General features: G+C 40.5%; 37 protein-coding genes. 25 read left to right on the top strand and 12 right to left on the bottom strand.

Annotation, left to right across the window (positions count from 1 at the left end; translation table 11 throughout):
* Positions 1–337: 337 nt before the first annotated feature.
* From ychF to lolB, 6 genes are all read right to left on the bottom strand, one after another.
* Complete coding sequence (gene ychF / locus N523_RS0113555) at positions 338–1429, bottom strand: redox-regulated ATPase YchF (protein WP_008467970.1); 1092 nt, start codon at positions 1427–1429, stop codon at positions 338–340.
* Positions 1430–1482: 53 nt separating this feature from the next.
* On the bottom strand, positions 1483–2067 hold the full coding sequence (gene pth / locus N523_RS0113550) for an aminoacyl-tRNA hydrolase (protein WP_008467968.1): 585 nt from the start codon (positions 2065–2067) through the stop codon (positions 1483–1485).
* 18 nt (positions 2068–2085) lie between these two features.
* Entirely contained in the window at positions 2086–2700 is a 615-nt protein-coding gene (locus N523_RS0113545) for a 50S ribosomal protein L25/general stress protein Ctc (protein ID WP_013465331.1), read from the bottom strand.
* A gap of 149 nt (positions 2701–2849) precedes the next feature.
* Positions 2850–3797 (bottom strand): ribose-phosphate pyrophosphokinase, encoded by a 948-nt coding sequence (locus N523_RS0113535; RefSeq protein WP_008115168.1) that lies wholly within the window; start codon positions 3795–3797, stop codon positions 2850–2852.
* Between the two features lie 86 nt (positions 3798–3883).
* Positions 3884–4741: a 4-(cytidine 5'-diphospho)-2-C-methyl-D-erythritol kinase gene (ispE, locus tag N523_RS0113530; protein ID WP_028834963.1), complete on the bottom strand. Its 858-nt coding sequence runs from the start codon at positions 4739–4741 to the stop codon at positions 3884–3886.
* A gap of 2 nt (positions 4742–4743) precedes the next feature.
* Positions 4744–5331 carry a lipoprotein insertase outer membrane protein LolB gene (lolB, locus tag N523_RS0113525; RefSeq protein WP_028834962.1) on the bottom strand — a complete coding sequence of 196 codons (588 nt, stop codon included), beginning with the start codon at positions 5329–5331 and terminating at the stop codon, positions 4744–4746.
* Positions 5332–5414: 83 nt separating this feature from the next.
* Between lolB and hemA the strand changes: the two genes are divergently transcribed.
* From hemA to rlmM, 12 genes are all read left to right on the top strand, one after another.
* Positions 5415–6671, top strand: coding sequence for a glutamyl-tRNA reductase (hemA, locus tag N523_RS0113515; RefSeq protein WP_024602657.1), 1257 nt, complete (start codon positions 5415–5417; stop codon positions 6669–6671).
* A 7-nt stretch (positions 6672–6678) separates the two neighbouring features.
* Positions 6679–7764 (top strand): peptide chain release factor 1, encoded by a 1086-nt coding sequence (gene prfA / locus N523_RS0113510; RefSeq protein WP_008115176.1) that lies wholly within the window; start codon positions 6679–6681, stop codon positions 7762–7764.
* A 2-nt stretch (positions 7765–7766) separates the two neighbouring features.
* Positions 7767–8606 carry a peptide chain release factor N(5)-glutamine methyltransferase gene (gene prmC / locus N523_RS0113505; protein WP_013465327.1) on the top strand — a complete coding sequence of 280 codons (840 nt, stop codon included), beginning with the start codon at positions 7767–7769 and terminating at the stop codon, positions 8604–8606.
* Between the two features lie 55 nt (positions 8607–8661).
* On the top strand, positions 8662–10215 hold the full coding sequence (locus N523_RS0113500; RefSeq protein ID WP_028834961.1) for a DUF3369 domain-containing protein: 1554 nt from the start codon (positions 8662–8664) through the stop codon (positions 10213–10215).
* A gap of 18 nt (positions 10216–10233) precedes the next feature.
* Positions 10234–10608 carry a SirB2 family protein gene (locus N523_RS0113495; protein WP_024602655.1) on the top strand — a complete coding sequence of 125 codons (375 nt, stop codon included), beginning with the start codon at positions 10234–10236 and terminating at the stop codon, positions 10606–10608.
* Between the two features lie 131 nt (positions 10609–10739).
* The gene (locus N523_RS0113490; RefSeq protein ID WP_013465324.1) at positions 10740–11567 is read left to right on the top strand and encodes a tetratricopeptide repeat protein; all 828 of its coding nucleotides are present in this window, start codon (positions 10740–10742) and stop codon (positions 11565–11567) included.
* A 21-nt stretch (positions 11568–11588) separates the two neighbouring features.
* On the top strand, positions 11589–12842 hold the full coding sequence (locus N523_RS19580; RefSeq protein ID WP_013465323.1) for a DUF819 family protein: 1254 nt from the start codon (positions 11589–11591) through the stop codon (positions 12840–12842).
* A 9-nt stretch (positions 12843–12851) separates the two neighbouring features.
* Positions 12852–13706 carry a 3-deoxy-8-phosphooctulonate synthase gene (gene kdsA / locus N523_RS19575; RefSeq protein ID WP_013465322.1) on the top strand — a complete coding sequence of 285 codons (855 nt, stop codon included), beginning with the start codon at positions 12852–12854 and terminating at the stop codon, positions 13704–13706.
* A gap of 119 nt (positions 13707–13825) precedes the next feature.
* Positions 13826–14722, top strand: a complete 897-nt coding sequence (locus tag N523_RS0113475) for a transcriptional regulator GcvA (RefSeq protein WP_013465321.1) — start codon at positions 13826–13828, stop codon at positions 14720–14722.
* Complete coding sequence (locus N523_RS0113470; RefSeq protein ID WP_013465320.1) at positions 14722–15378, top strand: alpha/beta family hydrolase; 657 nt, start codon at positions 14722–14724, stop codon at positions 15376–15378. Before N523_RS0113475 ends, N523_RS0113470 begins: the two co-directional genes overlap by 1 nt.
* Complete coding sequence (locus N523_RS0113465) at positions 15371–15739, top strand: DUF423 domain-containing protein (protein WP_016900429.1); 369 nt, start codon at positions 15371–15373, stop codon at positions 15737–15739. Before N523_RS0113470 ends, N523_RS0113465 begins: the two co-directional genes overlap by 8 nt.
* Before the next feature lie 17 nt (positions 15740–15756).
* Complete coding sequence (gene rlmM, locus N523_RS0113460; protein WP_028834960.1) at positions 15757–16842, top strand: 23S rRNA (cytidine(2498)-2'-O)-methyltransferase RlmM; 1086 nt, start codon at positions 15757–15759, stop codon at positions 16840–16842.
* A 46-nt stretch (positions 16843–16888) separates the two neighbouring features.
* Here rlmM and cysZ read toward each other — a convergent pair whose 3' ends face one another.
* Complete coding sequence (cysZ, locus tag N523_RS0113455) at positions 16889–17599, bottom strand: sulfate transporter CysZ (protein WP_442960089.1); 711 nt, start codon at positions 17597–17599, stop codon at positions 16889–16891.
* A 323-nt stretch (positions 17600–17922) separates the two neighbouring features.
* On the opposite strand from cysZ, the gene N523_RS0113450 reads away from it, so the two are divergent.
* Positions 17923–20169, top strand: a complete 2247-nt coding sequence (locus N523_RS0113450) for a putative bifunctional diguanylate cyclase/phosphodiesterase (protein ID WP_028834958.1) — start codon at positions 17923–17925, stop codon at positions 20167–20169.
* Positions 20170–20572: 403 nt separating this feature from the next.
* On the top strand, positions 20573–22132 hold the full coding sequence (locus N523_RS0113445) for a BCCT family transporter (RefSeq protein WP_028834957.1): 1560 nt from the start codon (positions 20573–20575) through the stop codon (positions 22130–22132).
* 179 nt (positions 22133–22311) lie between these two features.
* On the opposite strand, the gene N523_RS0113440 is transcribed toward N523_RS0113445, so the two are convergent.
* The gene (locus N523_RS0113440; protein ID WP_028834956.1) at positions 22312–23916 is read right to left on the bottom strand and encodes a methyl-accepting chemotaxis protein; all 1605 of its coding nucleotides are present in this window, start codon (positions 23914–23916) and stop codon (positions 22312–22314) included.
* 202 nt (positions 23917–24118) lie between these two features.
* Here N523_RS0113440 and N523_RS0113435 point away from each other — a divergent pair, with 202 nt between their 5' ends.
* From N523_RS0113435 to speB, 3 genes are all read left to right on the top strand, one after another.
* On the top strand, positions 24119–24577 hold the full coding sequence (locus N523_RS0113435; RefSeq protein ID WP_013465312.1) for a GNAT family N-acetyltransferase: 459 nt from the start codon (positions 24119–24121) through the stop codon (positions 24575–24577).
* A 143-nt stretch (positions 24578–24720) separates the two neighbouring features.
* A complete protein-coding gene (speA, locus tag N523_RS0113430; RefSeq protein WP_028834955.1) occupies positions 24721–26634 on the top strand; it encodes a biosynthetic arginine decarboxylase in 1914 nt (637 codons plus the stop codon).
* Between the two features lie 3 nt (positions 26635–26637).
* Positions 26638–27561 (top strand): agmatinase, encoded by a 924-nt coding sequence (gene speB / locus N523_RS0113425; RefSeq protein ID WP_028834954.1) that lies wholly within the window; start codon positions 26638–26640, stop codon positions 27559–27561.
* 63 nt (positions 27562–27624) lie between these two features.
* Here speB and N523_RS0113420 read toward each other — a convergent pair whose 3' ends face one another.
* The 3 genes from N523_RS0113420 to N523_RS0113410 are packed head-to-tail and all read right to left on the bottom strand — an operon-like array spanning position 27625 to position 30055.
* Positions 27625–27918 (bottom strand): hypothetical protein, encoded by a 294-nt coding sequence (locus tag N523_RS0113420; protein WP_013465309.1) that lies wholly within the window; start codon positions 27916–27918, stop codon positions 27625–27627.
* On the bottom strand, positions 27915–28955 hold the full coding sequence (locus N523_RS0113415; RefSeq protein WP_028834953.1) for a M48 family metallopeptidase: 1041 nt from the start codon (positions 28953–28955) through the stop codon (positions 27915–27917). The genes N523_RS0113420 and N523_RS0113415 overlap by 4 nt, the downstream gene beginning before the upstream one ends.
* Complete coding sequence (locus N523_RS0113410; protein ID WP_028834952.1) at positions 28955–30055, bottom strand: YjgN family protein; 1101 nt, start codon at positions 30053–30055, stop codon at positions 28955–28957. The genes N523_RS0113415 and N523_RS0113410 overlap by 1 nt, the downstream gene beginning before the upstream one ends.
* Positions 30056–30227: 172 nt before the next feature.
* Here N523_RS0113410 and N523_RS0113405 point away from each other — a divergent pair, with 172 nt between their 5' ends.
* From N523_RS0113405 to msrB, 8 genes are all read left to right on the top strand, one after another.
* Entirely contained in the window at positions 30228–30959 is a 732-nt protein-coding gene (locus tag N523_RS0113405) for a TrmH family RNA methyltransferase (protein ID WP_028834951.1), read from the top strand.
* Positions 30960–31027: 68 nt separating this feature from the next.
* Entirely contained in the window at positions 31028–34429 is a 3402-nt protein-coding gene (locus N523_RS0113400; RefSeq protein WP_028834950.1) for a chromosome segregation SMC family protein, read from the top strand.
* 73 nt (positions 34430–34502) lie between these two features.
* Entirely contained in the window at positions 34503–35249 is a 747-nt protein-coding gene (zipA, locus tag N523_RS0113395; RefSeq protein WP_028834949.1) for a cell division protein ZipA, read from the top strand.
* Positions 35250–35328: 79 nt separating this feature from the next.
* On the top strand, positions 35329–37350 hold the full coding sequence (gene ligA, locus N523_RS0113390) for an NAD-dependent DNA ligase LigA (RefSeq protein ID WP_028834948.1): 2022 nt from the start codon (positions 35329–35331) through the stop codon (positions 37348–37350).
* Positions 37343–37687 carry a DUF3392 family protein gene (locus tag N523_RS0113385; RefSeq protein ID WP_028834947.1) on the top strand — a complete coding sequence of 115 codons (345 nt, stop codon included), beginning with the start codon at positions 37343–37345 and terminating at the stop codon, positions 37685–37687. Before ligA ends, N523_RS0113385 begins: the two co-directional genes overlap by 8 nt.
* A complete protein-coding gene (locus N523_RS0113380; protein WP_024602644.1) occupies positions 37684–38184 on the top strand; it encodes a DUF2919 domain-containing protein in 501 nt (166 codons plus the stop codon). Before N523_RS0113385 ends, N523_RS0113380 begins: the two co-directional genes overlap by 4 nt.
* A gap of 6 nt (positions 38185–38190) precedes the next feature.
* Entirely contained in the window at positions 38191–38631 is a 441-nt protein-coding gene (locus N523_RS0113375) for a hypothetical protein (RefSeq protein ID WP_013465300.1), read from the top strand.
* A gap of 95 nt (positions 38632–38726) precedes the next feature.
* Positions 38727–39167 (top strand): peptide-methionine (R)-S-oxide reductase MsrB, encoded by a 441-nt coding sequence (gene msrB, locus N523_RS0113370; RefSeq protein ID WP_013465299.1) that lies wholly within the window; start codon positions 38727–38729, stop codon positions 39165–39167.
* 357 nt (positions 39168–39524) lie between these two features.
* Here msrB and N523_RS0113365 read toward each other — a convergent pair whose 3' ends face one another.
* Positions 39525–41156 carry a response regulator gene (locus N523_RS0113365; RefSeq protein ID WP_028834946.1) on the bottom strand — a complete coding sequence of 544 codons (1632 nt, stop codon included), beginning with the start codon at positions 41154–41156 and terminating at the stop codon, positions 39525–39527.
* Positions 41157–41631: the final 475 nt, after the last annotated feature.

The following is a 41631-nucleotide window of genomic DNA, read 5'->3' as shown; positions in this document are numbered from 1 at the left end:
GCTCTAACCAGCTGAGCTACTTAGCCATCTTTTTTGTTAACACTTCATCGCTGAGTGCGGGGCGTATTATGCTGATATGCCCCAAATTCGTCAACACCTTTTTTGCAAAAAAACACTTAAGTTGGTTTGTTTGCAGGAAAAATAGGCTAACCGGCTACTTTTTAATTAAAACGTTGCTTTTTTAACACTCCTTATGAGCTGAGTATTATAATTTTAGCTTTGCTTTACGTTTGAAAGCTTATTACTAGGGTAGACTAATATTCGGCTGAAAATAAAAAAGGCCCGTAAAAACGAGCCTTTTAAAACAATGAGCCACTCAAGGTGGTGCAGTGTTTAATTATACATTGAACAAGAAGTTCATTACATCGCCATCTTTAACAATGTATTCTTTACCTTCTTGACGCATTTTACCTGCTTCTTTTGCACCGCTTTCACCTTTAAATGCAATAAAGTCATCAAAAGCAATTGTTTGTGCGCGGATAAAGCCACGTTCAAAGTCGGTATGAATTTTACCCGCTGCTTGTGGCGCTGTTGCACCCACAGGGATAGTCCATGCACGTACTTCTTTTACACCCGCAGTAAAGTAAGTTTGCAAATGTAGTAGCTCATAGCCACCACGAATAACAAGGTTAAGTCCTGGCTCTTCAAGACCAAGGTCAGCCATAAACTCTAATTTGTCTTCTTCGTCAAGCTCAGATAGCTCAGATTCGATAGCTGCACACACAGGCACAACAACCGCATCTTCAGCGGCGGCTATTTCACGGACACGATCAAGTAGTGGATTATTTTCAAATCCGTCTTCAGCCACGTTAGCAATATACATAGTTGGCTTAATAGTTAAGAAGTTAATAGGCGCAATGGCTGCTTTTTCTTCTTTTGTTAGCGCTAAAGAACGTAAAGTTAAGCCTTCATCAAGATGCACTTTTACTTTTTCAAGTACCGCATTTTGCTCTTTAGCGTCTTTATCGCCACCTTTTGCTTTTTTTGCATTACGGAACATTGCTTTATCGGCACTGTCCATATCAGCAAGTACTAGCTCGGTGTTGATCACGTCAATATCGTCAGCAGGGTCGATAGTACCAGCAACGTGAATAACGTTTTCATCTTCAAAACAACGAACTACATGGCCAATCGCATCTGTTTCACGGATATTTGCTAAAAACTGATTGCCTAGGCCTTCACCTTTTGATGCACCTTTAACTAAACCTGCAATATCCACAAATTCCATACTGGTTGTAAGAATACGTTGTGGGTTAACAATTTTAGCAAGTTCGTCTAGGCGAGGATCTGGCACCGGTACCACACCTGTATTAGGTTCAATGGTACAAAAAGGAAAGTTAGCGGCTTCAATACCCGCTTTAGTCAATGCATTGAAAAGTGTTGATTTACCAACATTAGGCAAGCCAACGATGCCACATTTAAAACCCATAGTAAGATACCTTGTTTAGATTCGTTTAATACGTGCGACCGTATACCCAAAAATTAGGGTTTAAACGAATGTAGTCTGTTTTGTGCTTTTAACACACCGTCTTTAGCAAGTATTTCCATACAACGAACTGCTTCATCAACTGCGGCATCCATTTTTTCTTGATCGTCCTTGGCTGCTTTACCAAGCACCCAACCGGTGACCATTTCGCGATGTCCTGGATGACCTACACCTATGCGTAAGCGCATAAAGTCTTTTTGATTTGCCATTTTTGCAATAATGTCTTTTAAGCCATTATGACCGCCATGTCCGCCGCCTTTTTTTAATTTAGCAACGCCCGGGTCTAAATCCAATTCATCATGGGCAACAAGTATGTCTTCCACGGGGATTTTAAAAAAATTGGCTAAACTACTCACCGCTTTGCCACTTAAGTTCATGTAAGTGGTGGGGATCAGTAATTTGAATTCTTTGCCTTGAATAATCACTTTGCCAGTAAGGCCGTGATATTTAGGGTCGTGTTTTAGCGTGCAGTTGTAGCGTGCAGCGAGTTCTTGAATGAACCAAGCACCTGCGTTGTGGCGTGTATTTGCGTATTCGGGGCCTGGATTAGCCAGGCCCACAAGCATTTGAATAGAATTCAAGGTGCGAGACCTTAAATATTATTCTGCAGCGTCTGAAGCGTCGTCTTCAGTTGGAGCTGCTTTGTTAGCTTTGATAGTAACGATAGACTGATCGTGGCCTTCGCCTTTACCAAGCTCAACAGATTGAACACCTTTAGGGAACGCAAGATCTGTAAGGTGGATTGAATCACCAGCAACAAGATCAGATACGTCTACTTCGATGAATTCTGGAAGTGACTTAGGAAGACAAGAAATCTCAACTTCAGTTAACTGGTGAACAACAGTTGCACCTAACTTAGTTACTTTCTCTTCACCGATGAAGTGTAAAGGAACCTTAGTTACTAGTTTATGAGTTGCGTCTACACGTTGGAAATCAAGGTGAGTAAGCTTAGGCTTGAAAGGGTGACGTTGGATATCTTTTAAGATTGCTTCAACTTTCTCGCCACCTACATTTAATGTAAGGATGTGAGTGTAAAAGCCTTCGTCTTCTTGTGCTTTGATCATATCTTTATGAGCAAAAGTAAGCGATACCGCTTCTTTATCAGCTCCATAAAGGATTGCCGGCACTTTGTCTTCGCGACGTAGGCGGCGGCTCGCACCAGTACCAGTTTCTACGCGAAGTTCAGCGTCATAAGTATAAGTTGTGTTAGACATGATGTCTCCAATAATTAAAAGTGTTAGGGCCTTTGCGACCAAGGTCCCTAGCCAAAAGGCGCGCTATCATACCACTGCGGGTTTATAAAATAAACATCGCTTACAAAAAAAGCGCCAAAAGGCGCTTTTATACTCATTAATGTTTAACTTTAGTGTTCAAACATTGCCGAGATAGATTCTTCGTTGCTAATGCGACGAATAGTCTCTGCTAACATATCTGCAAGCGTTAATACTTTAACAATATCAAGCGCTTTTAGTTCGTCAGACAGTGGAATTGAGTCAGTTACAATCACTTCGTCAATCACAGAGTTACGTAAGTTTTCTGCAGCTGTACCAGAAAGAATAGGGTGAGTAGCGTAAGCAAATACACGTTTAGCACCATGCTCTTTAAGGGCTTCAGCGGCTTTACACAATGTACCACCGGTATCAATCATGTCATCAACAATAATACAATCGCGGCCTTCAACGTCACCAATAATGTGCATTACTTGAGAAACGTTAGCTTGAGGGCGACGTTTATCGATAATTGCTAAGTCGGTATCGTTTAATAGTTTTGCAATTGCACGGGCACGCACCACGCCACCAATATCAGGTGATACAACAACCACGTCATCAAAGTCGCGGTTTTTCATATCTTCTAATAGTACAGGGCTACCAAATACGTTATCCACTGGTACATCAAAGAAGCCTTGGATTTGCTCAGCGTGTAAATCAACCGTAAGAACGCGGTCAACACCTACACTTGATAAGAAATCCGCAACCACTTTAGCTGTAATTGGTACACGGGCAGAACGTACGCGACGATCTTGACGAGCATAACCAAAATAAGGGATAACAGCAGTGATACGACCGGCAGATGCACGGCGTAACGCATCAACCATAACGATAAGTTCCATCAGGTTATCGTTAGTAGGGGCACAGGTTGATTGCAAGATAAAAACATCCGAGCCACGAACATTTTCATTAATTTGAACACTGATCTCACCGTCACTAAAACGGCCAACAACAGCATCGCCTAATTCAATATATAAACGTTTTGCAACTTTTTGAGCTAGGTCAGGTGTTGCGTTACCAGCGAAGAGCTTCATGTCAGGCACGGTAGGGTTCCTCAGGCACTGAATTTTTGGACTAACTTACATTGAGTGAACAAAGTAGGTTAACTTATGATTACTTGTACGTTACTTCATTTATCAATGATGGCGGCTAACTCCGTATGAGCAGGAGAGGTATTAACGCTTGATGCGATAAAACCCTGCCAAGTATGGGGGAGGTTAGCAAGTACATCTTGTGCTTGAACTTGGCTAGCAAATTCAACAAAACAACATGAACCTGTTCCGGTCATCTTTGATGGAGCGTATTTTAGCAACCACTGCAGGGTTTTTTCAACCTCGGGGCACAGCTTTTTCACTAAAGGCTCACAATCGTTGGTTAAAATTTGCTGTTGCCAGTCGCCAGAAAGTTTTGGTGTATCACGTTTTAAATCTGGGTGAGTAAATATTTGTGCTGTGCTGACATGTTGATTTGGGAAGACAACACAATACCACTTCGGCGGCAGTTCTAGGCACTCTAATTGCTCGCCAATGCCATGTGCTATGGCACTTTTACCTTTAATGAACACAGGCACATCAGCACCGAGTTTCAGGCCTAAATCAGCCAGTTCATCTAAAGATAGGGCTGTATTCCAAAGCGTATTAAGAGCTAAAAGCGTTGATGCAGCATCGGATGAACCGCCTCCAACACCTCCCCCCATGGGTAAGCGTTTAGTTAAATTTATTTTTGCACCCATATCCACTTTACAGTGGGTTTGTAATAATAACGCCGCTTTGTAAATCAAATTATCGGTTAGCGCAATGCCATTGGTGTCGCCGCTAATACTTATAAGAGTATCCGTGCTTAGTTTAAAATGGAGCTCGTCACCATAATTTAAAAACGTAAATAAAGTTTCTAATTCATGGTAGCCATCATCACGGCGGCCATTAATGTGTAAAAATAAATTAAGCTTAGCTGGGGCAATCAGCGAAAATTCAGAGTGAGTATACATAGTTAGTTAAACTGCCAGTCATAGAGTTTGATTTTAATTTTAATCTTTTCATGGGTTAAGGTTAAAGCATTCGGTAACCAAAAACCGTATTTTTGGACGTAACTTGTGTAACTTATTTGCCACTTTTTACCATTATCATCAAACCATAACACGCTTTTAGCACGCCCTAATTGATCAATTTCTAAGGTGTGATCGTCAATGGTAGCTTTTAACCATGGGCCTGCGTTATTAACTGGTAAAGTAAACCCTGTTAAACGTTGTAAAAGTGCACTGGCGTTACTATCAAAATACGGTTGGTCATCAAAGATTAATTCGGCGCCGACTGCGGTTTGTTTAAGCGATAAAATCCGTGTGCCAATAAACGTGGTTAACACTAAATAATTACTATTTTGTGTTTGTTGCCAATTTAAGTTGGCAGATTGGCGCTCATCTGGGCTAATAAACGCAAGTTTACCGTCTACTTGCCAAGTTTTTTGCTCGCCAAGGCGTAACTTCCAGTCTTCGTAAAGCTCTGTTTTATAATTGTTTTTACTTGCGCAGCCGGTTAAAAATACAAATAGCAGTGTTAAAATCAAATATTGTCGAGTCAAATGTTGTTCCTTACTTTCCATATTCCTGAGATTTTTGATAAAATTGCCGCCTATGTAGTAGGGCTCAGCAATATTTGGCAGATATGACCATAATAGCACTTGGTATTAATCACAAAACCGCATCCGTAGAATTACGAGAAAAAGTGGCCTTTTCGCCTGAGCAAATTTCAGAGGCGCTACAACAATTAAGTGGCCATGCCGACTTTAATGAAGCGGTTATTGTCTCTACCTGTAATCGCACTGAGGTGTATTGTAGCCTTGCACAGCAAAATTCCCAAACATTGTTGCAATGGTTGGCCAGTTTCCATGGTTTAGATGAACATGAACTGAGTAAAAATATCTACTGTCATGAAGACAGCGCTGCAATAAATCATTTGATGCGTGTAGCCTGTGGGCTTGACTCGCTGGTGTTAGGCGAACCACAAATTTTAGGGCAAATAAAACAAGCCTATAATAGTGCCAAAACCCATGATGCGGTGGGCGTTACGTTTGACCGTTTGTTTCAAAAAACGTTTTCGGTGGCAAAAGAAGTCCGTACCGAAACCAACATTGGTGCCAGTGCTGTATCGGTTGCCTTTGCGGCAGTTAATTTAGCAAAGCATATTTATGGAAAGCTGGATAAAACCAAGGTGTTACTCATTGGTGCCGGTGAAACCATAGAGCTGGTAGCAAAACATTTATACCAAAATGAGCCGCAAAAAATTACTGTTGCCAACAGAACAATAGAAAGAGCGCGCAGTTTAGCCGATGAAGTATCAGCCGATGTTATTGCGTTGGCACAATTGCCTGAACGTTTGCATCAAGCTGATATTGTGATTAGCTCCACCGCCAGCACTTTGCCCATTATTGGTAAAGGTGTAGTTGAGCAAGCACTGAAACAACGCCGCTATAAGCCGATGCTGTTTATTGATATAGCTGTACCACGCGATATTGAAAGCCAAGTCGGTGAGCTCGACGACGCCTACTTGTACTCGGTCGATGACTTACAAGCCATTGTTAGTGAAAACATGGCTGCTCGTGAGCAAGCGGCAGAGCAAGCACAAATTATTATTAGTGAGCGCACCAAAGAGTTTTTTATGTGGTTGCGCTCGCTTGATTCAGTGGATTTAATTCGCCACTACCGTAATGATGTACAAACAACAAAAGCAGAACTTGTAGATAGGGCGCTTAGTCAGCTAAATACAGGTAAAGACGCAGAAAAAGTAATTTTAGAGCTGGCCAATAAATTAACCAATCGCTTAATGCACGCGCCTACCCGTGCCATCCAAGATGCAGCGAAAAAAGGTGAAGTGGCTCAGTTAAACCAATTGAAAAAAATGTTAGGTATAGATCAGGAATAACAGTTAAATGAAAGAGTCCGTTTATCGTAAATTAGAAACCTTAGTTGAGCGCTATGAAGAAGTTCAAGCGCTACTAAGTGACCCATCGGTCATTAGTGATCAAAACCGCTTTCGTACTCTTTCAAAAGAATACTCTGAGCTTGAAGAAGTGGTGAAAACGTTTTTAGCATACCAGCAAGCACAAGAAGACTTGAGTAGCGCTGAAGAAATGCTAAAAGATTCAGATCCTGAAATGCGCGAAATGGCACAAGAAGAATATAAAGAAGCAAAAGCACAAATTTCGACTTTAGAAGACGACATTCAAGTGCTTATGTTGCCTAAAGATCCGAAAGACAATAACAACGTGTTTTTAGAAGTTCGCGCCGGAACAGGGGGCGACGAGGCCGCTATTTTTGCTGGCGACTTGTTTAGAATGTACAGCCGCTACGCAGAAACAAAAAAATGGAAAGTAGAAGTTGTGACGACCAACGAAGGTGAACATGGCGGCTACAAAGAAGTAATTGCTAACATCAGCGGTGAAGGTGTGTATGGGCAATTAAAATTTGAATCAGGCGTGCACCGTGTACAGCGCGTCCCAGAAACTGAGTCACAAGGGCGCGTACATACCTCAGCCTGTACTGTTGCTGTAATGGCTGAAGTGCCAGAAGCCGAAGCCATAGAAATTAATACCGCCGATATTAAAGTTGATACCTTTAGAGCATCGGGCGCGGGTGGTCAGCACGTTAATAAAACCGACTCTGCCATTCGTATTACTCATTTACCAACCGGTGTTGTGGTTGAGTGTCAAGATGAGCGTTCTCAACATAAAAACCGTGCAAAAGCGATGTCGGTATTGGCAGCGCGTTTGCAACAGGCTGAAGATGAAAAACGTCATGCTGCTGAGGCGTCTGAACGTCGTAATTTAGTGGGCAGTGGCGATCGTTCTGAGCGTATTCGCACATACAACTATCCGCAGGGGCGTATTACCGATCACCGTATTAACTTAACGCTTTATCGTTTAAACGAAGTGGTAGCGGGTGATTTAGGCGCTGTGGTTGAGCCGCTAATGCAAGAGCATCAGGCCGACTTATTAGCAGCGATGGGCGACGATTAATCGTGAACCTCACTGTTGAAAACGCTATTACTACCGGTGCTAATTTATTAGCATCAAGTAGTGATAGCGCAAAGTTAGATGCTCAAGTACTACTGCTTAATATTTTACAAAAGCCACGTAGTTATTTATTTACTTGGCCAGAAAAACAATTAACGGATGAGCAATCACAAGCGTTTGAGCGTGCATGTGAGCGTCGTTTAAACGGCGAGCCTGTTTCGCACATTACAGGGTATCGTGAGTTTTGGAGTTTACAGCTTGAAGTAAATCCAACAACACTCATTCCTCGCCCTGATACAGAAACCTTAGTTGAGCTTGCGCTTTCATGTAATGTACCAAATGACGCTAAAGTGCTCGATTTGGGCACAGGCACTGGAGCAATTGCACTTGCGCTTGGTAGTGAAATGCCTACATGGGATATTATTGCCGTTGATCGTATTGATGATGCGGTGGCACTGGCCAAACGTAATCAAAAACGATTAGCGATAAATAATGTGTGTGTTGAACAAAGCAATTGGTTTAGCGCGTTAAATAATAAAAAATTTGATCTAATTGTAACCAACCCTCCCTATATAGAATATAACGATAAACACTTGCACCAAGGTGATGTGCGCTTTGAGCCTTTGTCTGCATTGGTTGCAGATGATGCTGGATTAGCTGATATTAAACAAATAATTACACAATCACGTGACTATTTACATTCTAATGGCTATCTTTTAATTGAACACGGATTTGAGCAAAGTGCAGCTGTTCGCCATATATTCAACCAAATGGCGTTTATAAATGTAAGCACAGTGAAAGATCTTGGTAATAACGACCGCGTAACTTTCGGACAATGGCCTTAACTTATTAAAAATAGCCCCGTTGTTTGTTTGCATATGTTTTAAGGAACTCTTTGTGATGGAAGATTTTTTATTTTCAAATGAACAACCACCTGAAGTAGTAAGTGAAGAGCAAGGAACATGGAAAGTTCTAATTGTTGATGATGAACCCGAGGTTCATGCTGTTACGCGTTTAGCGTTGAGTGATTTTAAGTTTCAAGATAGACGCTTGGAGTTTATTAGTGCTTATTCCGGCGCAGAAGCGAAAAAGTTGATTGATGATCATCCTGATGCGGCCATCATCCTGCTCGATGTTGTTATGGAAACAGACGATGCGGGTTTGCAAGTAGCAAAATACATTCGTGATACCGTTAAAAATAATTATATTCGCATTATTCTACGAACCGGGCAGCCAGGCCAAGCACCCGAGCGCCAAGTAATCGTAAATTACGATATTAATGACTATAAATCTAAAACAGAACTTACCGCACAAAAATTATTCACCGTTATGATGGCAAGTCTTCGCTCGTATCGCGATATTATTTCGATTGAGCAATCGCGTGAAGGGCTAGAAAAAATAATCACCGCTTCGCGCAATATTTTTGCAACCCATTCAATGGATAACTTTATTGAAGGCGTGATGCAGCAGCTTACTTCTTTACTAAACGTTGCTGATGAAGCCATGTATGCCACCACCTTAGTTGCACAAAATCCGTCAGAGGAGATGAATAAAAAACTGATTGTTTGCTCTGGTACCGGCGATTTTGCTAAGCGCGAGGGAGAAGAGCTAGAAACCGTACTAGCAGAAGATCAATTACAAGCGTGCCAAGAGGCCCTTGCTAACAAAGCAATTGTGTACAAAGATGATTATTTGTTTGCTTATTGCAGCAGTAAATTTAACCATAATTCAATGTTGTTTGTATCAGGTGTGCCGTCAAAGTTGACGGATACACAACGAAACCTAATTGAAATCTTTTCTCAAAATGTGCAGTTGGCATTTGAAAATGTGCAGTTACATACTGAAGTTGAAGCCACACAACAAGAGCTTGTTTATCGTTTAAGTGAAGCCGTTGAACAGCGCTCGTGCGAAACGGGTAATCATGTAAAACGGGTTGCTTATATTTGCTATGAATTAGCATTAGCCTACGGGTTATCTGAAGAGCAAGCGAATTTAATTCGCTTTGCATCGCCTTTACATGATGTGGGTAAAATAGGTATTCCGGATGCAATTTTAAATAAGCCTGGCAAGTTAAATAGCGAAGAGTGGGAAGTTATGAAAACTCATGCTGGCAAAGGCTATGCTATTTTGAAAGATTCACCGCGTAAAATAGTCAGCGCAGGGGCATTAATCGCACAGCAGCACCACGAAAAGTGGGATGGTTCTGGTTACCCTAGTGGATTAAAGGGGGAGCGTATTGATATTTTTGCCAGAATAGTGGCATTGGCTGATGTGTATGATGCACTGCGCCATAAACGTTGTTATAAAGGTGCGTGGACACTTGAAGAAGCGGTTGCGGAGATAAACGCAAATAAAGGAACGCATTTTGATCCTAAACTTGTTGATGTATTTAATGATAAACTTGAAGACCTCGAAGCGGTACTTTTACGCTTTCCTGACAAAACACATAACTAAACAGAAGTAACAATACATATGGATTATTTAGCATTAAAACACTCACACATGGCCATTGCGCTAGTGAGTATTATTTTATTTTACGTACGTTCTTTTTCTCGTATGGGCAGTGGCAGCCTTGCCAAAAATAAATTGGTTTTTATTGGTAGCCACAGTATAGACACTTTATTAATTGTCTCAGCCATCGGCTTAATGGCAATGGCTAAAATAAACCCATTAGAGCAGCTTTGGTTATTAGAAAAAATTATTCTAGTTATCGTTTATATTGTTGTGGGTATTATTAGCGCTAAACAAACGACAACCGTTCCAAAAGTCGTATTTTTAGTACTTAACACCGCTGTTATTTTAGCTATTGGTTACTTAGCAACAGCGAAAGCACCGCTGTTGTTATAATTAACAATGCCTATTTAAGCTTTGCACACCAAAGGTGTAAAGCTTACCTCTTCAATTCATTTCTGATTATTGGTATCTAGCTTTAAAATTAGGTAAACTACGTCCTCGTTTTCTAGAATGTTGTAGTATGAATGACCACCCTCGGGTTTGATGAACACGATGAATCTTATATAGAAGATGCTTACGATGATTTTTTGCCGCCGGCTATATATCGTTGTATCAAAGCTGAAGCTAAATGGGACCCTCAAATAGACTTAACACCAAGTCTTGAAATACTCACTGCGTTTGAGCAGCAAATAGAGTCTATTTGTCAGCAGATGCCGGACGAACATGATCGCCTAGATAAACTACTTGATAGCTTTTATAGTGAGTGGCTATTTAGTGCATCAAGCTTGAAAGTTCCTGAGTATAAGTTAAATAGCATCAGCTACACCTTGTCTATGCGCAGTGGCACACCGACAACCTTAGCTATTTTGTTATGCCACTTTTTACAGCATGCTAAACTCGATGCCAGTGTAAGCATAACTCAAGGCGAAGTGGGCATTCACGTCGCAATGAGTGATGAAGAGGGTTATCTTGTCGACCCTAGCAGTGGCCAACAAAGTTGGTACATCATTCCTGAGAATATTGATGAAGAAAACCCTCAAGAACAAGAGCCTTTAGAGCTTATTTTTGAAGACGAAGTGTATAAATTATTTTTAGCGCAGCAAAAATGGTCTTTCATTAGTGAAAATAAATTTGGTCATGCATTAACTTGCGTCGATTTATTAATGGAAATGTTAGGTGATGATCCCTATGAGCGACGCGACAGAGGTTATTTACTAAATCAGCTTGGCTGCCCTAAAATGGCACGAGATGATTTACAGTTTTTTGTTGATGAATGTCCTGATGATCCTGCTATTGAAATCATTCTACATCAAATTGAAGAACTTGAAGACAATCATAAAACTCACCACTAAGAATAAAAAATAGGAAATGTTATGGCTGATCCCCAAACTGCATTAATTACCAATGATGCCGTTGTACTTGGTTTATTGGCGATTATTTTAGGGTTTATTTTCAAAACCTCAAATAGTCAACGCCCAGGTCTTGTGGCATTTTATAAATATGTACCGGCATTATTGCTGTGTTATTTTTTGCCGTCATTGTTAAATACTTTTGGTATTGTTGATGGTTCTCAATCTAACGTGTATTACGTCGCTTCGCGATATTTACTGCCTGCGTGTTTAATTTTGCTTACCATCAGTATTGATTTAAAAGCGATTATTAATTTAGGTCCTAAAGCATTAATTATGTTTTTAACCGGCACCGTAGGTATTGTGATTGGTGGCCCATTAGCTATTTTAATAATGAGTGCTGTTTATCCAGAAGCGGTAGGGGGACATGGCCCTGACGCTGTTTGGCGTGGTATGACAACCATTGCAGGTAGCTGGATTGGTGGCGGTGCAAACCAAGCATCTATGAAAGAAATGTTTGAAGTGGGTGGCGATATTTTCTCAGCCATGGTCACCGTGGATGTGATAGTGGCTAATTTATGGATGGCAGTATTATTATTAATGGCAGCTAATCATAAAGCGATTGACGCTAAAGCCGGTGCAGATACCACCGCGATTGAAGACTTAAAGCAACGTGTTGAAAAATACCATGCAGAGCATGCGCGTATGCCAACGCTAAATGATTACATGATGATTATTGCTATTGCCTTTGGTATTACCGGTTTAGCGCACTTTTGTGCAGATATTTTAGGGCCCTTCTTTGCCAATAATTATGCGTGGGCAAAAGAATACAGTTTAAACAGTAAGTTCTTTTGGCTTATTGTTATATCAACGACGATAGGTATTTGCTTATCGTTTACCAAAGTACGCCATATTGAGGCGTTTGGTTCATCGAAAGTGGCGTCAGCCTTTTTGTATATTTTAGTGGCATCGATTGGCCTGCATATGAATGTAATGGCGATTTTTGATTCACCGATGTATTTTGTTATTGGTGCAATTTGGATGTTAACTCACGCAAGCTTAATGCTCATTGTGGCTAAATTAATTAAAGCGCCGTTATTTTATATGGCTGTTGGCTCACAGGCCAATGTAGGTGGCGCAGCTTCTGCCCCTGTTGTGGCCGCTGCGTTTCATCCGTCACTGGCACCGGTCGGCGTATTATTAGCTGTACTTGGCTATGGTGTAGGTACATATATGGCGTATATTTGTGGATTAATGATGCAAGCAGTTGCACCATAAGGAATTAAAATGAACAACCAAGTTATTAATATCAATGAAATAGAACTGGCAAATAATAAACCTTTTGTTTTATTTGGTGGCATGAATGTGCTTGAATCACGCGACTTAGCGATGCGTATTGCCGAGCATTATGTTGAAGTGACCACTAAATTAAATATTCCTTATGTATTTAAGGCGTCATTTGATAAAGCCAATCGATCCTCAATTAATTCTTACCGTGGTCCAGGCATGGAAGAAGGCTTAAAGATATTTGAAGAGATTAAAAATACCTTTAATATTCCGCTTATCACCGATGTGCATGAACCTCATCAAGCAGCACCGGTTGCAGAGGTTGTTGATGTTATTCAGCTACCGGCGTTTTTGGCTCGTCAAACAGACTTGGTGGTTGCAATGGCTAAAACAGGCGCGATTATTAATGTGAAAAAGCCACAGTTTTTAGCTCCGCATGAAATGCGTCATATCATTACTAAATTTAATGAAGCCGGAAATAATAATGTGGCCTTATGTGAACGTGGTTCAAGCTTTGGCTATAACAACCTAGTGGTTGATATGCTAGGTATGGATGATATGAAAACCATGGCTCCCGTTATATTTGATGCAACTCATGCGCTGCAGCGTCCTGGCGGTCGAGCTGACTCAGCCGATGGTCGTCGTGCTCAAGCTGCTGAACTTGCCCGTAGCGGTATGGCATTGGGTATTGCAGGCTTATTTATTGAAGCGCACCCCAATCCAAATGAAGCAAAATGTGATGGCCCCTGTGCATTAGCATTGAGCAAGTTAGAAGGGTACTTATCGCAAATGAAAGCGGTGGATGATTTAATCAAGAGCTTTGCCCCTCTTGATACCAGTGCTAGCGATTTATAAAGTTGATTAGCACTTTAAAAAGCGACTTAGGTCGCTTTTTTTATGGCTTGAATATACTCTTTCCTAGCATAGGTATATAATTCACCGCATAAGAAAAACTAATTCTAAGCTTGGTTGCCATGTCAAGACGAGTTCCTCCATTAAACGCGCTGAAAGCTTTTGAAGCTGCAGCACGTCATTTAAGCTTTACTAAAGCCGCAGAAGAGTTGTATGTCACGCAAGCTGCGGTGAGTCATCAAATAAAAACGCTTGAAGAGCATTTAGGCTTAAAGCTGTTTTTACGTAAAAATCGCTCGTTATTATTAACCGAAGAAGGCCAAGGTTACTTTTTAGATATTAAAGAGATTTTTACTCAGCTAATAGATGCAACTGAAAAGCTATTAGCTCGTGGTGCCAAAGGCTCGTTAACCGTAAGTTTAACCCCCAGTTTTGCGATTCAATGGCTCATTCCTCGATTGAGCTTATTTAACGAATTACACCCAGAAATTGATGTGCGAATTAAAGCCCAAGATCAGGATGAAAACTCGTTAACAGACGATGTTGATATCTCAATTTATTATGGTCGCGGTCATTGGAGTGGGGTGCAAGCCTATAAACTGCACACTGAGTATTTAGTGCCGTTATGTAGCCCGTTACTGTTAAATGGCCCCAGAGCGCTTAACCAACCCAGTGATTTAGCAAACCATACCTTGCTACATGACACCACCCGTAAAAACTGGAAAACCTGGATGAAAACCGCCGGCGTACGTAATGTACAAGTTAACCAAGGACCTATATTTAGTCATTCTTCTATGGTGTTACAAGCTGCGGTACATGGCCAAGGTGTTGCAATTGGTAACAGCGTACTAGCAAAACCAGATATTGATGCAGGACGTTTAGTGATCCCGTTCAATCACAGTTTAGAGAGTAAAAATGCCTATTACTTAGTGATCCGTGAGTCACAAAATGAGTTAGGCAAAATTGTATCGTTTAAAGACTGGATGTTAAGTTTAGTTGAGCAGGAGCAAGAATATTAATGAGCATCGAATGGGTTAGAAGTAGTCAGCAACCGGCAATCGCACAGTTTATATTTGCTCATGGCGCAGGGGCTGGCAGTGATTCTGAGTTTATGCAAATCATGGCTAAACAACTCAGTGAGTACGGTATTGACGTTGGCTTGTTTGATTTTGAATATATGCAAATTGCTAAACAAACTAACAAACGTCGCCCACCAGAGCGAGCGCCTAAACTACTTACTTATTTTGAACATATAGTGACTCAAGCTGATGCAAATTTACCGCTATTTATAGGGGGTAAATCAATGGGCGGGCGCATGGCATCGATGCTTGCCTGTTCGACCTCTCATCCTGTTTTAGGTGTGCTTGCGTTTGGTTATCCGTTTCATCCTCCGGGCAAGCCAGAAAAACTGCGTACAGATCATTTTGCAGACATACCGTGTCCTTTTTTAGTATTACAGGGGGAAAGGGATACCTTTGGCACCCGCGAAGAGCTTGCCACAATGGCCATGCCAAAGCAGCCAAAGTATGTATGGTTAACGGATGGTGACCACTCACTAAAACCGCGTAAAAAAAGTGGCGTGACTGAGCAACAAAACCTGAATGCTGCGGCAATACAGGCAGCAAGCTTTATAAAGAATACGCTTGAAAATTTAAAAGAGGATAAACATGATTAAACTATTTTTATTAGCAGGCAGCTTTTTTTGCATGCTTTCAGTGATACTGGGCGCATTTGCTGCTCATGGTCTGAAAAGTCGTTTATCAGAGTACTCCATTGGTATTTTTAAAACCGCCGCTGAGTATCAAATGGTGCATGGGCTGGCGTTAATTGCAGTGGCTATTTTAATTAAGTGGGGTATGCACCTCAGTATGGCGGGTGGTTTTTTTATTGCCGGTACATTGTTATTTAGTGGCAGCTTATACTTATTGGCTTTAACAGGGTTGAAGTGGCTGGGCCCAATTACCCCATTGGGTGGGCTGTGCTTTATTATTGGTTGGATAGTTATTTTAGTGCAAGTTGCACGATTTAAGTTTTAAAGAGTTTAAGGGTTAATATGTCTAGTGTTGTGATTTACTGTCGTAGTGGTTTTGAAAACGATGCCGCTGCTGAAATAACGTTTCACGCTGCCGAACAAGGATTTGCTGGGTATGTAAAAGCAAAACCAAATACCGGTTATGTTATTTATGAATGTTTTGAAGCGCAGCACAGCGACGAAATAATCAAAAAAGTTGATTTTAAAAATATGGTGTTTGCACGCCAATGGTTTGCCGGTAACCTAATTGAAAATATGCCCGTAGAAGATAGAGTAGGCGCTATTGTAGATGCCGCAAAAGATTTTACTTTGTGTTCTGAGCTTCGTGTCGAAACACCCGATACCAACGAGGGCAAAGAGTTACTGACTTTTTGTAAAAAAATATCAACTCCGCTTAAAAAAGCCCTCGAGAAACAAAACACTGTATTGCGTGAGCCAAAAGCAAATCGCCCAGTAATGCATGTGCTGTTTTTAGCTAATAATACTGCGTATGTGGGTTACTCATATAGTTATAACAACTCTCCTTTTTTTATGGGGATCTTACGTTTACGTATGCCAAGCGATGGCCCAAGTCGTTCAACGCTTAAGTTAGATGAAGCGTTTAATGTGTTTATTCCTGAGCAACAGCGTGAGTCACGCGTACAAGCTGGGATGCGCAGCGTTGATTTAGGTGCATGCCCAGGTGGCTGGACTTATCAGTTAGTTCGCCGTGGTATGTTTGTTAGCGCGATAGATAACGGCCCAATGAACGAAAGTTTAATGGAAACGGGTCAGGTAAAGCATTTTAGAGAAGATGGTTTTAAATACCGTCCAGAAAAAAGAAACATCACTTGGTTGGTTTGCGATATGGTAGAAAAGCCGACTAAAGTGACTAACTTGATGATTGATTGGGCAGTAAATGCTTATGCAAAAGAGCTTATTTTTAATCTGAAATTACCGATGAAAAAACGCTTTGATAGTGTGTATGAATGTTTAAAAATGATCAGAGAAGAAATGGCGAAGTACGGCATAAGCTATGAACTTCAAGCTAAGCATTTATACCATGATCGTGAAGAAATAACGGTGCACTTAAATGTCACTAAAGTGCCACAGAGCTTATATAGTTAATCTATTAGCGAGTATAAAAAATGGGCCAAGTGGCCCATTTTTTATTTTAACTACGGTATTGTGGTCGGTAATTTTCAACCCATAATCGTGTGGCACCACATACCGCCACAGGCATAACAATTAAATTTACAAATGGGATAGCGGTTAGCAGCAACACGGCAAAGCCAAACCCATAAGATAACCCTTGTTTGCTTTTTAAGTCATTTTTCATTTGTGTAAAGCTAATTTTGTGATTATCAAAAGCATAATCTTTATATTGCACCGCATACATCCAGCAGGTAAAAAGCACCCATAGCACTTGGCCTATTACAGGTAGTACCCACAATAAAATAAAAAAGCCAATAGCGCGTGGGAGGTAGTAGCAAAGCTTAGTCCATTCCCGGCCCAGCATTCGCGGAACATCTTTAACTAAATCAGCTAATCCGTCGTCGTTAATTTTTTGACCAGTTAAGTAAAGCTCTACCTTTTCACTTAGTAAGCCATTAAAAGGTGCGGCGATAAAGTTAGTAATAACGGTAAATAACATACTGTAACTAAACAGCACCACCAGCACAGCAATTGGCCACATTAACCATTCGAGCCAACTTAGCCATTCTGGGAGCATGGCGTTTACGGCATTAAAGCCATCACTAAGCCAGCCAAATAAAAAGAATAAGGAGCTACCAAATAATAAAATATTAATAAGTAGGGGTATAAGTACAAAGCGTTTTAGCCCTTTTTGACTAATTAACTTAAACCCTGAAAAAAAATATTCCATACCTTGTGTTATTTGCACACTAACCTCATCGATTATTACTATTTTAGCTATTATAAATAGCTTGATGATTTTAAACAGTACTTTTAAGTAACAAAGTATTTAATAAAGGGTATTTACAGATGGTATGTAAATAAATGATTTGTTGATAAGTACATTTCAAATCGCCACCTTGTATTGAATGGCAAACGCTCGTGAAATAGACGAAAATAGCATAGATGCTGATTTCAATATTATGTATAGTCAAAAGACTATAATAAATTATTATAAACAGGCCCTAAAATAGAGCGACGCATTTAGCGTTAGTGATTGTTGAGGAATATAATTTGATTGAAATAATGAGAGTCAGAAAGCTGCTTTCTCAGCAACAAAGTATATTATCGAAAATAGCACTCGGTGCGCCACTTGATGAGGTACTGGAAAATATTTGTTTATCTATTGAGGAGCTTATTGAAGACTCTTCTGCAAAGTGCTCTATATTAACGCTCAAAGGAGAGCAGCTATTTCATAGCGCGGCACCTAATATTGCACAGGGTTATTGCCAAGCAATTAATGGTGTGAAAATAGGGCCAACTGTCGGTTCATGCGGTACTGCAGCCTATGAAAAAAAACGCATTATTGCCGCAGATATTTCAACATCGCCATTATGGGATGATTATAGAGCATTGGCGTTAAGTTATGGTTTAAGGTCATGTTGGTCTACCCCCATTATTTCAACAAAATCAGACATTTTAGGCACTTTTGCAATTTATCATGACAGCGCAAAGTCACCGACACCACAAGATTTAGAATTAATAGATTTTTTTGTTGATTTCACCAGTATTGCTCTTGAAAAGCACACCGAGTCACTAAGATTAAACGCGTTGCTTTTTGAATTACAGCAAAGTAATGAAAAGTTTAAAGCCTTTACAAAAGTGCTTCCTGATCTAACCCTCATTTTGAGTGAAGAGGGGGAGTATACCAATGTTTACGGCACAGCTAATGAAAGTTTATATTTAAGCCAAGAGCACGTTATTAATCAAAATGTCAGAGATATTATGCCTCCTGAAGATGCAAATCCTATTCTGGCGGTGATTGACAAAACGTTGCAAACTAATGAAGTTCAAGTGTTTGAATATCAGCTCAATATAAAAGGTAAGCAGCTTACATTTGAAGGGCGAACAGCTCCCCTTGAAAGTTACCAGCCTAATAACCCGTCACTGAGACATGTGGTGTGGATGGCCAGAGATATCTCTAATCGCAAAGCTGCCGAAGAAGAAGTACAACGGTTAGCATTTTTCGATCCGCTCACTAACCTTCCTAATCGCAGAATGCTCAATGATAGGCTCAGTATGTATGTGGAGCGAATTAAGCAGTCTGATCATTCTGGCGCACTCTTATTTTTAGATTTAGATAATTTTAAACGCATAAATGACTCACTAGGTCATAATGCAGGCGATGAAATACTGGTTGAGTTATCACAACGATTAACAGCTATTTTGAACCCGGCAGATACCCTCGCACGAGTCGGTGGTGATGAATTTATTATTCTTATCGAGCATGTCGGTGATAGCCACATGCAAGCTAATAGTGAATCTGAGTTGATTGCTAAAAAAGTACAAAGTGTCTTTTATGAAAAATTTGAAGTGGGCGATTTAGCGTTTCAGGTCAGTTGTAGTATTGGTATTTGTTTGATTAACACGAGCAATGCCATAACCGCTAATATTTTAAAATTTGCAGATACCGCTATGTATCGCTCTAAAATGAAAGGCGGTAATAGTAGTAGCTTTTACGACCCCGCACTGCAAACCTTACTGGAAAATCAAACTGAGCTTGAAACTGACATTGTTAGGGCTATCGCGTGCGATGAGTTTTGTGCTTATTTTCAGCCACAATTAGCAATTGATGGAACCCTTGTGGGTGCTGAGGCATTAATAAGGTGGAATCATCCAACCAAAGGACTTATCCCCCCTAATGCATTTATTCCAATTGCCGAGCAATTTGGCTTAATTCAAAAGTTACAAAATATTGTATTAAGAGATATTTGTATTTTACTTGAAACACTTCGAGATAATAACTTACTCGATGACAGTTTTAGCGTATCAATTAACATTAGCCAGTGTCAGTTTAATTCTTCCACTTTAAAAGGTGAGCTATTTAAAGCAATTGAAGCGTTTGACGTCTCGCCAACTCGAATTAAATTAGAGATCACTGAATCAATGTTAGCGGGTGACTTGATGGGGACCGTAAAGCAAATGGAAGAATTAAAATCGCAGGGATTTGTGTTTTCAATTGATGACTTTGGTACGGGCTACTCGTGTTTAAAACATTTAAGCGTGTTTCCTATTGATGAGTTAAAAATTGATAAAAGCTTTATTGATAAAGTGCTCAATAGCGCATCGGGTCAAAGTATTGTGCAATCTATTATTGGCTTAGGTCATAGCTTAAATATTAACATTGTGGCCGAAGGGGTCGAAAGTGCTGAGCAACTAACAATATTAAAGTCGATGGGCGTGAATGCAGTGCAAGGTTATTTATTTGCAAAACCATTAACCCACAGCAACTATTTAACATGGCATAAACAGCATCAATAACCCTGTATTTATCACTAACAGAGCGACAGGTTTAGTTGCCCTAATCGATAAGTCGCGTTGTTTGCGTACCCACTGCGCAGCAACGTTTAATAACGTACCGCGCTTTTGCTAAAGCAAAAATGTATATTTTTTGTTTGTTTGATACCGTGATGTAATTTATCTTTTATTATTGTGTAACTACTACACAAATCATTCCTGAGGCATTGGTTTAGCGTTTTTAACGCGTTAAACTAGTCAGGAATTGGCAATAAGTCTACTTGTTGTGACATTACCTAGACGTGAACATGACAAGTACTTAAAACTCGCTTTTGAGTTGCTTTGTCGTTTGTTGAAACTAGGGTTTAGTGTGATGTCATGGTGTGTCGCTATGTCGGTAACTTTAAAGAACCATTAGGAGCGATAAATGAATACCACTAAAGCAACTTTAAAGTCGGGTGAAACACATTCTTCCCGAGTTAAGTTTCTGGATGGGGTTGATATACCCGTATTTTTAATCAGTGGCGGTATATTAGTTTTATTTGCCGCGCTGGCCCTTTACGACATTAAACTGATGTCTGATTGGATAAATACGGCCTTTGCCTTCTCAACCAAAATATTTGGCGCCTTTTGGCAAGTCCTACTTTTATTAACCTTTTTGATTGGCATTTTCTTAGCTATCGGCCGCACTGGCTCAGTGGTACTGGGTGGCTTAAAAACCCCTGAAATTTCTACCTTTAAGTGGATAAGTATTATTATGTGTACTTTGCTTGCTGGTGGCGGCGTATTTTGGGCCGCAGCAGAGCCAATGGCACATTTTATTTCTCCGCCACCGCTATTTGGTGGTGAAACAGGCACTAACGATGCCGCTTATAACGCACTTGCACAAAGCTTTATGCACTGGGGATTTTTAGCCTGGGCTATATTAGGCAGCTTAACGGGCATTGTTTATATGCATCTTCATTACGAAAAAGGCTTACAGCTTAAACCTCGTACTTTGCTTTATCCCGTATTTGGCGATCGTGTTATGAAAGGGGCGCTTGGTACAATTGTTGATGCATGTTGTGTACTCGCTGTGGTTGCTGGCACTGTAGGTCCAATTGGTTTTTTAGGCTTACAGGTGAGTTTTGGCCTAGATAAATTGTTTGGTATTCCTGACACCTACACCACACAAGTAGTTATTTTATTTAGTTTAATTGGCATTTACACACTTTCAGCGGTAAGTGGCGTTACTAAAGGTATTCAGCTGTTAAGTCGTTTTAATGTTGTATTGGCTGTAGTGCTGATGTTGTTTATATTCCTGATGGGGCCCACTGCGTTTATTATTGATAGCTACATTCAATCGTTTGGCTTGTACTTAGATAACTTTATACCTATGGCTACGTTTCGTGCCGATAAACCATGGTTAGACTGGTGGACCGTATTCTTTTGGGGCTGGTTTTTAGGTTATGGCCCTTTAATGGCGATGTTTGTTGCGCGTATATCGCGTGGCCGAACTATCCGTGAAATGATTTTACTCATCTCTGTGGTTGCGCCAGTGATCACCTGCTTTTGGTTTACCATTGTGGGTGGCTCAGGCATATTTTTTGAGTTAAATAATCCAGGTGTTATATCAGAACCTTTCGCAGGGCTTAATTTACCTGCGGCATTGTTAGCCATTACTGAGCAGTTACCCATGGGGTTTGTTGTGTCTGTATTATTTTTAGTACTGACCACTATTTTTGTGGCAACAACCGGTGACTCAATGACGTACTCGGTATCTATGGTGATGACCGGTACCGATCATCCGCAAACATCAATTCGTGTGTTTTGGGGAGTTATGATGGGGGTAATGGCTGCATTACTCATCTCAATTGGCGAGGGCGGAATTTCAGCGCTACAGTCCTTTATTGTGGTGACCGCGGTGCCAGTTTCTTTTGTGTTACTTCCGTCACTGTGGACAGCACCACAAATAGTTAAAAAAATGGCAGATGAGCAAGGGCTCTAATAGCACATAAAAAAGGCGCTCGTTAGCGCCTTTTTCTATTTTATACATCACTTAAATTTTAACAAAAAACAGCCACATTTCTTCAGGCTATATCAACTCTACCGGATTAAAATAATTCACTAACAAACAATTTAATTTGTTGATTGAGCAAGTTTGTTAATTTTCCCCAAACTATTTAATTATTTTAAAAATGAGGCCAGCTCGTCAACGTGCGTTTGAGTTTCATTTATTAAAAGTCCAATTTGTGCCGCTGCTTCGTTTGACGTTTTGGCAAGGTTACGTACTTCGTCAGCAACCACGGCAAAACCTCGTCCAGCTTCACCGGCTCTCGCTGCTTCAATGGCCGCATTAAGAGCAAGTAAATTAGTTTGATCTGCCACGGCATTGATGGTGGTGACCGTAGTTTGAATTTTCCCTAATACGGTTGACATTGATTGATGCGTTCCAGTAACTAATTTGTTTCTAGAAGAGACATTACTACCAAATACAACGTATTTAGAAACCTTACCGTTTAAATCGGTAATAGAAGAAATAATGCAATCTAGCGTTACGTCTTCATTTTGATGCGTCAATGACATCATTACTTCAGTCGGCTTGCCTTGGTTGAGTATTTGAATACGTGAAGCATCTAAATGATCCCTTAAATTACCAAACACACTCGCTATGTTTGAGCCCTCAGATATGTTTAATTGCTTTTTGGTATACTCATTGGCAGATAGGAACTGGCCATCTTCATTAAACTCAATCACAGCCGAGTGGCTACTTATTGCATCTTTTTGGTTTATTTGTTCAAGTACTTGGCGCTTAATTTCGCGAATATCTGAACTTACGCCCACAAACCCTGTGTGCTGGCCATTATCATCAAATGTTGGGTTTACCGACAGAACAATCCAATATGGCACACCATTTTTATCAAAATTTAGTATTTCTTCATAAAATGGTTGTTTGTTTTTAAGGTTTTTTGAAATCCGCTTAACGGTTTCTTTGTCTGTTTGTTCTCCCTGCAAGAAATTGCCTGGTTTTTTGCCTTTTACTTCTGCAAGTGTATAACCTGAAAGTACTTCAAAGCCAGGGTTAACATATTCTACTAAGCCATCTTTATTGGTAATAAGTACACTAGTACTGGTATTGCTGACCACTTTAGATAACAGTTCAAATTGCTTATAGTCTTCAACTTGTGATTGTTTTGATAATACAAATGCAGACAACAAGGTATTATTAAAGTTAAAAGTAGTGTGGGCAACATTATAATAAATATTGTCTTTTACAGATAAACACAGTGAACCGTGTTCGCTATTTAAAGCATCTTGTAAAACGTTTAGCAATTTAGTGTTTTCTTTGGGCAGTAGTGCAGCGTCGGCACTGTTCGACGTATCTAAATTATTCGCAACAAGCTTTGAGTTATCATCGAAGACTGCATAGATATCTTCACCTAAACTCAGAAGTGTTTGCCAAGCTTGCTCATCTAACACTCTCACAGGCTCAGGTTTAAATACATGAAGCGAGCATGTATCAAGCTCTTTTAATGTAAGCGGGCTAATGTGTTGGGTTAAAAACAAGTTATTTCCACAAGCAATGGTTTTGCTTGTTGGATTATAACGTTTATTTAAATAAGTTAATGTATTAGTGTCATTAGTTTGGTTAAGTGTCTTACTTAGCGATTTAAACTCGTCATTCACTGCAATAACAGTGTTGTCGTTGTTAGCGATAATCGCAGCTGCTTCGTGTGTACTAACTAGCTGTTTTGCAAACGCCTGTTTTCTTTTTTTTGGGCTAAACCACATTATTTATTCCTAATTTACACTCTAATTGATTGCATTATACGCCCGTCATAGTACATGTAGGTCAAACTATTGTTTTTTATTTTGCAATAATAATTTTGTGTCGGTATTTTTTAAGAGTAATGACATAAAACATAGTTATTGTTCATTTGTTACAATGCGTTATAGTTTGCTAACAAATAAGAAAATAAATTAGAGATAACCTATGCAGTTAATAGATTTAACCCCTGATGATCCCGATGTGATTAATGTTTTTTCTGATATCGACAGACTTATTAATTCTTTATATCCAGTAGCGACAGCACAGTCATTGTCTGTTAGTCAATTGGGCCAACCCAATGTCTATGCAATAGGCTTGAAAAATGAAGAGGGGATTATTGCTTGTGGGGCGATTGTTATGCAGTTTGATACCCAGCCCTATGGTGAGATACGCCGTTTATATGTCAAACCTAGTTATCGCGGAAAAGGCTTATCGCGCCGTATTATGCAAATATTATTACACCATGCTGGCGAAGAAGAAATCCCAATCATAAAGCTAGAAACAGGGCCAAAGCAAAGACAATCAATCCATCTTTACGAGAATTTAGGGTTTGTACAATGTGCCCCTTTTGGTGAATACACAGAAAACCCGAACAGCCTATTTATGGAGCTTGCGCTCAGCTAATAATACGCTATTTACTGTTTTTCTTTATCAATTTTAATCCTCACTCGTTACGAGTAGAAATACTTGTTGGACATGAATCGCTATTTTTCTTTTAATGCGCGCAACTAGCCGGTTTGGCATTCATAAATAAAAGAGAAAGATAAATGAAAGAGACAACATCACTTGAACAAGCTCGTACGAGCTACAACGTTCGTCATTGGAGCCAAGGTTTTTTTGGTATTAATGATCAAGGTGATGTGTATGTTGCGCCTAAGGCTGATGCCCCACAGCAAACCATTGCATTAACAGACATTGCTAAGCAGCTTGAAGAAAAAGGCTTAAGTTTGCCGGCGTTAGTTCGCTTTCCACAAATTTTACACCATCGCGTGCATAGCTTATGTGGTGCATTTAATACTGCAATAGAAAGCTATGGTTACCCAAAAGACTATTTATTAGTTTACCCAATTAAAGTTAACCAACAACGCGAAGTAGTTGAAGAAATTGTTGCCAGCCAAGCACAAGTAGAAAAAAAACAGCTGGGTTTAGAAGCAGGCAGCAAGCCAGAGTTATTAACCGTATTAGCGCTGGCTGAAAAAACCAGTGCGGTGATTGTTTGTAATGGCTACAAAGATAAAGAATATGTGCGTTTAGCGTTGATTGGCGAAAAGCTGGGCCATAAAGTGTATATCGTACTTGAGAAACTGTCTGAGCTGGATATGGTACTTAGCCAAGCTAAAGAATTAAATGTAAAACCACGCATTGGTATTCGTGTGCGTTTAGCATCGCAAGGCAAAGGTAAGTGGCAAGCCAGTGGCGGAGAAAAATCTAAGTTTGGTTTATCTGCTTCTCAAGTGCTGTATGTAGTAAACCGTTTAAAAGAAACAGATCAGCTAGATTTAGTCCAACTGGTGCATTTTCACTTAGGTTCGCAAATGGCCAACATTCGTGATGTGCGCTTAGGTGTAAGCGAGGCTGCGCGTTTTTATTGTGAATTACGTAAGTTGGGTGCACACATAGAGTGCCTTGATGTAGGCGGCGGTTTAGCGGTTGATTACGACGGCACGCGCAGTCAATCACACAACTCAATGAATTACAGTTTAGCTGAATACGCAAATAATATTGTGTACACCATCGGTGATATTTGTAAGCAGTATGAGCAGCCTTTCCCTACCATTATTTCAGAGTCGGGAAGAGCATTAACGGCGCATCATGCAGTGCTTATTTCCAATGTAATTGGCACCGAAACGTATACACCAGAAGAAATAGAAGCACCAGCAGATGAAGCGCCGCAGCTACTTAAAAACATGTGGACGTCATGGCAACAACTGCATGTGCTTACTGATGACCGTGCATTAATTGAAATTTTTCACGACAGCCAAGGTGATTTAGCCGAAGCGCATAGTCAGTTTGCGATGGGATTATTAGATTTAACCCAGCGTGCATGGGCAGAGCAAATCAACTTACGCGTTTGTTATGAACTCAATAAATTAATGGATAACAAAAACCGTTTTCATCGACCGATTATAGATGACCTTAATGCGCGTTTAGCGGACAAGTTTTTTGTAAATTTCTCATTGTTTCAGTCATTGCCAGACGCGTGGGGAATTGATCAAGTGTTTCCAGTATTGCCATTAAGTGGTTTAACGCAAGCACCGCAAAAGCGTGCGGTGTTATTGGATATTACTTGTGACTCAGATGGCGCTTTAGAGCATTATGTAGATGGCCAAGGTATTGAAAGTACGTTACCAGTACCTGAATACTCAGCCGATAAACCCTATTTAATGGGATTTTTCTTGGTGGGTGCCTATCAAGAGATTTTAGGCGATATGCATAACTTATTTGGTGATACGCACAGTGCTATTGTCAATATGGATGAGCAAGGTGTTGCCAGCATTACAGAAATTAACCACGGTGATACTGTCGCTGACATGATGCGTTATGTACATTTAGATGTTGAAGGTTTTCAGCAGTCTTATGCGCAGTTAGTAAGCGCAAAAATTACAGTAGATGAACAGCAAAGCGTCCTCGACGAATTGCAAAGCGGCCTTGACGGCTACACTTATTTAGAAGAGTTATAAGCAATGTCTAGCTTGTTTGGTCATGTTGACCACTCATTATACTCAAATGGGATGACGTTTTTACGTCGTCCTATGGTACAAAATATTAACGCGATTGAAGCCGATGTAGTAGTACTAGGCTTACCGTTTGATTTAGCCACCTCTGGGCGCCCTGGTGCCCGCTTGGGGCCAGATGCAATTCGCAGAGCGTCGGTGCATTTAGCATGGGAAGATACTAAATATCCGTGGACGTTTCCTTTGTTTGAACGGCTAAAAGTAGCGGATGCTGGCGATTTTACCTATCCGGTAGGCGATCCTGAGTATTTTACTGCCCAGCTAGAAATGGCGGCAGAGCAAATACTTCGCCAAGGTAAAACATTATTAGGCTTAGGTGGCGATCATTTCGTAACGTTACCGCTGTTGCGCGCACATGCAAAAATTCATGGAAAAATGGCGTTAGTGCATTTCGATGCGCATACCGACACCTACAGTAATGGGTCGCGTTTTGATCACGGTACTATGTTTTATCATGCGCCAATGGAAGGGTTGATTGATGTTAATCACAGTATTCAGCTCGGCATTCGTACCGATTTTGATCAAAGCAAGCATGAGTTTGCAGTGATTGATGCTATGCAAGCCAATGATCTTCATGCGAATGATATTGCAGCGCAGATTATTGAGCGAGTGGGCGATTTACCGGTTTACTTAACCTTTGATATAGATTGTTTAGACCCTGCCTTTGCGCCAGGTACAGGTACACCAGTATGTGGTGGTTTAACTTCTGATAAAGTGCTGAAAATTTTACGTGCACTCAAAGGCATTAATATGGTGGGTATGGATGTAGTTGAAGTATCGCCTTCTTATGACCAAAGTGAGCTCACCGCCATTGCCGCAGCAACGATTGCCAGTGAATTATTGCATTTGTGGGCACTTAAGCATAAATATTAGCATGTTTTAATGCAGCTCAAAAAAGCGCCAATTTGGCGCTTTTTTTGTATAAAAATAAGAGTACTATGAAAACTGCATATTGTGCTTTTTAGCATAAATAAAAAACACCGGAATTTCGATTATTACGTAAGTTAAAAAAGTAAACCAAAACCAATTAACTTCAAATAGTAACCAGCTAAATTGCACGCCCGAGTTGTAATAAAGGCGAGATGCAATTAATAGCGTAATGCCTGTTGCAAATAAATCTTGTACCGATACCTTTTTAAAGCTGCTGCCTGCAAAGCGCGGATAAATAAACCCGTAGCCAAGCGTTATCATAATGATGACTAATAACAATAAATTCAGTTCAGGGGTCATAGTGGTTTATATTGCCTCGCATATTCTATTCGCTCTTGAGAGCTTGGGTGCGTTGATAAATACTTTAACCAAGTATCATCAAGGGTCGCCTCTTGTGCTTTTAAATTATTTTCCAGTGCTTCAATTGCATCAGCAAAGTCGTGGTTAGAATATCCTAATTTTAAAAGATTTTTAATAGCATATTCATCGGCCTCTTGTTCCATATCTCGTGAAAACGCTTGTTGTAAAAAAGATGAACCAGAGCCAAGCACGACCTCTAATATCCCTTCTAAATCACCAAAAATAACTGCAAATACAACGGTGCTCGCTGCAGCTTGTGCTGCAAGGCGAATGCTGTGATGGTGCTGAACATGACCAATTTCATGAAGTAAAATAGCACGCAGGGCATCAGGTTCATTCTTTAATAGCTCAACAAGTTCGTCAGTCACAACAACCCGCCCATTAGGAAGAGCAAACGCATTAGCTGAAAAATAATCTGACTGATAAAAAGAGAGTCTAAATTTTGCACTGTCTAAATTGAGTGAGTTAAGCATTAAACGCCATTGTTGCTGTATTTCTGATTGCTTATTAGTAGAAAGTTGAGAAGGTGCTAATGCGACTTTTTCTATCACACTGAGCGTTTGCTCTCCCATCGTTTCAATTGTCGAGGCAGGTGCTAAGTTAACGTTATAAACGGCTGCTGACGGTATTAAGCGGTACAAAATTAACCAAAGCAATAGGGGAATTAGCAGCACAGATGCAACAATAAGGACTTTATTTTTTTCTAAGCGTTCACTCAGCCCATGCTTTTTAAGCGCGAATGGCCACCTAAATTCTACATCTTGAGGAATAAATCGACCACCGTTAGCAAAAATTAACTCAGACGCCATGCCAGGTAACGGGCTATCAAGTTGGCAATCGTCTAAAGTTGATGAAAGTAACGTCGTATTCTCAGAGTCAACAAGCGTTATTTGCTCATGGGAAAGGTGTGCGTAGCTTTTAATATATTGGCTGCTATTAGGGTAATAATAACAGCCAAAAATAGGATAATTACTCATTAGGTGAGTGAAATATCAATATCAAACACATTAGCAGCTTCTTCAGCAAATGATGACTGCTCATTTTGTGCAACATCAATCAACGAAAGCGCACCGCTATAAATAGTGACTTCAGTAACCGATGCTAACAGCTTTGCTCTGCGTATTTTAGCCCAAGGGTAGGCAAGTCCTAAGGTAAACATAATTGCCAATACATTGGTAAATAGTAAGATGGCATAGTCAATGGCTTTTAAGTTCGAATCAAAGGTAGCGACTTCTGAAAATTCACTGTTATTAAAAATATGATTTCGAATAAGCGAATGATAAACAGCGCCTACCAGTGTTAAAAACGCAACATACAACACAGCAATTAATAGCGGCACTACAATTGTCGAAAGGCTAAAGTTTTGTGTGTTTAAGTTATCGATAGTTAAGGCACTTGCACCAGCAAAGAAGCCAAAAATAACTAAGCCACCTATTGCAACTCCTAGGGTAATAAGTGCTGCGATATAATAGCGTTCGCCCTGAAGATTTACTGTAAGTGGTTTATTTCCATAGCTGATGTTTTCATGCATATATTGATCAATTCGCTTTAATACATACGGCAGCAATAGGTGTAATGTGAATACACTTGCAATAGGCAATAAAACAAAGTTAATAAATGCATCGCCGTAATTACCTGAAAAGGCAAAGCGCACATTACGATGGCGAGTCATACGCATATTAAAACGCAGACCTTGGTTGATGATCCACGGCAATAAAAATAAAAAGCCAATAGCAAATAAAAGGCCTATCGCCGGTGCGAGGCTGCTAAGTAAGGTGTAAATTAAAAACACGATTACCGCTAAAATGCGGCCTTTTAGAATTTGTATAGGAGTGGCTAGGTAGTCAAAGCTATGACCGTCGATACGCGTATGACCGTAAAAATAACGGTAGGTGCGCACTTTTGCCCATGCCGAGTAAATTCCAAGCGTAAGTACGCTCAATAGTATATTGACTATCCAAATACCAAAAAATTCACCGCCTCTGCCGCTAAAATTTACTATGCCACTAAAAATGGGAGAGGCAGTTGGTGGTGTAGAGGGATTTGTTTCATTTGAAGTTGGGTGTATTGATTCCATTTAAAAAAAGTCCTTGTAATTTTTTGTAAATTTACCCTTTTTAGAGAATAAAAACAATCTTTATGATTAGCTAGCTTATTGTAAGTAGGCTAATTTTATTGCTTTTACTGTTTATGGGGCTGCACTTTAAGTCACCTCTGGTATACTGTGCAGATAATTTAACGGGGCTGACATGATTTCAAAAAACCAACTTAAACTAATTCGCCAGCTTGGCCAAAAGAAGTACCGCAAGCAACTTAATCAATATCTTGTACAAGGCGAAAAAAACGTATTGGAGTTATTAAATAGCCCATTAAAAGTAACCGATGTGTTTGCAACGCAAAACTTTATTGATACTAACCAAGCGGCATACCCCAATACGCATTTTATTGTTGCTGATGAAGAGCAGCTAACAAAGGCCAGTACTTTGGTAAGTAATAATGCGGCGATTGCAATTGTTGATATGCCAAGCACCACATTACCTGATGAAAGCAGCTTAATATTGGCCTTAGATGGAGTGTCTGATCCGGGTAATTTAGGTACCATCATTCGCGTGGCTGATTGGTACGGTATAAAACACATTGTTGCCAGCACTGACAGTGCCGATCCGTATAACCCAAAAACAATTAGCGCCACTATGGGGTCATTTGTTCGTGTATCGGTAAGCCAAGTTGATTTACCTGGCTATTTAACATCTTTGGATGTGCCTATCTATGGTGCATTTTTAGAGGGCAAGAATGTTCATCACTGCCAGTTTGCTGGGAAAGGGGTGTTATTGATGGGCAGCGAGTCACATGGTATACGTCAGCAGTGCGCAGCGCTGGTAACAAATAAAATTACCATCCCTGCCTTTGGTGGTGCTGAATCGCTTAACGTGGCAATGGCAACGGGCATTATTTTAGATAACTTTAAACGCCAAGCTTAACCTTTTGCCTAAAAATAGGTTAAATTGTAACAACTAACAAAAATAATAAAAATTGGTAAAACAAACAGATGCGCTTAAGCACTATAAAATTAGCGGGCTTTAAATCCTTTGTAGAGCCCACTAAAATTCCATTTCCGGATCAAATGACGTGTGTTGTCGGCCCTAACGGCTGTGGCAAATCAAATGTCATTGATGCGGTGCGATGGGTGCTTGGTGAAAGCTCAGCTAAAAATTTACGTGGCGATGCCATGACGGATGTTATTTTTAATGGCTCCACTAACCGCAAGCCCATCTCACAAGCTTCTGTTGAACTCATATTTGATAATACCCAAGGTAAATTACCCAATACCTTTGCTGATCGTAACCAAGTGGCTATTAAGCGTTTGGTAACTCGCGATGGCCAATCGCTGTACTTTTTAAATGGTAGCAAATGCCGCAAACGTGATATTACCGATATATTTTTAGGCACTGGGCTTGGGCCGCGTAGTTACGCCATTATAGAACAAGGCATGATCTCGCGTTTAATTGAGAGCAAACCGCAAGAGCTGCGTGTTTTTTTAGAAGAAGCGGCTGGGGTCTCTAAATACAAAGAGCGCCGCCGTGAAACACAAACCCGCATAAAGAGCACCCGAGAAAACCTAGAGCGACTCCTCGATGTTCGCCAAGAGTTACAAAACCAGCTTGATAAACTTGCAGTACAGTCGGTTGATGCTAAAAAATATCGCGAATTTAAAACCCAAGAACGCACTTTAAAGGGGCAAATAGCGGTATTAAAATGGCAAAAGCTGCATCAGCAACAAGTTGATAAAAGCGCACAAATAAAAAAACTGGATGAACAAATCAGCTTTTTTAAAACGGCGCATTCAGGCCATGATGATGTTCTGGCAAGTCTTGAAGCTCAAGTACAAGTTCAGCAAGATAAACTTAATGATGCACAGCAACAGCAGCACCATACACATACCGAATTGACTCGCAGTGAACAGCAGGCAATTAGTATTAAACAACAAACGCTGTCACTGAAACAAAATTTAGCCAAGTTAGAGCAACAAAAAAATCAAAGTGAAGAAGTAAAAACGCAGCAACAAAGTCTCTGCCAAGAGTTAGATGACAGCTTACAACAGGCTGTAGAGCATAACTTAATGTGTAGCGAGCAGGTTATAGAGCTTAGCGATGAGGTTAATCGGCTGCTGGAGATTAAAAATGCTGACACATCACACTGGCAATCACTAACAGAAGATTATCAACAATTGCATAATCAGCAGTTAGCGCATACCAACGCAGTAAAACATACAGAACAGAAAATCAGTTATGTTAAGCAACAACTAATGCAGCTTGATGAGCAAATAGATGAGTTAAAACGCAGTGAGATAGAGCAGCAATTAACTCAGCAACAACAGCACAGACAAGCCCTGACTGAGCAGCTAGCGAAAGCGCAAACGGCTCACAGTAAAGGCCAAACTGCGCAAACTGCTCAGCAGCAACAGCTAGATGATGCACAGCAAGATTGGCAGCATTTATCTCAGCAAGTAAATGAATTAAAAGCCGGTATAGCGGGGCTACAAACTACTCTTGGGCTTGAAAAAAGCAGCGATGAAAGTTTAACCTTATTTAAGCAGTTAACTGTTCAGTCGGGTTATGAGTTTTTAGTCGAGCAGGCGCTGTCATCACTTGAGCATATTCATATATCACAAGGTAAAGCAGAAAATAGCACGTGGGAAATTTCATCGCAGTCTGCAGCTAAGCACAGTATTGCCGCGTTTATTACCTCAGGCGTGTATCCTGAGTTATTAAATCATATTTCTTATGATGAAGCCGGCGATATAAGCGCACTTAACGACAATAGTTATATTGCGGTTATAGATAAGCAAGGGGCATTACACGGTCGAAACTGGCATGTAAGTGGCGATAAAAATGCAGAAAATTCCTTATTATTAATGCACAAAAAACTCAAGCAGCAAGAAACCTTACTTGAGCAACAACAACAGGCATTGACGAACGCACACTCCACACTTGAAGATCATCAAGCGCAAGCTGCATTAATAACCGAGCAGCAAAATGAGCGCAAAGACACTATTCACCAATTAGCACAACAACTTGCTGTAGCAACAACGCGTGGCGATATGCTTAAAGCGCAAGCTGATCAGCATCTGCAGCAGCTAACAAAATTACAACAACAGCGTCTGCCTCTGCTAGAGCAACAACAGCAGTTAAGCGAATTATTGAGCGAAGAGCTCGATAAAAATGAACAGCTTGCACAGCAGTTACAGGCCTTAGCTGAAGAGCTTAACCAAGCCGATAGCACACGAATAAATAGTGATGAGCGTTACAAACAAGCTTTGAATAATGCTGAACAATATAAAACACTAGCGCATCAGGCAAACCTTAATGAGCAAAAAGCACGAAGTGAATGGCAGCTCAGTCAAACAAAACTGAGTCATGCTGTACAGGCGTTTACTAGTGCCGAAGAGGGTGCGCAAGAGATAATAGAGCAGATTGAAGCGTTACTTATTCCTGAGCAAGAGCTTGCACTAAGTATTGAGCAATTATTAGTACAGCACCAACAAGGCGAACAAACCCTTGTGGATATTCAGCAGCAGTTAGCTCAAGCAAAACAAGAATTACAAAACAAACAAGCGAGTTTAAAAACGTCACAAGCTGAGCTGGTGGCATTGCAAGATCAGCATCAAAAGCTGAGTATTGAAGAGCAAAGCTTACTAATAAAAGCGCAAGCGGTACTAGAGCCACTTAGTGAGCTTAATCAAAATTTAAAACAGGTATTAGCAGAGCTTCCTGCAGAGTTGTCATTAAATGCGGCGCAAAATCAACTTGCTGGAGTAAGTAATCAGCTAGAGCAATTAGGAGCCGTTAACCTTGCAGCCATTGATGAATTTGAACAAGCGAAGCAAAGAAGTGATTATTTAAATAATCAGCTGGACGATTTAACCCAAGCATTAACAGCTTTAGAAGGCGCTATTCATAAAATAGATCGTGAAACAAAAACGCGCTTTAAGTCTACGTTTGATCAGGTAAATCACGATTTTGGCCAGCTTTTCCCCAAAGTGTTTGGCGGCGGCAGTGCTTACTTAGAATTAACTAGTGACGATTTACTCGAAAGTGGTGTTAGTATAATGGCAAGGCCACCAGGTAAAAAAAATTCGACAATTCATTTGTTAAGTGGTGGAGAAAAAGCGCTGAGCGCATTATCATTGGTGTTTTCTATATTCAGGCTCAATCCAGCTCCATTCTGTATGCTGGACGAGGTAGATGCTCCATTAGATGATGCCAATGTGGTTCGTTTTTGCCGTTTGGTTGAAGAAATGTCACAATCTGTGCAGTTTATTTATATTAGTCATAATAAAATTGCAATGGAAATGGCGGGTAGATTAACGGGTGTAACCATGGCAGAGCCCGGCGTGTCGCGCATGGTTGCTGTGGATATTGAACAAGCGGTGCAACTTGCACATGCATAATTTTATAGTCATTTGCTGGTTATTTTAGGTAAAATGATGGCTGTTAGGCATATTAATAATAAAAGGTGAGGGGATGGCCGAAGAATTAAGATGGGTTTTAATTGTGATCAGTGTATTTGTCATTGGTGGCTTATTAATACACGGTTTGTGGTCAGTAAGAAAAAAAGAGAATGCTGAACTCCCTGCAAATGAGCGAGTCGAGCCTGTTCAAGAACAGCAGCCTTCATCTGTACATACTGAGCCACAAGAGCCAACGTTAGCGCAACGAGAAGAGCCACAAATGAGCGAGTTAAACTTCAGCGCTGATGAACCACAGATAGACGAAAGCCCAGTAAATACACCTATCGAGGATGACCTTGAAGTGGTAACAGAAGAGGCCGCAGACACACAACAAGATGTCCCTAAAGACGTTGCAGACTTTGTCATTGTGCATATTCAAATGCCAGAAGGGCTCACTATGCAAGGCAGTAAATTACTGCCTGCTGTTAACACGCTAGGTTTTAAATATTCAGAAGAAGGCTTTTTTAATCGCCACCTAGACCCAGCAGGCCAAGGGCCGGTGTTATTTAGGCTGGTGAATATGTATAACCCAGGCACGTTCGATATTGATAATATGGAACAATTTAGCACCGCTGGGGTGAGCTTATTTATGACTCTGCCATGCGATGGCGACGGTTTAGCCGCGTTTAACATGCTGCACAGCGCCGCTAAAAAAATAGCGGATGAATTTGGTGCCGATATTTTAGATGCAGAGCGAAATGTAATGACGGTAGAGCGTATTCGTCAATATGTTGAACAGGTTCGCGCATTTTCTGCGTAACATACGCATAAGTTAAATTTTGTAAGCCACTGGGCGTTCACTCGTCAAAGTGGCTTTTTTTATGTTTTTTGAGGTCTACATGACAAGCAGCATTAGTGAGCAAATTAATCATCTTCGTACCACGCTTGAGCAACACAATTATAGTTATTATGTGCTTGATACACCCAGCATACCTGATGCCGAATATGACCGCTTGTTACGGACACTAAGTGAATTAGAAACCCAGCACCCTGAGTTTTTAACAGCCGATTCACCCACTCAAAAAGTTGGAGGAGCGGCGCTTGCCAAGTTTGAGCAAGTAGCACACCAAGTGCCAATGCTATCGCTAGATAACGCCTTTGGTGAAGACGAATTTAGTGGTTTTAATCGTCGTATTAAAGAGCGGTTAATGAGCACTGAGGAGCTTACATTTTGCTGTGAGCCTAAACTGGATGGTTTAGCGGTATCGATTATTTATCGCGATGGAGTTCTGGTTCAAGCGGCGACCCGTGGCGATGGTTTTACTGGCGAAAATATTACTCAAAATGTAAAAACAATCCGCAATGTGCCATTAAAATTGCGCGGTGATGATTACCCTCGTGAACTTGAAGTGCGCGGTGAGGTATTTATGGATAGCGCGGGCTTTGAAAAATTAAATGCAGAGGCAGAAAAACGTGGCGATAAAGTCTTTGTTAATCCACGTAATGCGGCGGCAGGAAGTTTACGCCAGCTCGACTCAAAAATTACCGCAAAACGGCCATTGATGTTTTATGCCTACAGCACCGGATTAGTTGCCGATGGCACCTTACCTGAAGATCACTATCAGCAACTTGCTAAGCTTACCGATTGGGGATTACCACTGTGTCCAGAAACCAAATTAGTTGAAGGCCCAAAGGCTGCGCTTGCCTATTACAATGATATTTTAACGCGTCGTAGCGAGCTAAAATATGAAATAGATGGCGTAGTAATAAAGGTAAATAAAAAAGCCTTACAAGAGCGCTTAGGCTTTGTAGCTCGTGCACCGCGTTGGGCAATCGCTTATAAATTTCCGGCGCAAGAAGAAATAACGCAATTATTAGATGTTGAATTTCAAGTAGGGCGCACAGGGGCAATTACTCCCGTAGCACGACTAGAGCCGGTATTTGTTGGGGGTGTTACGGTATCAAATGCAACGCTGCATAATGCCGACGAAATAGCTCGTTTAGGCGTTAAAGTGGGCGATACTGTGATTATTCGCCGCGCAGGGGATGTTATCCCGCAAATTACTCAAGTGGTACTTGAGCAACGCCCAAGCGATGCAAAAGAGATTGTCTTTCCAACTATGTGCCCAATTTGTGACTCGCATATTGAACGGGTTGAAGGTGAAGCCGTTGCACGTTGTACCGGTGGCTTAGTATGCCAAGCACAGCGTAAACAAGCGATTAAGCATTTTGCATCGCGTAAGGCATTAGATATTGACGGCTTGGGCGACAAAATTGTTGATCAATTAGTTGACCGAGAGCTGATCAAAACCCCGGCTGATTTATTTATTTTAAAGCAGGGACATTTTGAATCACTTGAACGAATGGGGCCTAAATCAGCTAAAAATTTAGTTGCCGCGCTTGATGATGCAAAAACGACTACCTTAGCAAAGTTTTTATATTCACTGGGTATTCGTGAAGTCGGTGAGGCAACCGCGCAAAACTTAGCTAATCATTTTTTAACGCTTGAAAACGTAATCGATGCCAGCATTGAACAGCTGATTGAAGTAAGCGATGTAGGTGAAATAGTGGCAAAGCACGTGCGTGGCTTTTTTACTGAAGAGCATAATTTAACCGTGGTGAACGAATTAATAGCCCAAGGCATTAACTGGCCACAGTTAACAGCGCCATCAGAGCAAGAACAACCGCTAGCGGATTTAACTTATGTGCTAACTGGGACGCTTAATACGCTTAATCGCAATGATGCGAAAGCGCGCCTACAACAATTAGGTGCCAAGGTATCTGGCAGTGTTTCAGCCAAAACGGATGCGCTAGTGGCGGGCGAAAAAGCCGGCTCTAAACTAACTAAAGCGCAAGAACTCGGTATAGAAATACTGACAGAGGATGATTTAATTACTTTGTTAGAGACTCATAATGGCTAGTTTTACAAATATACTTAATACCTTGTTAATTGACCTAGGCCAGTGGCTGCAAGGCTATTTGTCGCATTTATCATTGCTTTTGATGGTGTGCTTAGTGTCGCTTTATGCGGATGACATTTTAAAGCTCACCAAAGGCGTGGTAGCTAGGCGTCACTTTATTATAAGAGTGGCATGTTTTGTGTTGATCACCGCGTTTGGGTTTGGTTTATTAGTGGTGTGGTTAAGCCCACTGCTAACTAAAGCCTTACTGTTTTTTGGTACTAAGTGGTTAGGGCTCACATTATTAGCTGCATTTTTTATTTTGGGCACTATTGCCGATAGGAAAAACCAGTTGTGAGCCGTTATGGACCTGAATACTGGGATAAATATGGTAGCTATCGTACACCAATAGCGTTTCATTTGAGTATTTTAGTGTTACTGCGGGCCTATTTTATTTGGGTGATTGCCGCGCTGAGCCGTCGTCCTGAACTTGATCTAATGTCATTGTTTTTTAAATCAAAAAATGATTTTTTTATTGCCATAGCGATTGGTGCTGTGGCAATTGTACCCACTATTTTGTTTTGTTTACGCAGACCCAGAGACTCGCATCAAGCTACGAAACGGTTAGCGCGTATTTGGCGATACATGCGTTGGCCGCTTATTGCTTGCGCGCTAATAGACTTGTCGTGGTTAAGTATCCAGGCGGCCCATAGTCATTATCGCTTTTCACTGTTTTTAGCCATACAAATGGTGATTGTATTGTGGGTATTGTGGTATTTGGCAAAAAGTCGTTATTTAAGTGTTTTTTTTAGTGATTGGCCCGAGCCGACAGAAAAAGCAACCGATAAAAAGTAAGAGATTATGCACACTATTAATAAAAAAATAGCGCAAGTAGTGGCCTTTATAGGGCTGATTATTATCTGCGTTGGCTATTTTTTATCATTAGGCGAACATATTTGGTTTAAAGGGATATTGCTATTGTGGATAGTGGTATTTTGTTCGTGCTGTTACCGGTTAACGCCGTTATTTAAAATGCGTAACCCGCTGCGTAACTTTATTCAGCGTGATGCGCAGCATTTGTTTGTTTTTAGTTTAACCGGGTTGTTTGATAAAAAGAATGGCCCGCATTGGTTAGTCATCAGCAATATTGAGTCAATAGAGATAAAAGACGATGAGCTAATAGTGCATAGTAATAATGACAGGCAATTAAGCGTGAGTATTCCTGGTAGTCAAGCTCAATTACACGCTTATATAAGCTGTATACTTACAGCAACAGAGAAGCACCGTATAGTGTTTAAATAGCGTTGATCGTGGTATTAGCCACGGACGTAATGATAGGCTGTCAGCCAATGCTTTTGGCTCAGTATGAAGCAAATTTATAACGCAATGAGGTTGTTATGTTGAAATGGAACGATATTGTTAATTTTGCCAACCATGGCAATCCGACACCGGTTCAAAAAGTAGTTAAAACAGAACAGCAATGGCGTGAACTGTTAAACGAAGAGCAATATTACGTGACCCGTAAAAAAGGCACAGAGCGACCAAATAGTTCAACTAGTTGCACACTATTAGAACCGGGAAAGTACGTATGTGTGTGTTGTGACAACCTACTGTTTGATGCGGATGAAAAGTTTGATAGTGGCACAGGATGGCCTTCATTTACACAACCTGCAACGGTTGATGCGATAGGGTATGTAATGGATAACAGCCATGGCATGGAGCGAGTTGAAGTTGTTTGTAATGTGTGTGATGCGCACTTAGGGCATATTTTCCCTGATGGCCCACTTCCTTCCGGCTTGCGCTACTGTGTAAACGCACTGGCAATGAAAAAGCTCTAGGGCCTGTTGGCCTTTCAAGGTTAAATTTGCAGCAGTCTGTTTGGTATTTAGGCAAGGCAGAGCCTATGTGGTGTGGTTATTCCCCATAAATGGGCGATAACGTAGCATCAATTCCAAACAGGCGCTGCCCAAAGGGTTCTGCCAAGGGACGATTAACTCTTTGTTGCCTACATGGATGTAGGTAAGGGGCGTGAGCAGGACGCGGAAGCTTTGCTCGGCTTTTACTTATTCTTACATGGATGTAAGCCAGTAGAATAACGCAGGAGCAGTTATCGAGCCCACTAGGTTACAAACCTCACGCCGCGATTAAATCGTCCCTTGCTTGAACAAATTTTAATCCGCAAATGTCAACAGGCCCTAGCTAATCTCTAGTTTCATTTCTTTAGCAATCTGAAGTAGTTTATCGAACCGCTCTGATTGCTCTTCTGCTAAGGGTGATTTTTTTAATAGTTTAAAGCACTTTTGAGCCAATAGACTATTAAAAGAGCCACCCTGTTTTTTTGATTTATCCACTAAACACTGTAATAAGTTAAGCGCAATACTTGGATTGTGTGGCATGACCCTAAAGGCTTGGCTGAATGCTTCTAAAGCAACATTTAACTGGCCACGCTCAAACTGTTTAACTGCATGATTGTTAAGTTCCTTCGGCCCCATTTTAATATCACGTCTTTCACTTTGCTGTTGCTGTATATAACGCAAGTACGTCGCGTCGCTCCTACTTGGGTGGCGTTCGCAATGATCAATAATTTGGCTAAATAGCGCTTGCGCCTTCTGATGAAAACCTAATTCATGTAATGCTTTTGCTTTATCTAGGGCACCATCGACTGAACGTATTTGAGTATCGCTGTCATCAAGTTGTTCAATCAACTGTTTCGCTTTTTTATGTTCATCTTTTAAATAATAAAGGCGTGCATTGAGCACATCGATTTGAGTTTGTGCATTACTGGTTGGGAATTGTGTTTTTAGCTCATTAATATATTTATTTGTTTGACGGGAAATTCTGTTTATTTGGTCACTTTGATCTGTGGTTAGTGCAAAATCAATCCCAGCACGAGCCGCATTTAAATAAATGTCTGGGCTATCATGCATAGAGTACTTAGCATAAGTGGCAATATCTTTTTGAGTTAAGTAGCTGGTTTCATAATCTCTATTAATGAGCGATACGCTGTTCAGTGATTTTTGACGGTCTATATTACGCGGGGCAATATGGGCTGCTTGACTTAAAAACTCTTGAGCTAAGTCAAACTGGTTTAGTTTTATTTCTAAACGGCCTAATAAGTCTAATGCAACTAGTCGTGTTTCATTACGTTCAAGCATAGTTTTAAGCATGCGTTGAGCCAAAATATGCTCATTGTTAGCAATTAAGGCTTCTACCAATCCTACTTTTGCCCATGCAAACTTTTGAATATTCAAAACTGATTTAAAAAAGTCTTTCGCTTCTTGGTTTTGTTTTAGCGCCAGTAAAATATTACCTTTTAATCTAAGCAGAATAGGGCTGTATTTATTACTTTTATCAAGCTGAGCATTAATTTGTTTTAATGCTTTAGACTGGTTATCGTCATCAATTAAAGTGTATATAGCTTTTAAGTCGCTTTTGCGTTTGAGAATACGCTCTATGCGCACTCTTAGCTCTTGTACAGAGAAAGGTTTTACTAAAAAGTCATCGGGTTGAAGTTCTAACACACTGTGAACTAACTCTCCGCTAGTTTCCGCAGATGTAAAAATAAACCCAGTAGAGTGTTTTATTAATGCTTTAGCGCGTAATTCTTCATAAAGCTGGTAGCCATCTTGGCGTTTGCTTAGATTAAAAGAGCAAATTACCAAGTCAAATTCTTCATGTAAGCATTGTTCTTTTGCCGCTAGAGCATGATCTGCAAAACGCATATGTCCAAAGCCAATTTTTTCGAGCGACTGTTTCATGTAGCTTTGAGCAAGTGGCTGCTCCTCTACAATCAGTATTTTTGCTTCATTAAAAATATTTTTAGACATTGGCTTAAGCGTAATTGAATTTAACACAGACTATAATCAACAGTTTAGACGCTTACAAGGTAATTTAAAGATTCGCTTCGAAGATGAGAGCTTATTAAGCAAATTAATTCTAAAGGTTTATATTTTTATCTTAAAAGAGCTAAAAACCCATTTAAAGTAAATGGATAGCACGCGTAATAAAGTAAGTTTAAACAAAATGATTTTGGAGATAATAAAACTCGGAAGATAGGTTTTTAGCATGTGATTGGTAATACTGATTTTTTGAAACCGAAGAATTGCTTGATAACGAATTTCTAAATGGCAATTAATACTGAACGTGAACTAAAGGAGTGGAGGATAATGAATATTAAAATGGAAGGTGATACTGGAGGATTTAGATTTTTGTAATATGCACCATTCAAAGAATGGTGGGTCGTACTGGACTTGAACCAGTGACCCTCGCCTTGTAAGGGCGATGCTCTCCCAACTGAGCTAA

The organism is Pseudoalteromonas sp. 23_GOM-1509m (genome assembly GCF_000518425.1).
In the GTDB taxonomy this organism is placed as follows: Bacteria; Pseudomonadota; Gammaproteobacteria; order Enterobacterales; family Alteromonadaceae; genus Pseudoalteromonas; species Pseudoalteromonas tetraodonis.
This window is presented reverse-complemented; position numbering and strand designations above follow the sequence as displayed.

Excerpts from the sequence above, each read along its gene's own strand:
- ychF (WP_008467970.1), bottom strand. The coding sequence starts at position 1,429 with ATGGGTTTTAAATGTGGCATCGTTGGCTTGCCTAATGTTGGTAAATCA.
- N523_RS0113545 (WP_013465331.1), bottom strand. The coding sequence starts at position 2,700 with ATGTCTAACACAACTTATACTTATGACGCTGAACTTCGCGTAGAAACT.
- ispE (WP_028834963.1), bottom strand. The coding sequence starts at position 4,741 with ATGTATACTCACTCTGAATTTTCGCTGATTGCCCCAGCTAAGCTTAAT.
- hemA (WP_024602657.1), top strand. The coding sequence starts at position 5,415 with ATGACCATAATAGCACTTGGTATTAATCACAAAACCGCATCCGTAGAA.
- prfA (WP_008115176.1), top strand. The coding sequence starts at position 6,679 with ATGAAAGAGTCCGTTTATCGTAAATTAGAAACCTTAGTTGAGCGCTAT.
- N523_RS0113500 (WP_028834961.1), top strand. The coding sequence starts at position 8,662 with ATGGAAGATTTTTTATTTTCAAATGAACAACCACCTGAAGTAGTAAGT.
- N523_RS0113495 (WP_024602655.1), top strand. The coding sequence starts at position 10,234 with ATGGATTATTTAGCATTAAAACACTCACACATGGCCATTGCGCTAGTG.
- N523_RS0113490 (WP_013465324.1), top strand. The coding sequence starts at position 10,740 with ATGACCACCCTCGGGTTTGATGAACACGATGAATCTTATATAGAAGAT.
- N523_RS19580 (WP_013465323.1), top strand. The coding sequence starts at position 11,589 with ATGGCTGATCCCCAAACTGCATTAATTACCAATGATGCCGTTGTACTT.
- kdsA (WP_013465322.1), top strand. The coding sequence starts at position 12,852 with ATGAACAACCAAGTTATTAATATCAATGAAATAGAACTGGCAAATAAT.
- N523_RS0113475 (WP_013465321.1), top strand. The coding sequence starts at position 13,826 with ATGTCAAGACGAGTTCCTCCATTAAACGCGCTGAAAGCTTTTGAAGCT.
- N523_RS0113470 (WP_013465320.1), top strand. The coding sequence starts at position 14,722 with ATGAGCATCGAATGGGTTAGAAGTAGTCAGCAACCGGCAATCGCACAG.
- N523_RS0113465 (WP_016900429.1), top strand. The coding sequence starts at position 15,371 with ATGATTAAACTATTTTTATTAGCAGGCAGCTTTTTTTGCATGCTTTCA.
- rlmM (WP_028834960.1), top strand. The coding sequence starts at position 15,757 with ATGTCTAGTGTTGTGATTTACTGTCGTAGTGGTTTTGAAAACGATGCC.
- cysZ (WP_442960089.1), bottom strand. The coding sequence starts at position 17,599 with ATGGAATATTTTTTTTCAGGGTTTAAGTTAATTAGTCAAAAAGGGCTA.
- N523_RS0113445 (WP_028834957.1), top strand. The coding sequence starts at position 20,573 with ATGAATACCACTAAAGCAACTTTAAAGTCGGGTGAAACACATTCTTCC.
- N523_RS0113440 (WP_028834956.1), bottom strand. The coding sequence starts at position 23,916 with ATGTGGTTTAGCCCAAAAAAAAGAAAACAGGCGTTTGCAAAACAGCTA.
- N523_RS0113435 (WP_013465312.1), top strand. The coding sequence starts at position 24,119 with ATGCAGTTAATAGATTTAACCCCTGATGATCCCGATGTGATTAATGTT.
- speA (WP_028834955.1), top strand. The coding sequence starts at position 24,721 with ATGAAAGAGACAACATCACTTGAACAAGCTCGTACGAGCTACAACGTT.
- speB (WP_028834954.1), top strand. The coding sequence starts at position 26,638 with ATGTCTAGCTTGTTTGGTCATGTTGACCACTCATTATACTCAAATGGG.
- N523_RS0113420 (WP_013465309.1), bottom strand. The coding sequence starts at position 27,918 with ATGACCCCTGAACTGAATTTATTGTTATTAGTCATCATTATGATAACG.
- N523_RS0113415 (WP_028834953.1), bottom strand. The coding sequence starts at position 28,955 with ATGAGTAATTATCCTATTTTTGGCTGTTATTATTACCCTAATAGCAGC.
- N523_RS0113410 (WP_028834952.1), bottom strand. The coding sequence starts at position 30,055 with ATGGAATCAATACACCCAACTTCAAATGAAACAAATCCCTCTACACCA.
- N523_RS0113405 (WP_028834951.1), top strand. The coding sequence starts at position 30,228 with ATGATTTCAAAAAACCAACTTAAACTAATTCGCCAGCTTGGCCAAAAG.
- N523_RS0113400 (WP_028834950.1), top strand. The coding sequence starts at position 31,028 with ATGCGCTTAAGCACTATAAAATTAGCGGGCTTTAAATCCTTTGTAGAG.
- zipA (WP_028834949.1), top strand. The coding sequence starts at position 34,503 with ATGGCCGAAGAATTAAGATGGGTTTTAATTGTGATCAGTGTATTTGTC.
- ligA (WP_028834948.1), top strand. The coding sequence starts at position 35,329 with ATGACAAGCAGCATTAGTGAGCAAATTAATCATCTTCGTACCACGCTT.
- N523_RS0113385 (WP_028834947.1), top strand. The coding sequence starts at position 37,343 with ATGGCTAGTTTTACAAATATACTTAATACCTTGTTAATTGACCTAGGC.
- N523_RS0113375 (WP_013465300.1), top strand. The coding sequence starts at position 38,191 with ATGCACACTATTAATAAAAAAATAGCGCAAGTAGTGGCCTTTATAGGG.
- msrB (WP_013465299.1), top strand. The coding sequence starts at position 38,727 with ATGTTGAAATGGAACGATATTGTTAATTTTGCCAACCATGGCAATCCG.
- N523_RS0113365 (WP_028834946.1), bottom strand. The coding sequence starts at position 41,156 with ATGTCTAAAAATATTTTTAATGAAGCAAAAATACTGATTGTAGAGGAG.